The organism is Blautia hominis (assembly GCA_002270465.1).
GTDB lineage: Bacteria > Bacillota > Clostridia > Lachnospirales > Lachnospiraceae > Blautia > Blautia hominis.
Genome location: NQOF01000003.1, coordinates 865072 through 912954 on the forward strand (window position 1 = coordinate 865072; position 47883 = coordinate 912954).

The 47883-nt window shown below is 46.8% G+C and carries 35 protein-coding genes, 1 pseudogene and 1 CRISPR repeat array (1 of these 37 only partly in view); of the genes and pseudogenes, 24 read left to right on the forward strand and 12 right to left on the reverse strand.

The features are described 5' to 3' along the window. The 6 genes from CI595_RS14280 to CI595_RS14305 form a co-directional block, all read left to right on the forward strand. A protein-coding gene (locus CI595_RS14280) for an Ig-like domain-containing protein (RefSeq protein WP_095174260.1) crosses the window boundary here: on the forward strand, nucleotides 1-5885 show its 3' portion. Its footprint begins 1687 nt before the window's first position; 5885 of the gene's 7572 nt are visible here — the last part of the coding sequence; its start codon lies off the left edge, out of view; it ends in the stop codon at nucleotides 5883-5885. Between the two features lie 332 nt (nucleotides 5886-6217). Further along, nucleotides 6218-6517: a CRISPR direct-repeat array (repeat unit 33 nt; unit sequence GTCACTCTCTGCGAGGAGAGTGTGGATTGAAAT). A gap of 249 nt (nucleotides 6518-6766) precedes the next feature. Continuing rightward, entirely contained in the window at nucleotides 6767-7480 is a 714-nt protein-coding gene (locus tag CI595_RS14285) for a phosphatase PAP2 family protein (protein WP_095174263.1), read from the forward strand. Continuing rightward, nucleotides 7477-8514, forward strand: coding sequence for a lysylphosphatidylglycerol synthase transmembrane domain-containing protein (locus CI595_RS14290; RefSeq protein WP_095174265.1), 1038 nt, complete (start codon nucleotides 7477-7479; stop codon nucleotides 8512-8514). The genes CI595_RS14285 and CI595_RS14290 overlap by 4 nt, the downstream gene beginning before the upstream one ends. A gap of 230 nt (nucleotides 8515-8744) precedes the next feature. Continuing rightward, complete coding sequence (locus CI595_RS14295) at nucleotides 8745-9422, forward strand: CDP-alcohol phosphatidyltransferase family protein (protein WP_095174268.1); 678 nt, start codon at nucleotides 8745-8747, stop codon at nucleotides 9420-9422. Nucleotides 9423-9441: 19 nt separating this feature from the next. After that, complete coding sequence (locus tag CI595_RS14300; protein WP_095174270.1) at nucleotides 9442-10314, forward strand: phosphatidylserine decarboxylase; 873 nt, start codon at nucleotides 9442-9444, stop codon at nucleotides 10312-10314. Beyond that, nucleotides 10311-11123, forward strand: coding sequence for a DNA-3-methyladenine glycosylase family protein (locus CI595_RS14305; protein WP_095174272.1), 813 nt, complete (start codon nucleotides 10311-10313; stop codon nucleotides 11121-11123). Before CI595_RS14300 ends, CI595_RS14305 begins: the two co-directional genes overlap by 4 nt. An 11-nt stretch (nucleotides 11124-11134) precedes the next feature. On the opposite strand, the gene CI595_RS14310 is transcribed toward CI595_RS14305, so the two are convergent. Beyond that, on the reverse strand, nucleotides 11135-11803 hold the full coding sequence (locus CI595_RS14310) for an MgtC/SapB family protein (protein ID WP_095174274.1): 669 nt from the start codon (nucleotides 11801-11803) through the stop codon (nucleotides 11135-11137). Nucleotides 11804-12205: 402 nt separating this feature from the next. Between CI595_RS14310 and CI595_RS14315 the strand changes: the two genes are divergently transcribed. The 4 genes from CI595_RS14315 to CI595_RS14330 all read left to right on the forward strand — a co-directional run bounded on the left by CI595_RS14315 (nucleotide 12206) and on the right by CI595_RS14330 (nucleotide 15459). Further along, nucleotides 12206-12997 carry a nitroreductase family protein gene (locus CI595_RS14315; protein ID WP_095174277.1) on the forward strand — a complete coding sequence of 264 codons (792 nt, stop codon included), beginning with the start codon at nucleotides 12206-12208 and terminating at the stop codon, nucleotides 12995-12997. A gap of 23 nt (nucleotides 12998-13020) precedes the next feature. Beyond that, nucleotides 13021-13953 (forward strand): helix-turn-helix transcriptional regulator, encoded by a 933-nt coding sequence (locus CI595_RS14320; RefSeq protein ID WP_095174279.1) that lies wholly within the window; start codon nucleotides 13021-13023, stop codon nucleotides 13951-13953. Nucleotides 13954-14135: 182 nt separating this feature from the next. Further along, complete coding sequence (locus CI595_RS14325; RefSeq protein ID WP_095174281.1) at nucleotides 14136-14591, forward strand: GyrI-like domain-containing protein; 456 nt, start codon at nucleotides 14136-14138, stop codon at nucleotides 14589-14591. A 259-nt stretch (nucleotides 14592-14850) separates the two neighbouring features. Beyond that, on the forward strand, nucleotides 14851-15459 hold the full coding sequence (locus CI595_RS14330; protein WP_095174351.1) for a peptidylprolyl isomerase: 609 nt from the start codon (nucleotides 14851-14853) through the stop codon (nucleotides 15457-15459). A gap of 107 nt (nucleotides 15460-15566) precedes the next feature. Here the strand turns inward: CI595_RS14330 and CI595_RS14335 are convergent, their stop codons facing one another. Beyond that, nucleotides 15567-16424, reverse strand: a complete 858-nt coding sequence (locus CI595_RS14335; RefSeq protein ID WP_095174283.1) for a hypothetical protein — start codon at nucleotides 16422-16424, stop codon at nucleotides 15567-15569. Nucleotides 16425-16585: 161 nt separating this feature from the next. Next, nucleotides 16586-18175, reverse strand: coding sequence for a DEAD/DEAH box helicase (locus CI595_RS14340; protein WP_095174352.1), 1590 nt, complete (start codon nucleotides 18173-18175; stop codon nucleotides 16586-16588). A 333-nt stretch (nucleotides 18176-18508) separates the two neighbouring features. Between CI595_RS14340 and CI595_RS14345 the strand changes: the two genes are divergently transcribed. After that, complete coding sequence (locus CI595_RS14345; protein WP_095174285.1) at nucleotides 18509-20884, forward strand: glycoside hydrolase family 31 protein; 2376 nt, start codon at nucleotides 18509-18511, stop codon at nucleotides 20882-20884. A 92-nt stretch (nucleotides 20885-20976) separates the two neighbouring features. Here CI595_RS14345 and CI595_RS14350 read toward each other — a convergent pair whose 3' ends face one another. Further along, complete coding sequence (locus tag CI595_RS14350; RefSeq protein ID WP_095174288.1) at nucleotides 20977-21933, reverse strand: alpha/beta hydrolase; 957 nt, start codon at nucleotides 21931-21933, stop codon at nucleotides 20977-20979. 105 nt (nucleotides 21934-22038) lie between these two features. Then, a complete protein-coding gene (locus CI595_RS14355; RefSeq protein WP_095174291.1) occupies nucleotides 22039-23163 on the reverse strand; it encodes an aldo/keto reductase in 1125 nt (374 codons plus the stop codon). Nucleotides 23164-23369: 206 nt separating this feature from the next. Here CI595_RS14355 and CI595_RS14360 point away from each other — a divergent pair, with 206 nt between their 5' ends. Together CI595_RS14360 and CI595_RS14365 are read left to right on the forward strand one after the other, a co-directional pair. Then, complete coding sequence (locus CI595_RS14360) at nucleotides 23370-24554, forward strand: iron-containing alcohol dehydrogenase (RefSeq protein ID WP_095174293.1); 1185 nt, start codon at nucleotides 23370-23372, stop codon at nucleotides 24552-24554. A gap of 92 nt (nucleotides 24555-24646) precedes the next feature. After that, complete coding sequence (locus CI595_RS14365; RefSeq protein ID WP_095174295.1) at nucleotides 24647-25396, forward strand: NifB/NifX family molybdenum-iron cluster-binding protein; 750 nt, start codon at nucleotides 24647-24649, stop codon at nucleotides 25394-25396. 84 nt (nucleotides 25397-25480) lie between these two features. Here CI595_RS14365 and CI595_RS14370 read toward each other — a convergent pair whose 3' ends face one another. From CI595_RS14370 to CI595_RS14380, 3 genes are read right to left on the reverse strand one after another with little or no spacing between them, the layout of a single operon-like run. Next, nucleotides 25481-25990 (reverse strand): superoxide dismutase family protein, encoded by a 510-nt coding sequence (locus tag CI595_RS14370; RefSeq protein WP_095174298.1) that lies wholly within the window; start codon nucleotides 25988-25990, stop codon nucleotides 25481-25483. Next, nucleotides 25987-26493, reverse strand: a complete 507-nt coding sequence (locus CI595_RS14375; protein WP_243135168.1) for a manganese catalase family protein — start codon at nucleotides 26491-26493, stop codon at nucleotides 25987-25989. The genes CI595_RS14370 and CI595_RS14375 overlap by 4 nt, the downstream gene beginning before the upstream one ends. Next, complete coding sequence (locus tag CI595_RS14380) at nucleotides 26490-27494, reverse strand: uroporphyrinogen decarboxylase family protein (RefSeq protein WP_095174301.1); 1005 nt, start codon at nucleotides 27492-27494, stop codon at nucleotides 26490-26492. The genes CI595_RS14375 and CI595_RS14380 overlap by 4 nt, the downstream gene beginning before the upstream one ends. 155 nt (nucleotides 27495-27649) lie before the next feature. Here CI595_RS14380 and CI595_RS14385 point away from each other — a divergent pair, with 155 nt between their 5' ends. The 5 genes from CI595_RS14385 to CI595_RS14405 all read left to right on the forward strand — a co-directional run bounded on the left by CI595_RS14385 (nucleotide 27650) and on the right by CI595_RS14405 (nucleotide 33386). Further along, entirely contained in the window at nucleotides 27650-29173 is a 1524-nt protein-coding gene (locus tag CI595_RS14385; RefSeq protein WP_095174303.1) for a PucR family transcriptional regulator, read from the forward strand. Between the two features lie 166 nt (nucleotides 29174-29339). After that, nucleotides 29340-29891 carry a DUF2284 domain-containing protein gene (locus CI595_RS14390; protein WP_095174305.1) on the forward strand — a complete coding sequence of 184 codons (552 nt, stop codon included), beginning with the start codon at nucleotides 29340-29342 and terminating at the stop codon, nucleotides 29889-29891. Nucleotides 29892-30164: 273 nt separating this feature from the next. After that, entirely contained in the window at nucleotides 30165-31217 is a 1053-nt protein-coding gene (locus CI595_RS14395; protein WP_095174307.1) for an ROK family protein, read from the forward strand. Then, nucleotides 31214-32497, forward strand: a complete 1284-nt coding sequence (locus CI595_RS14400) for an MFS transporter (protein ID WP_243135169.1) — start codon at nucleotides 31214-31216, stop codon at nucleotides 32495-32497. Before CI595_RS14395 ends, CI595_RS14400 begins: the two co-directional genes overlap by 4 nt. Continuing rightward, nucleotides 32484-33386, forward strand: a complete 903-nt coding sequence (locus CI595_RS14405; RefSeq protein WP_095174309.1) for a PHP domain-containing protein — start codon at nucleotides 32484-32486, stop codon at nucleotides 33384-33386. Before CI595_RS14400 ends, CI595_RS14405 begins: the two co-directional genes overlap by 14 nt. Nucleotides 33387-33417: 31 nt before the next feature. On the opposite strand, the gene CI595_RS14410 is transcribed toward CI595_RS14405, so the two are convergent. Further along, nucleotides 33418-35427, reverse strand: coding sequence for a right-handed parallel beta-helix repeat-containing protein (locus tag CI595_RS14410; RefSeq protein ID WP_095174310.1), 2010 nt, complete (start codon nucleotides 35425-35427; stop codon nucleotides 33418-33420). A gap of 146 nt (nucleotides 35428-35573) precedes the next feature. Between CI595_RS14410 and CI595_RS14415 the strand changes: the two genes are divergently transcribed. After that, the gene (locus tag CI595_RS14415; RefSeq protein ID WP_095174311.1) at nucleotides 35574-36506 is read left to right on the forward strand and encodes an AraC family transcriptional regulator; all 933 of its coding nucleotides are present in this window, start codon (nucleotides 35574-35576) and stop codon (nucleotides 36504-36506) included. 15 nt (nucleotides 36507-36521) lie between these two features. Here CI595_RS14415 and CI595_RS14420 read toward each other — a convergent pair whose 3' ends face one another. Next, nucleotides 36522-37907 (reverse strand): MATE family efflux transporter, encoded by a 1386-nt coding sequence (locus tag CI595_RS14420; protein WP_095174312.1) that lies wholly within the window; start codon nucleotides 37905-37907, stop codon nucleotides 36522-36524. A 332-nt stretch (nucleotides 37908-38239) separates the two neighbouring features. Here CI595_RS14420 and CI595_RS14425 point away from each other — a divergent pair, with 332 nt between their 5' ends. The 3 genes from CI595_RS14425 to CI595_RS14435 all read left to right on the forward strand — a co-directional run bounded on the left by CI595_RS14425 (nucleotide 38240) and on the right by CI595_RS14435 (nucleotide 44940). After that, the gene (locus tag CI595_RS14425) at nucleotides 38240-42529 is read left to right on the forward strand and encodes a discoidin domain-containing protein (RefSeq protein WP_095174313.1); all 4290 of its coding nucleotides are present in this window, start codon (nucleotides 38240-38242) and stop codon (nucleotides 42527-42529) included. 235 nt (nucleotides 42530-42764) lie between these two features. After that, a complete protein-coding gene (locus CI595_RS14430) occupies nucleotides 42765-42986 on the forward strand; it encodes a cation transporter (protein ID WP_095174314.1) in 222 nt (73 codons plus the stop codon). 58 nt (nucleotides 42987-43044) lie between these two features. Further along, nucleotides 43045-44940, forward strand: coding sequence for a heavy metal translocating P-type ATPase (locus CI595_RS14435; protein ID WP_095174315.1), 1896 nt, complete (start codon nucleotides 43045-43047; stop codon nucleotides 44938-44940). Nucleotides 44941-45579: 639 nt separating this feature from the next. Here the strand turns inward: CI595_RS14435 and CI595_RS27160 are convergent. Next, the gene (locus tag CI595_RS27160) at nucleotides 45580-45702 is read right to left on the reverse strand and encodes a DUF6783 domain-containing protein (RefSeq protein ID WP_408608198.1); all 123 of its coding nucleotides are present in this window, start codon (nucleotides 45700-45702) and stop codon (nucleotides 45580-45582) included. 68 nt (nucleotides 45703-45770) lie between these two features. Here CI595_RS27160 and CI595_RS14450 point away from each other — a divergent pair, with 68 nt between their 5' ends. Together CI595_RS14450 and CI595_RS14455 are read left to right on the forward strand one after the other, a co-directional pair. After that, nucleotides 45771-45956, forward strand: coding sequence for a hypothetical protein (locus CI595_RS14450; protein WP_095174317.1), 186 nt, complete (start codon nucleotides 45771-45773; stop codon nucleotides 45954-45956). Nucleotides 45957-46024: 68 nt separating this feature from the next. After that, a complete protein-coding gene (locus tag CI595_RS14455) occupies nucleotides 46025-47641 on the forward strand; it encodes a recombinase family protein (protein WP_095174353.1) in 1617 nt (538 codons plus the stop codon). A 24-nt stretch (nucleotides 47642-47665) separates the two neighbouring features. On the opposite strand, the pseudogene CI595_RS27170 reads toward CI595_RS14455, so the two are convergent. Then, nucleotides 47666-47764, reverse strand: a pseudogene (locus CI595_RS27170) (manganese catalase family protein); the annotation flags it as partial. Between the last annotated feature and the right edge of the window lie 119 nt (nucleotides 47765-47883).

Genomic DNA, 47883 nt, shown 5'->3' on the forward strand with positions numbered 1-47883 from the left:
TAAACGGACTGAACGCAAATGCATGGATTCTTTGGAATGCTATAGATATGCATGTGGACAAGGAGATCCAAACCAGCAGTGATGCTGATTATGCAAGTTTGGACGAGTTGTATAAGAGAGTTAATATGAACAGCGGTTACTGGGGCATTGCCATAGGTGACCATGACAATGAAGATATCCTGCTTACCAAAAAGTATTATGCATACGGACAGCTTTCCAGATATATCCGTCCTGGCTATACGATCATTGGTTCCAGTGACGATACACTGGCAGCATATGACCCGGAAGGCGGAAAAGTCGTAGTCGCAGCAGTGAATACTTCAGGCGAGGACAAGACATGGAAATTTGATCTGTCCAGCTTCAGTACCATGGGTGACCATGTGACTGCCATTCGTACCAGCGGTTCTCTGGCAGAGGGGGAAAACTGGGCAGACGTTTCCTCAGACGGTGATATTACCGCAGATACGGCTAAAAAGAGTATCACAGCCACACTGAAAGCAAACTCCATTACTACATATATTGTTGATGGTGTCACTTATGATAGTACAGCAGAAGAAATCACTAAGATCGAGGATGTAAATGTATATACCATAGAAGGTGTTCCGGCTGTACTGCCAAAAACAGTGGAGACTGTTACCAATAAAAACAATACCACAGAAAAGAAAGTAACATGGAATCTTGAGGATGTGGATTTGACCCAGAGTGGAGAAGTTACAGGTACAGTGGAAGGCACAACATTGCCAGCTAAAGCAAAGGTACAGGTTGTGGCACCCAATATGATTTATTTTATTGACTGCAACAGCCCGGAATCACCTAAATATGCGGCCATGGATCAGTATGCGGACCTTCTTAATGAAAAGGCAGATCAGGCATATACAGAAGATTCATGGGGATATCTGGATGAGTATGGGAAGTACAATGGTGATGTAAACGATGAATATGATACCGGCTGGTATGCAAAATCCGGTCAGTCCATCAAGTACACAGTCCCCCTTGATGAAGGAACCTATAAAGTTACCTTTGGCTTTAAAGAATGGTGGCGGGATAGTAATAAATCTCGTAAGATGACAATATCCGCAACACAAAACAACGGGACAAATGAACTTGGATCGTCCAATACATGGAACGGTGGAAACTGGTGGAATTCCGATACGTTTGACTTGGTGTGTGAGGATACCGGAAATGTAACGTTCAGTATTGAAAAACAATCCGGACAGCCGGACCCGGCGCTTTCTTTTATCCAGATTCAGAAAATCTTGAATTTAGATGAATTAAAAGCAGCGCTGAAGGCAGCCTCCGAAGTGAACAGAGGACAGTACCCTGCATCAAAACTGGCTGTTCTGGATGAGGCAGTAGAAGCAGGAAAAGACCTTGCGCTGAAATCTTCCGCAACACAGGAGCAGATTGATGACAGTGCAAAAGCCATCACAAAAACTATGGAAGCGCTGGGCACAGGATATACAGAGGAAGAGATCGCGGCAAACGATTATGTACTGTATTTGGTAAACTGTGGTACTCCAGATGCATCTGTTGTACCGGACAGCTATATCCGTGGCTTATATCAGTCCAATGTTGACCAGCAGTATGCAGCAGATGCCGATACAGGTTTAAGCTGGGGTTACGAGCCAAATGATGAGAATTCAAGGATCGTCAACGGCGGCAGCAGCACAGCGGATATTACTGGCAGCTATATTTATATGGCAGATACAGGCATCACATTTGTCAAAGATGTCAGTGGATTCAAATATAAATTTGAACTCCCGGACAGAGCAAATAGCGATTATGCTGTGACATTAGGATTTAAAAATCCATGGGATACAAGAAATGTAGATATCAAGCTGGAAGGGGAGACCGTTGAGAGCGATCTGACCCTGACAAAATCACAGTTGATTGAAAAAACTTACAAAACAGAGGTTACAGACGGAGAACTGAACGTGATGGTCCACAGTCCCAAACGTACAAACCAGTACGGTGACCCTGTACTCAATTATATCATCGTCAAAGCCGTTGCGGCATATACAACGGACAGAATCACAGAAACGATCGCATCCTATCAGTCAGCTATGGACGGTCACAACTATTCCGAATCAACCAAAGGAGCTTTTGATAAAGCAGTACAGGAAGCCCAGATGTTAGTTGATAATAGTTCAACGGATCAGAAGGCGATCAAAGATGCTTTGAACAAACTGGAAGAATCATTCAATGCTCTGAAGGAAGTTTATACCTATTCTTCTATTACAGGTACAAGCGGAGCACAGCTTTTTGACAACAACGGCAATAAGATCCAGGCACACGGCGGACAGATTCAGCAGTTCACGATCAACGGGGAAACCAAGTATTATTGGTACGGGGAAGATAAAACAAATGGTTACCGCCCGGTTGTAGGGGTACATTTGTATACCTCTTCAGATTTGTACAACTGGACAGACGAAGGTGTTGTGCTGAGAAGTATTCCTGTATCTGAGGAAGACTATGATAAAGACCAGACGGAAGGGTATAAAGCAGACCTTTCTATCTTTGAGACAGATGAATATTTCAAAAATCTGTATGGCGAATATGAAGGCCAGGACCCGGATGATACGGACAACTACAGCAGTAAACTGGAAGAGGTTTACTGGAATCTGGCTGAGGACAGAACCGTTATTGAGCGGCCAAAAGTTTTATACAATGATGCAACCGGAAAATATGTAATGTGGTTCCATGCAGATGGACGTACCCCTACCAGTGATGCTGATTACGGCAAAGCAAGGGCCGGCATTGCCATCAGTGACAGTCCTGCAGGACCTTTTAAACTGCTGGGTACCTATAAGCTGCATGACAGTAAAGATGCTGATCACAGTTGGGATCATGCGGGCGGTGCAGTACGTGATATGAACCTGTTTAAAGATGACGACGGACAGGGATATGTTATTTATTCATCAGATGGAAACCTGACAACTTATATTGCAAAATTAAATGAGTCTTATACAGGCTTGATCGCAGATCCTAAAGAGGCCGTGGAGGGTACAGGCAAAGATGTAGAAGAACTGACAGCATCTGATTATACGAGAAACTTTATCAATGCGTCAAGAGAAGCACCAGCAATGTTTAAATACAAAGGAAAATATTATATTGTCAACTCAGGATGTACGGGATGGGCACCAAATAAGGCCCAGTATGCCGTAGCAGACCATCCTCTGGGACCATGGACCGTGATGGGTGACCCATGTGTAGGCGATACAAAGGGAACGACTTTTGACACCCAGAGCACTTGCGTATTCCCTGTCGATGCAGAGAACGGCAAATTTATTTACATGGGTGACCGCTGGTACAATCCGGACACAGGCGGAGATTTAAGTGATTCCAGATATGTATGGCTGCCGGTTGAATTCCTTCCGGGCGATCAGATCCAGTTAAAAGACTATGCGGACTGGACCTTGGATGAACTGGAAAATAAGGCTAGTTTTGAGATCGTCAGTGACCTTCCCACGGTTGTGAGCTCTGTGTCTGAGATTGCAGAAGCCCTGCCAAGTACAGTCACAGTTGATTTTGGAAGCACTACTGCTGAGAAAGATGTGACATGGGATCTGGGCAATCTTGCTGAGGATAAACTGGGTACTGCCACAGTGACCGGAATCCTGACTGACGGAAACAGGGAATTTACACATAATATCAGCATCGTGAATCCTAAATTGATCTACTTCTTTGACAGCGGTGCAGATACATCCGTATACTTTGATACAGTAAACGCAAATCTGTTTGGCAGATTAAAGAACAGTGTACCGGACAGCGCTTACACGGATGAAAACGGTGCCGGCTATACCGGTGTTGTGCAGTCCCAGGATGAAGATAACTATGATCTGGGACATCACTCCGGCGATGACTATCTCTCAAATGGCTGGTGGGCAGGTTCCGGAAAAAATATTGAATATGCATTTGATCTTAAACCGGGTACCTACACGTTATCTGCCGGATTCCAGGAATGGTGGAATACAAGCAGACCATCAAGGATGACGATCACCTCAGGAGACGAGAAAATAGCAGAAAAGGACTTTACTGTTTATAATTCAAGTACAGACCTTCAGGTTAACCAGACATTTACCGTGACAGAAGAAAATGCAGGTAAGATCACAGTTACCATCAGCAAAACCGGAAATCCTGACCCTGTGCTCAGCTGGATCGCAGTGACACATGACGATGCTGCGGTAAATACAGATAAGCTGGACACATTGATCGAGGCAGCCAGTGTTTTGAAGGAAGAGAACTATTCAGCGGAAACCTGGGAAGCTCTTTCAATCGCTCTGGAAGAAGCAAAGAATGCGCAGGGAATGGAAGAAGCAGACCAGAAAGCCATAGACAAGGCTGTTAAAGCTTTGATGACTGCGATTGAAGCCCTGGAAAGCACAGTTGACAAGAAAGTGCTTCAGGAACTGGTTGACGAAGTAAATGAATTCCAGAATTCCATATATACGGCTGCGTCCTGGAGTGAATACGAGGCAGAAACAGCACAGGCTAAAGAAGATGCACAGGGAGTGCTGGATAATAAGGCGGCATTAAAAGAGGATGTGGATAAGGCACTGAAAGCGCTGCGATCCGCATTTACATCCGGAAAAGAGAAATTAGTTACTATCCAGTCTGTGCTGGAATCCGGTATTGCAGAAAATGAGATTCCGGAGAGCAGCAAGGATAGTTATACAGAAGAGAGCTGGGCAGAATATGAGGCAGCTTTGTCAGCAGCCAAAGCATTGATCGGTTCTAACGATGAGGACGCTGTGAATGCAGCTGTTGCTGATCTTGCAGCAGCAAGGACAGGACTGACAGAAAAACCAGACCATGTTGTTAACAAGGCAGAACTTATTGAGGTAATTGAGAATGCACCTTCAGAAGAAGAAGCTGGGCTGTATACTTTAGATTCCTGGACGCCTTACGCAGCGGCATTGGCAGAAGCTATAAGTGCTCGTGACAAGGATGAGGCGTCACAGCTGGATGTCGACAGTGCATTGGCGGCATTGAAACTTGCGCAGGGAAAACTGGTGACGTTAGAATCGAAACTGGCAGAAATGATTGAAAAGTATGAAGCAGATATCTCTTCTCAGGAAACTTATACAGAAGAAAGCTGGACAGCCTATGCAAACGCACTTGCAGCAGCAAAGGGCCTGCAGGGCAAAGAAGGTCTTACAGAGGAAGAAATAGACACAGCAGAGCTGGCTTTATCGGATGCATATGAAGGTCTTACACAAAAAGAAGTGAACACAGTCGATAAGGACGCGCTGAAAGTGGTTCTTGGGCAGGCAGAGCAGCTGAAAAAAGAGGATTACACAGAACAGGCATGGGCTGCATTTACAGATGCACTCAACAAAGCCAAGGCTGTTTACGACAACAAAGATGCATCTCAGGAGGAGGTAAATAAAGAGGTTACCGCCCTTGCAGAGGCAATGGCAGAGCTGAAAAAACATCCGGCCGAAACAGATGAAAAGACTGATAAATCTGCTTTGAAAGCACTTTTAGATAAGGCTTCCCAGTTGAAGAAAGATGATTACACAGGAACAACATGGGAGAAATTCCAGAAAGCCTTTGACGATGCATCAAACATCTATGAGAGCACCAAAGCTACACAGGAGCGGATTAATGCAGCAGCAGCAGCTTTGGAAACAGCAATGGGCCAGCTGGAAAAAGTCCCTGCCGGACCAAATGAAAAACCGAAAGCACCGTCAGACAACAAAAACAACGGCACTGGAAGCACTGTCAAAAAACCATCCACCAGTGGAGGAAGCCAAAAAGGAACCTCTTCTGCAAAAACCGGAGACGAAACGCCAATTGGCATGTTTGCAGGAGTTGGAGCACTTGCACTGATTGCTATATTAGCGTGTGTGCTCAGCATTTTAAAGAAGAGAAAAAGGGCATAATCGGGAACAAAAATAGAAACTACGCTATTATGTTGAAACATCCTGGCAGTTGGTCACATTCACAACTGCCGGGAGAAAGGGAGAATGCCTTTATCTTCCATGAAAAAGTTTTGTATAACAGGAAGAATCCTCTGTATATAGATACAGGGGATTTTTCAATGTAGATATCAGGTGCGAATGCCTAGCGAACATAAAATACAGGGGGGATTCGCACCTATTTTTTGATGGAAAAAGGGGGTACTTTGTGGTAAAATAAAATGGTAGATATATAAAACTTATTATATTTATGCGAAATTCATAAAAACTGTATATGGTTTTTGTGGAATTTTGCTGTCACTCTCTGCGAGGAGAGTGTGGATTGAAATGCGGATGAATACTTAGTGGATCTGAATGCCACGAGTCACTCTCTGCGAGGAGAGTGTGGATTGAAATACAAGAAAGCTGCTGTTAAGCCCAGACTGGTATTGTCACTCTCTGCGAGGAGAGTGTGGATTGAAATGCCACTCCTCGGCATATCCCGCATACCTTACTAGTCACTCTCTGCGAGGAGAGTGTGGATTGAAATTGGCTCTGTCTCTTCATACCTTGCAGAAAAGGTTGTCACTCTATGCGAGGAGAGTGTGGATTGAAATTGCGATATATGCTTTGATTGTGTTTATCCAATTTTGTCACTCTCTGCGAGGATAATGTACCTCCAAACTGGTCACTCTTCACAAGAACAGAATAACATTCTACCGGAGCATCTGCCGAAGACAAAGACGGCAGGTGCTCTGTTATCTTTATTTGCATAAAACAGTAAAATATTGTTATTAAGATAATTTTATTAGACTATTTGCTGAAATCTGTTATAATACCTTTTAGATGTATTAAGGAGGAAAGCTATGCACAACAAACAAAAAAAGAATGCATGGATACCCTCATACGCAGTATTTCCGCTGCTTTCCTGTGTGACGGTGAATTGTATCGTATATTTTGGGATTTCCAGGATTGCCGATGAATGGAAGCATTATGACCTGACGCTGCCGGTTGACAGGGCAGTGCCTCTGATTCCCGGATTCGTATCGGTATATCTGGGGTGCTATCTTTTTTGGATCATCAATTACATATTGATCGCGAAACAGGGTGAAGAACACTGTGTCCGTTTTGCCGCGGCAGATATTATGTCAAGACTGGTCTGCTGTGTGTTTTTTTTATTGCTGCCCACAACCAATGTGAGGCCTGTGCTGTACGGGGACGGTATTTGGGTGAGCTTACTGCAGGCTGTATATAAGATGGATGCACCGACGAATCTTTTTCCTTCCATCCACTGTCTGGTAAGCTGGTTTAGTTTTATCGGTATTCGCGGAAGGAAGTCGGTTCCCAAAGCGTACAGGGTCTTTTCCTGCCTGTTTGCCATTCTTGTATGCGTATCTACCCAGGTGACCAAACAGCACTATATTGTGGATGTGTTCGGAGGGATCGCCATAGCGGAAATTACCTATTACATTGCATTCCATACGAATATTTACAGACCCTTTAAAAGGGTGTTTGACAGATTATATGAAATGTTTTTTAGCAGGAGAAAAAGTGCCTGTGGGAAAGAGAGTGAAGTTTGACAAGTAAGAAGAAAAAAATCGGAAATGGTCTGTTTCTGGCAGCCGTTTTCATTTTAACTATATACAGTGTCTTCCACGGAGAAGACCTGCATGCTGTGCTGAAAGCCATTGTAAAGGTGAATCCCTGGTATCTTCTCCCCGCTGTATGGGGGGTGATCATTTTTATATGGGGTGAATCCATCATTATTCATTACATGCTGGGCACATTGAATATCAGGACAAAGAAGAGGACTTGTTTCCAATATTCCTGTATCGGGTTCTTTTTCAGCTGCATTACACCATCCGCCAGCGGCGGCCAGCCCATGCAGATTTATTATATGAGGAAAAATAAAATCCCCATTCCGGTGGCAACCATTGTTCTGATGATCGTTACCATCACCTATAAATCGGTATTAGTATTTATTGGCTTATTCGTTGCATTTTTCCAGAGAGGTTTTGTACATAAATACCTGGAAGGTATTCTTCCCGTATTTTATTTGGGCGTGATCCTGAATGTATTCTGCTGTATTGCCATGTCAGTTCTGGTTTTATGCCCTTCGCTTGCCAAATTTATTATGATGAAGGGTCTGGTGATTCTGGAACGTGTGCGGATTTTCAGGAAAAAGGAGGAGAGGACCAGGAAATTGGAGGAGTCCATGAATCATTATACCGTGACTTCCGATTACCTGAAAGGACATGGAAAAGTTATAGTCCATGTGCTGCTGCTCACATTTCTGCAGAGATTTGCTTTGTTTTTTGTGACATGGTTTGTTTACAAGGCTTTTGGCCTTCACGGAGCGAGTATTTACGATGTGGTCATGCTTCAGGCGGTTGTGTCTGTTTCTGTGGATATGCTGCCATTGCCGGGAGGCATGGGAATCAGTGAAAATCTGTTTTTGATCATATTTAAAACTATTTTTGTGGGCGGCCTGCTGCTGCCCGGCATGGTTTTGAGCAGGGGGATCGCTTTTTACGTGCAGTTACTTTTCAGCGCATGTATGACTGCGGCTGCGCATTTTACCATTGGCCGAAAGGCCCTGGACACCGGCGTATAAATTCCGGTGGACAGAATGTCTTCTGTGCGCCAATACCTGAACAGTTCGTACAGATGCTCCATCACGCCGGAATTATACTTTACACTTCCGGAACGGCTCGTTTTGCCATTTGCTGTGCTGTTATAAGCCTTATAAGGCCCTGCAGAATGGAAAAAACATCCGGTATCGGCAGTATAGTGACTGATTGGTTGGAGCACCGGAAAGGATAAAGAAAAGAGGGACAGAAAAAGATGATAGGATTTTATAATTATTCAGTGATCTTGACTTATATAAGCTTGATTTCTTCCGTTTTCGGAATGACGCAGGCGATACACGGCAGATTTAAAATAGCAGTATTCTGCCTGGCTTTGTCAGGACTTTGTGACATGTTTGACGGAAAAATAGCAAGATCCATGAAAAACAGGACAGAGGATGAGAAGTCTTTTGGCATTCAGATTGATTCCCTGTGTGACGTGGTCTGTTTTGGCGTGTTTCCGGCTATGATCTGTTATCTTTTGGGTGTGAGGGGGCCTGTGGGACTTGTTATCATTGCCCTGTACTGTGTGAACTCGGTCATACGTCTTGCCTACTTTAATGTTATGGAAATGAAAGGGGCATTGGTCAGCGAGGAGGGGGAGAAATATTACAAAGGCCTTCCCATAACTTCTATGGCTGTGGTGCTGCCCTTGGTGTTTATGATCCAGTTTTTTGTGTCAGATTTTGTGTTCGTTATATGTCTGCATCTGGCACTGTTGGTGGTGGGAACCCTCTTTGTGGTAAATTTCCGGTTTAAAAAGCCTAAGAACTCTACACTGGCAGTTCTGGTGGCAGTGGTGGCTGCAGCCCTGTGTATTATGCTGCTCAGGACCAGATACCGCATTGAATTCAGACATGGGTGGCCGTGGCTTCCGTGGCTGCGGAAGCTGTAATACATAGGAGGATGACAGGATGAAATACATAGACAGAGAGGGCAGTATTACAACAGAGGATTCGGGGCAGGACAAACTTTTAAAGTGGATGTATACCCACAGAACAGGGCGTCTGGCTTTAAAGGTGCTGGTCCGGCCTGTGGTTTCCAAGGCCGGGGGCTGGCTGCTGGACAGCAGGTGCTCTAAGATTTTCATAAGACCATTTGTGAAACAGCAGGGTATCAATCTTGAACAATATGAGAATAAAGAATATGCTTCCTACAATGATTTTTTTACAAGACAGATTAAAAAAGAATATCGGCCAATAGAGGGAGATGCAGATACCCTGATCAGCCCCTGTGACGGAAAGCTGAGCGTCTATCCCATTGACGGGAAAAGACGCTTTTCTATTAAGGGGACAGAGTACACTGTGGATTCCCTGCTGCGTTCAGGACGTATTGCCAGAAGGTATCAGGGGGGATATGCCTGCATCTTCCGTCTGACTGTGGATGACTATCACCGCTATTGCTATGTGGATGACGGCTTAAAATCCATCAATATCAGAATACCCGGTATCTTTCACACGGTGAACCCGGCAGCTAATGCAGTGTGCCCTGTCTATAAAGAAAATATAAGGGAATTTTCCCTGCTTAAGAGCAGGCACTTTCAGGTGGTGCTTATGATGGAGGTTGGTGCTCTCATGGTGGGGCGGATCACCAATTATCACGAGGAATGCCAGGTGAAAAAAGGGGAGGAGAAGGGACGCTTTGAATTCGGCGGCTCCACCGTGATCCTGTTGTTTCAGAAGGACGCAGTGGCGTTTGACAGGAGGCTGCTTATGAATACACAAAACGGTTATGAGACAATTGTGAAAATGGGAGAGAGGCTGGGGGAGGCAGCAGACAACAGATGATAAAGAGAAAAATAGCAGACTTGGATTTAAGACAGATCGCAGAGTCCGGGCAGTGTTTCCGTATGGTCCAAAAAAGTGAAGGGGTGTATGCTGTTTCGGCATTTGAAAATTACTTGGAGATAGAACAGAAGGGGGACCTGTTTTTCTTTTCCTGTACAGAGAAAGAATTTGAGGAAACTTGGGAGGATTATCTGGATCTGCACACAGACTACGGAGCGATCAAAAAATCTGTGGATGAAGAGGATGCCTATCTACAGGAGGCCGTACGGGAAGGATGGGGGATACGGATCCTGCGGCAGGATCTATGGGAAATGATTGTGACTTTTCTGGTATCCCAAAACAACAATATATCACGAATCAGAAAAAGTATTGAGTTGTTGTGTCATACCATAGGGGAAGAACAGTACACCGGGGATGGCGTGAAATATTATGCTTTTCCCAAGCCGGAAGCGGTGGTGCGTGCCGGTATGGAAGTGCTCTCCACCCTGGGGCTTGGATACAGGGACAAATACATTTTCCGTACAGCACAGGCCGTTTTAAACGGCAGCCTTGACCTGGAAATGCTGCGGGCAGCAGATTATGAGACTGCCCACAGAGAATTGGTAAAGCAGTATGGGATCGGCAAAAAAGTGGCAGACTGTATCTGTCTCTTCGGGCTTTATCATATAGAGGCCTTTCCAGTGGATACCCACGTGAAAAAAATTCTGGAAACGCACTATCCGGAAGGGTTCCCCCATGACAGATATAAAGGGTACGCCGGAATACTGCAGCAGTACATGTTTTATTATGATTTAAAAGCTGCCGCGTAAAAGGAAATCTTCTATAGATCAATGGAAGTGATTTTGGAGTTTTTCCGGAGCAGCTCCAGGGTATGGAAGATATCATAGCTGTCCGGAAATTTGACGAAGAGCTTCACTTCCACCTGGTTTTCTTTCAGGCGTTTTACTTTCATACTGGTGATCTTTACTTCATCCATCTGAAAGGTATCAGTCAGGATACTGCGCAGGTCATCCTCCTGTTCCATGACAAGAGTTACCTGTTCAATGCTGGAGGATTTCAGCCACCGGAAATTCCGGTGAAAGAAAAACTGCAGAAGCAGTATCATGACTGTGGCGGTGATGCCGGGAACATACATGCCTGCACCGAGAGCCATACCTACACCCACGGTTGCCCACAACCCCGCCGAGGTGGTGAGGCCGCTGATGTTCATTTTGTGGGTGAAGATGACCCCTGCACCCAGAAAGCCGATGGCAGTGACCACACCGGCGGCGATTCGGGAAGGGTCCAGGTTTACATGGGAGGACAGAACATCAAAGAAACCGTATTTTGATACGATCATCATGAGTGCTGAGGCAAGGGACACAATGGAGTGTGTGCGGATACCAGCCATTTTCATCTGATTTTCCCGTTCATATCCGATGAGGGCGCCGCAGAGAATGGCACCCATCATGCGGAGTGGGTATTTCAAGTAAAGTAGAACGAATTCCATAAAAATCCCTCCGTTTCTGTTTTCACCCATTATAACAGAATATTATTTCAATAGCTAGTGCTACATCCGGCCGGAAACCATGCTGTCATCTTCCTGTTACTGTTCACAGGCCACTGTACCGGGAGGTGTTTCCCAAAGGGATGCTTTGCGATGCGTAGTAAAATCCCGAGTTAGCTGGCGCCAAAATGCAATAAATTGCATTTTGTACCCTATAGGGCAGAACTGTGCATCGCGAAGCGCGTTACTGTGCAAAGAGCTGCGTTTTTAGTATACTGTGAACAGTAATTCTTCTTTACCTTCCAGGCTGACAAAATATGCAGCATTAGCAGTGGGGGCTCTGTCCGGATAGAACGCAAAGGTAGGTATGTATAAAAAAGCAAAAAAGAAAAGGAGGATTGCGCTATGGTAATTATTGATCAGGAGATTTGTGTGGGATGTGGGGCATGTGTGAAGGACTGCCCAGGCAGTGCCATCCGTTTGGAAGAGGGAAAGGCAGAGGCTTACCGTTCCTGTATCCAGTGCGGGCACTGTGTTGCAGTCTGTCCGGTAGATGCAGTATCTATACCGGAATTTGACATGGAGGATGTGGAGGCGTACCGGGAAGGGGAGTTTTCTGTCTGTCCGGAGCACTTTTTAAGGGCTGTAAAATTTCGCAGGAGTGTCCGTAACTTTAAGAAGGAAGTTCCGGACAGGGACGTGATAGGAAAAATTTTGGAAGCAGGACGCTACACTGCCACAGCCAAAAATATGCAGGACTGTACCTTCGTGGTGGTAAGGGAGCAGCTTTCGGAATTTAAGAATCTTGTCTGGCAGGAAATGCCGGGGATCATCCAGTCTCTGAGGGAGACGGGACCTGACTATGCCAGGGCATTTTCCTATTTCTATAAATTATGGGAAAGGGACAAGGAGAAGGATACATTCTTTTTCAACACCCCTGTATTCTTAGTCATTGCCTCCGAAAATCCCCTGGACGGAGGGCTTGCGGCAGCCAATATAGAGAACATGGCAGCAGCAAAAGGCCTGGGAGCCCTCTACAGTGGTTATATGATGCGCGTCATCAGGGAAAGCCCTGTTTTACAGGAATGGCTGGGGATAGGAGAAAAGACGGTCTCCTGCTGTATGCTGCTGGGATACCCGGACGTGAAGTACAGACGTACTGCCCCCAGGAAAAAGGCAGATATTTTGTGGAAATAAAAAGTTGGAACTGAGGTAAAGAGATGAAAATAGACAGGCTGATCGGCATACTCTCCATTCTGCTGCAGCAGGATAAAGTGACTGCGCCTTATCTGGCAGAAAAATTTGAGGTTTCCAGACGGACCATAAACCGTGATGTGGAGGATATCTGCAAAGCGGGAATTCCTCTTGTCACCACACAGGGACAAAACGGCGGGATTTCCATTATGGAGGGATACCGTCTGGATAAAACACTTCTGACCTCCGGGGACATGCAGTCTATTCTGGCGGGGCTTAGGAGCCTGGACAGTGTGGCGGGGACTAACCGGTACCAGCTTCTCATGGAAAAGCTGTCTGTGGGAAGCCAGGAGGTGTTGACCAGCAATGACCATATCAGGATTGATCTGTCCTCCTGGTATAAATCTTCCCTGGCACCCAAGATAGAACTGATCCAAAATGCCATTGAGGCCTGCCGTCTGATAACCTTCCGCTATTATTCTCCAAAAGGGGAGGGAGAGCGGGAGATAGAGCCCTATCTGCTGATATTCCAGTGGTCCTCCTGGTATGTGTGGGGATACTGCGGGCAGAGAGGGGACTATCGTTTGTTCAAATTAAACCGTATGGACAAACTTTGTGATACGGGTGTGAAGTTTGAAAAAAGGCAGATCCCGGACTGTGACTGCTCCCCAAGACGCATGTATACCGCGTCCATCCATGTGAAAGTCCGCTGTGCTCCCCAGGCAAAGTGGCGCTTGATCGAGGAATACGGGGTTGCGTGTCTGAGAGAGCAGAAGGACGGATATCTGCTGTTTGAATGGGACTTTGCAGACAGGAACAGTTTATTTGGGTGGCTTCTGAGTTTCGGGGAACAGATAGAGCTTCTGGAACCCCAAGAGATACGGGAGGAATTGGCCGGGATGCTGGACAGAATGCAGAGACGTTATAAAAAAGAGATTCATATGCCGGAGGAATCATGACAGGCAGTTGTCATGATTCCTTTGTTATAGTAGCCTTAACCCGTGACGGATTCACAGCCATTTCCCCGGAATGTTTTTTATGGCGGCGGCTGCCGGGTACGCGGCAAGATCCTGAAACGGCTCCGGGATGGAAATGGTTTTGAACGGATACGGGAAAAATGAAGAGATGAGGGCTGTTATAAATGGAATATGAAATTGTGGAATTAGAAGAGAAAACTGTAATTGGTATCAGCATCCGTACAAATAATCAGGCGCCTGATGTGGGAGCAGTGATCGGAGGGCTTTGGGAGAAGTTTTTTACCCGGGGTATTTATGAGGGGGTACCGGACAAGAGAAGCGGGATGCCTCTTGGGATTTATTCCGACTATGCGGGCGGCATTTCGGATGACTATGCCTTCACTGTGGGATGTGAGACAAGAGAAGGAGACCATGTTCCTGAGGGAATGGAAAAGAGGCAGATCCCGGCCGGGAGATACGCCAGGTTTGTGGTAAAAGGCCATATGCAGAGGGCAGTGGCAGCATTTTGGCAGGAACTGTGGAGTATGGACCTGGACAGGGCTTTTGGCGCTGACTTTGAAGAATACAGGAATCAGGATGTGGAGAACGCGGAAGTGCATATCTATGTGGGACTGAGATAATATGTTACTATTCAGCCTTCCGGCATCATAGCAACAAAAGCATGCACATAGACTGCATAAACCGCAATCTGGCGCGTGGCTGCCTCGGGATTGCCTTGCAATTGAAAGCAACACCTCGTGGGACAGAGGAAGGCTGAACTGTTACGATAATATAACACCCAGCCTTTTCCTTAGACAGAAAATATGATATACTGACAACGCGGCCGGAGTGTATAACTTTCCGGGCAGAACAGAGAAAAACAGGAAAGGCATGAGAGATATGAAGAAATGGAATTATTTACTGGCGGCAGTGACGTTAGCATTGTCTGTTTTACTGACAGGCTGCGGAGGACAACAGCAGGAGGAGGAGCAGGTCAGTCAGGCTTCCCCGGAGGACCTGCATCATGTGAAAATTAAAGTGAAGGACTACGGAACTATCTCTGTGGAACTGGACAGCCAGGCGGCGCCGTTAACAGTGGAGAATTTTATCAATCTGGCAAAGGATGGATTTTATGATGGATTAACCTTTCACCGGGTGATAAAAGGCTTCATGATCCAGGGTGGTGACCCAAACGGCGACGGTACCGGCGGTTCGGAAAAGACTGTTAAAGGTGAATTTGCCAAAAACGGAGTGGAGAATCCTTTAAAACATACAAGAGGGACCATTTCCATGGCCCGTTCCAGCGATAAGGATAGTGCCAGTTCACAATTTTTTATCGTGCAGGAAACATCTGCACATCTGGATAAAGAGTACGCCGCGTTCGGCCATGTGACAGAAGGGATGGAGATCGTGGACAAAATCTGCGATGATGTTAAAACAGAGGACAGCAATGGAAGTGTAGCCCCTGAAAACCAGCCGGTCATTGAAAGTATTGAAGTGGTAGATTAGTAACTTAGGCTATAAGTCTGCCGGACAGGCAGAAAGCTGCTGTACGGAGTGTCAGGAAGCAGATTCCATGACTATCCGTACGGCAGCTCTTTTTTGCAGCGGATATATTATTGCAGAATATTAGAGCGGAACAGATAGGTGTCACCGCTTTTTTCAAGCGTCAGTGCAGTGTGCATGGCTCCATCTGAGGATTGACAGTCAAGGTAATACATGCCATCCTCTGTCCAGCCGCCGGTACAGATAAAGGTCACGCGGTTGGTATCCCCGTGCTCCACATAGTAGCTGTCGAACTGCTCCAGATAAGTCCAGTTAAACTTACGGATTTCTCCCAAGCTGATACCCAGCTTGCGCTGCAGGAACTCCTCAATCTGCTGTGAAGTCAGATGGATCACGTCTGTCATAAACGGCTGTCCGCTTGCGGCCTGAAGTGCCGCGCTCTCCTCAAAGGTCAGCGGTTCAAAATCCATACCTGCACCAGTGTACAATACCTGATCCAAATCCACTTCCTGGGGAATGCTGTAAGAGGAGCAGAGAAATCCATAATTTTCCATGTCGCTTACGAAGGAGGAAAAATAGTCCAGTTCCTCTGTGCTCAGGTCACGGCGTTCCTCTGTGCCTGTCAGAGGATCAGGAATCTCAGAAGTATTGTTTTCCTGCGTATTGTCCGGAACTTCTGTCTCAGGCGTCTCCACAGGAGCTGCTTCCTCCTGGCTGGAATCCGCAGGTGCAGATATTGGATCGTTATTCAGAGAAATACCTTTTCCGTCCAGTATCTTTGTTGTGCTTTTTTTGCTGCCGGAATTATTTTCTGCATCACGGTTCCCGGTATCTTTTTGGGTTTCCGCGGATGTTTCTGTCTCAGCAGAAGCCTCTTTGTCTTTTTCGCTGCCGCAGCCGCTCACAGAAAAAAGCATTGAAGAAGCCAGAAGTGCTGCCAGTATCAGAGTTATGATCTTTTTCTTCATTGGTGTTCCCCCTTATCAGCCGCAGCATGTATATGCTGTATTTCGGCATAAAAAAATATCTGTATCCCCTTATTTGATTCAGGATATACAGATATTTTATCATAAGAACAGGTGGTTGTATAGTCTCTTTGGGAGCCTGCAAACCACAGTATTAGCGTTCATTACCTCTGATTGGCAGGTTCAATGGCTATGGTGTTGCCTTTGATCTTAGCGGTCTTCATGGCATTCAGCACATCTTTAGCGTATTCTCTCGGAACTTCTACAAAGGTGTATTTATCAAACATGTCAATGCTTCCGATAAGTTTTCCCGGCATTCCGCTTTCTCCGGCAATGGCACCCAGGATGTCACCGGGGCGGACACGCTGTTTTTTACCGATATTGATAAAGAGGCGTACCATTCCGGGTTCCTCCGCACCGGTGTCACCGAAATCAACCACTTCCTCATCCGGCTCCTCCTGAACCATACCCATATACATTTTCAGCAGGGCAGCAGCCAGGTCTAAGGTGGTATAGTCAGAATTGTTGACCTTTTCATCAATAGCGTCGATCATAAGAGAAAGGTTTTCCCTTTCAATGACAGAATCCACGTTTTCCAGAATGTTTTCCATCTTGGTGTTGGCCACATCATTTAAAGAAGGCACTTTCTGGGCATAGATTTTAGTCTTGCAGTAGCGCTGGATCTCTTTTAATTTGTAGAGTTCCCTTCCGCTGGCAAATGTGAAGGCACGGCCCTCTCTTCCCGCACGTCCCGTACGTCCGATACGGTGCACATAATACTCGTCATCCTGGGGAAGGTCGTAGTTAAATACAGCCTCAATGTCATCCACATCAATGCCGCGGGCAGCCACATCTGTGGCAACCAGGATGTCGGTCCTTCCTTTTCGGAAGCTCTGCATTACCCGGTCACGCTGTGCCTGCTTCATATCTCCGTGCAGGCCTGCGGCAAAATAACCTCTGCCGATCAGGGCATTGACCAGAAGATCCACCTGTTTTTTGGTGTTGCAGAACACTACGGAGAGTCTCGGGGAGTAGAGGTCCAGAAGACGGGAGAGCACTTCCTCTTTATTCTTAGGTTTTACGTCATAGTAGAACTGTTCAATATTGGGAACGGTCAGCTCTTTTTTTGTCACCTTGATGACTTCCGCATCTTTCTGGAACTTTTTGGTGATCTCCAGGATAGGCTTCGGCATGGTGGCAGAGAAGAGAACGGTCTGACGTTCCTCCGGAACACCGCTTAAAATAGTTTCAATATCTTCACGGAATCCCATGTTGAGCATTTCATCCGCCTCATCCAAGACAACTGTGTGAACGTCATCCATTTTCAGGGTCTTTCTGCGCATATGATCCATGACACGGCCCGGTGTGCCGATGATCAACTGTGTTCCGCTTTTCAGGGAACGAATCTGTTTTACAATATCCTGGCCGCCATAGATGGGGAGCACCTTGATGCCGTGCAGGTATTTTGCCAGGTTACGGATTTCGTCCGCTACCTGTATGGCCAGTTCTCTTGTGGGGCAGAGTACAATGGCCTGAAGTTTTTTGTTCTTAATATCTATCTTCTGCAAAAGAGGGATACCAAAAGCTGCGGTTTTTCCTGTTCCGGTCTGTGCCTGGCCGATAATGTCACGACCGCTTATCATAGCAGGAATTGCTTTGGCCTGAATGGGGGAGGCCTCCTCAAATCCCATGTAACTCACTGCTTTTTCAATTTCAGGAAATAATCCCAATTCTTCAAATTTCATTGTTTCCATATAAAATAAAAATCCTTTCTGTCGGGGGACTGCCCCGAATCCTTCAAAAATAGGACCGCTTGCGGTCATCAAAAATAGGCGCCGCATAAGCGATGTAAATGCTTATCGCGGCACCCTCTTATACACAATCAGCAGCTTACATCATACCAGAATCAGAAACTAATGTCAATTAGAAGATATCGACAGGATAAAATAGTAAAAATAATAATATTGCATAAAAATGAGAGGTTTTCTTAAAAAACCTTTGCGGGTATTATACAAAACAATTACAATAAAAGAAAGCGAAGGCAAGGCTTCGGAGAAAAATTAATTACAAACAGGAGAGGTACAGACATGAACGGAATGAATGAGAAGCTGGATGCAAGGCCAATGGCGGCAAAGGAAAGTATGATTCAGGGAAAAAATTACAGAATAACGGTTTTGACAGAATCCCTTTTGCGTCTGGAATACAGCAGAGAGGGTGTTTTTGAGGATAGGGCTACCCAGACAGTCCTGAACCGGGATTTTCCGGTACCTGCTTTCAAAGTATCAGAGACAGCGGAGGAGCTGAAGCTTTTTACCAGTGCCCTGGAGATGACATACAACAAGAGGGAGTTTGCAGCAAACGGTCTGTTCATTAAAGTGACCGGCGGAAGATCCAATGAGACAAACTGGCATTACGGGGACCCGGTGAAGGACTTGGGCGGAACGGCTCGTACCCTTGATGAGGCGGACGGCGCCATTCCCTTAGAGAGCGGCGTAGTGTCAAGAAATGGATTTTCCATTGTGGATGACAGCAGCAGCATGGCCATTACAGAGGAAGGATGGGTGGAAGTGCGTCCGAAAGACAGCATAGATTTTTATTTCTTTGGCTACGGGCACAGGTATCAGGAGGCAATAAAAGATTTATATTATCTTTGCGGAAAGACGCCACTTCTTCCCCGCTGGGTATTTGGAAACTGGTGGAGCCGTTATCACAGATACACGGAGAAGGAATACAAGGAGCTGATGGAGCGCTTTGAGCAGGAGCGGATTCCGTTTTCTGTGGCAGTGGTGGATATGGACTGGCATCTGGTGGATATTGACCCAAAATACGGGAGCGGATGGACGGGTTATACATGGAACCGTGATTTTTTTCCGGACCCAGGAGAGTTTATGGACTGGCTGCACGGCAGAAATATGAAGATCACGCTGAATGTGCATCCCGCAGACGGGGTCCGCGCCTATGAGGAGGCCTACGAGCGGGTGGCAAAACGTATGGGAATAAATCCGGACAGCGGGGAACCGGTGCAGTTTGATGTGACGGACAGGCATTTCCTGGAGGTGTATTTTGAAGAACTGCATCATCCTCTGGAGGATGATGGCGTGGATTTTTGGTGGCTGGATTGGCAGCAGGGAACTGTCACAAAGATTCCGGGATTAGACCCGCTGTGGATGCTGAACCATTTTCATTATCTGGACAGTGCCAGGAGAGGAAAGCGGCGTCTTACCTTTTCCAGATATGCCGGAATCGGAAGTCACAGATACCCCATTGGATTTTCAGGGGATACGGTGATCACTTGGGACAGCCTTAGATTTCAGCCCTATTTTACGGCCACTGCCAGCAATGCGGGATACGGATGGTGGAGCCATGATATCGGAGGCCATATGCACGGTGTCCGGGATGATGAGATGACAGCCAGATGGGTGCAGTTAGGTGTCTTTTCACCTTTAAACCGTCTGCACAGCACAGATAATCCTTTCAACGGAAAGGAACCATGGAAATATAATAAGATAACCCAGAGTGTTATGGAAGAGTTCCTGCGTCTGCGCCATAAAATGGTGCCGTATCTGTACACCATGAACCGCTATGCCAGCAGGGACGGGCAGCCTCTGGTGCGCCCTATGTACTGGCTGGAGCCGGAGCGGGAGGAAACCTATGATGTGCCTAATGAATATTATTTCGGGACAGAGCTGATCGCAGCGCCCATTACAGACCCTGCTGATCCCTGTACCTGTATGGGATGTGCAAAGGCATGGCTTCCAAAAGGCACCTGGTTTGATTTCTTTACAGGACGCCGGTATGAAGGCGGACGTCTTCTTTCCGTCTGGAGAAGTGTGGAGGAGATGCCTGTGTTTGCCCGTGCAGGAGCCATTGTACCTATGCAGGAGCTGCCGGAGCAGATGAATGACCTGAGCAATCCTGAAAAAATGGAGATTTACGTTTTTCCGGGAGCTGACAACTGTTTTACTCTCTGGGAGGATGAGGGAGATTCCCTGGAGGATGCAGATGAAAACTGGGTCTGCACGAAATTGACACTGAAGAACAAGGAAGGCTTTTTCGTCTCTGCTGCCCAGGGGAATATTTCCGTACTGCCGGAAAAAAGAACATGGACTCTGCATTTCAGAGGGGTGGAGAATACCACTGTCAAAGTGCAGGCCGAGGGACTAAACGTGGCAGCAGAGCAGTCTTATGATGCCGCTGCATGTACCCTCACTGTCCGGACAGCGGAAATTCCGGTGACCAGTGCACTTGAGGTGCAGTTTGAAGAAGGGCTTTTAACGGCTGAAAATCATATGAACCAATTTGTATATGAGATCCTGGAGCGTGCACAGATCGCTTATGACTTGAAGGAAGCTGTGCTGAAAACCGTGGAGGAGCTTGGTGAGAAGGCGGTTCCCGCACTCTTTGCCATGGAACTGGATGAGGCGCTGCTTTGCGCAGTTACAGAAGTGCTGACAGCGTGCTGAGAATCGTACACGCTTGTTTATTTACAAAATGAAATGCTGCCGTACAGTGTTTTTTGACGCTGTGCGGCAGCATTTCTGCTTATTTCCTTACCTTATATGATGTATTTGTCCAGAAAACGGTCTACCGTGCGGAAATACAGTTTGGGGTCAGTGGCACAGGAAAGTGCGTGGCCCGCGCCGTCTATAACCAGTTTTTCTTTTTCACATTTGGCTGCATGATACAGCTTGTTCAGCATGTAGAACGGAACAAACGCATCCTTTGACCCGTGTATAAAGAGAATGGGGCGGTTGCATTTTGCCACCTGCCGTATGGCGCTGGCTTCCTTGAAGGAGAAACCGTAACGGATCCTGGAAGCCAGGGAGGACAGGTACAAAAAAGGGAAGGCCGGCAGATGGAAATAATTACGGATCTGCACGCTGAATTCTTCCCAGACACTGGTATATCCACAGTCTTCAATAATGGCTTTCACATTAGACGGCAGATTTTCGCCGGAAGTCATCATGACTGTGGCAGCACCCATGGAAATACCCATCAGGACAATCTGGGATTTCGGGTCTTTCTGGCGGAGAAAATCAACCCATTCCAGCACATCTTTTCTTTCCTGCCATCCCATGCCAATGTATTTGCCCTCGCTGTCCCCGTGGCCTCTGGCGTCCGGCAGAAGGACAGAATATCCCCTGTGCCAGAAATGTCTGGCGTATACGCCCAGTTCGCAGCAGTTGTTGCGGTAACCGTGACAGAGGATCACATAGCGTGTGCTTCCCGCCTGTATGGATGGAAGAAAAAGCCCGTTCAGCTTCATACCGTCCCGGTTAATGAGTGTCACCGGGGAGGCCTCTTTTTTGATCCATTCCTTGCCGGGACGGAGAAAATCACCTAAGGGATCAGGCTTGTCTGTGTTTTTTCGCTCGTTCCGGTACATGGGAAATGTGCGGGAGAGAGCAAAGCGGCGCAGAAAACTGGTGAGTACATAAGATGCCCCCACGCAGACACCTGCTCCTGCGATGGCAGCATGTTTTAAAGTTTTGGAAGATAATTTTTCCTTCATGTGTCAATGCTCCTTTATACCTTTCCGGTGTGTAACGGTTCTGTATCTTTGCGGTCACTCCGGCGTTTACAGTATATGGAAATCAGGAGAACAATATACGGAAGATCAGAGTTTCTCCATGGTTTCTTTTACGCGTTCCAAATCATCCCTGATGGACATTGCCTGGGGACAGACCTCCTCGCATTTGCCGCATTTCTGGCACTGGTCAGCACGGGCATCCTCTGCCAGGTCATTAAAGTAGGCACGTTTTGCCTGCTCCTTATTTTCATACATGGACAGGTCATTCCAGATGCGGAAATTCTGTGGAATATTGACACCAAAAGGACATGGCATACAGTAAGCGCATCCGGTGCAGCCGTTTTTCGTCCGCTGTTTGATGGCAGAAGCCACATCAGCTACAATTTCCTTCTCTTTCAGATTGAGAGGTGTAAAGTTCTCAAAGGTGTTCAGATTGTCTTCCACCTGCTCCATTGTAGTCATACCGCTTAATACGACTTTGACATTGGGTTTGCTGGCCACCCAGCGGAGCGCCCAGGAGGAAATACTGGCGTTTGGTTTGTAATCTTTGAAGGGCTCTGTCACTGCGTCCGGCAAAGTGGCAAGAGAACCGCCTTTGACCGGCTCCATGATCACCAGCGGAATGCCCAGTTCCTCTGTCAGTTCATAGCCTTTGTCTCCGGCCTGGATATCTGTGTCAACATAGTTGTACTGAATCTGGCAGAAATCCCATTTGCGGTAAGTGGCTATGGTTTTAAAAGTTTCAAAATCATCGTGGAAGGAGAAACCGAAGAATTTAATCTTTCCTTCTTTTTTCATTTCTTCCATATAGGGAATGATGCCCAGGTCCAGAACGTTCTGCCATTTTTCCTTATCCAGGCAGTGAAGCAGATAGAAATCCACGTAATCCACTTCCAGACGGTCAAGCTGTTCCTGGAAAATACGTTTTGCGTCATCCAGGGTTTTCACATTCCATACAGGCAGCTTGGTTGCCAGATAGAAACTTTTGCGGTCATATTTTTTCAGGACTCTGCCCACAAATGGTTCACTGTCCCCGTTGTGGTACGGATAGGCGGTATCTATGTATGTGACTCCGGCCTTCAGTGCACGGTCCAGCATGCTCTCGGCTTCAGCCTCGTCGATATTTCCGTCTGCTGTCTGCGGAAAGCGCATACATCCAAAGCCCAGAAGGGATGGGGATACGCCCAGATTTTCAAATTTACGGTATTCCATTGTGTAAAAACCTCCTCTATTTCAGTCAGAATAATTTAATTAGTAACTGATATCTATTTTATCATTCTATGCGGGGGGATGACAAGAGATTTCCTGAATTATTAGGCCATGACCATATCTTTTTCGTGGAAATGGATCAGAAAATAAAGTATACTGGAGAAAAGACAGACAGCTGTCTGTAAATGCTAAAAAGGAGAGTAAATGATATGCAGGAATTTATTTATTATGCGCCTACAGAAGTGGTGTTTGGAAAAGATGCGGAGAAGAAGACTGCAGCGGAAGTAAGGAAGTGGGGCGGCAGCAGAGTGCTTCTTGTCTATGGGAGCGGCAGTGTGAAAAAAAGTGGTCTGTTGGGCAACATTGAGCAGGAACTTGCGGATGCGGGGATCGCCTTCAAAGAGTGGGGCGGGGTTAAGCCAAACCCCAGACTGTCTTTTGCGGAGGCTGGCGTGGAGGCTGCGGTTACTTTTGGAGCGGATTTTATTTTGGCTGTGGGTGGGGGAAGTTCCATTGATACGGCAAAAGGTATTGCGCACGGAGCAGCAAATCCGGGAACTGCACTTTGGGATATCTGGACGCAGAAGGTGCCGCTTATAAAAAGTCTTCCGGTGGGGGTTGTCCTGACCATTGCGGCAGCAGGCAGCGAGATGAGTGACTCCGCGGTGCTGACGAATGAAGCGATTGGAAGGAAGCAGGGACTTAGCACGGATTTTAACAGGGTGAAATTTGCTATTATGAACCCGGAGATTACATACACGCTGCCGAAATATCAGGTGACATGCGGTATTGTGGATATTATGATGCATACGCTGGACCGGTATTTTACCCACACAAAGGGAAACCGGATGACAGATGAGATTGCGGAAGCACTTCTGAGGACTGTGATTGAAAATGGAAGAAAGGCCTGGGAGGACCAGACGGATTATGAGGCTATGAGTGAGCTGATGTGGTGCAGCAGCCTGTCCCATAATGGGATCACAGGACTTGGGGCAGAAAAGGATTTCGCACCTCATAAAATAGGACATGAGCTCAGTGCAAAATATGATGTGGCTCATGGGGCCAGTCTGTCTGCTGTCTGGGAGGCATGGGCAGAGTATGTGTATATGGAAGAACCTGCACGGTTTGCTCAGTATGCCAGAAAGGTGTGGGGCGTGCAGGAGGATGATGATGTGGAGGCGGCTAAAGAGGGGATCAGGAGGACTGTGGGATATTTTAAAAGTTTGAATATGCCTGTGTGTCTGGGAGAACTGGATGCGGGAGTGCTGGCGGAGGATGCGTTGGTGGATATGGCTGAAAGGGCGACGGGGAAGGATACGTTTTGTGTGGCGAAGTTTAAGGAATTGCATCAGGGGGATGTGTATGAGATATTGAGGAGGGCGAATCATATGTAAATATAGTTGACATATGTTAATAATGTGATATAATGGGCATATGTTAATAAAAAACGCATTGAGAAGGCGGAGTGTTGTTGGGAGGTGGGGAGATGTCCAGGCCGAGTAAGGAAAAGAGGATCTGCAGGCTGCCGGGGTGCGGGTTGTTTGTGCCCGGTGAGGGTGGCGGACCTGCGCATCGGATTCGGATGACGGTTGATGAGTATGAGACGATCCGGCTGATCGATCATTTGGGGTATACCCAGGAAGAATGTGCGGCGCAGATGGAAGTAGGAAGAGCTACGGTGCAGGCAGTCTATGCAGAGGCCAGGAAGAAACTGGCACGTTTTTTGGTGGAGGCGTCTTCTCTGGAGATCAGCGGCGGAAGCTATAGGATCTGCGGGCAGGATGACCGGCGGCAGAACAGATGCGTTTCATCAATCAGGAGAGGAGATTCAAACATGAAGATTGCAGTGACATATGACAATGGAGAGGTATTTCAGCATTTTGGACACACAGAACAGTTCAAGGTATATGAGGTGGAGGATGGAAAGATCGTGGCATCTGAGGTGATTGATACCAATGGCAGCGGCCACGGAGCGCTGGCAGGATTTCTGAACCAGTGTGGTGCACAGGTACTCATCTGCGGAGGCATCGGCGGTGGTGCAAGGAATGCACTGGCGGAGGCGGGGATCCAGCTTTATCCGGGAGCATGCGGGGATGCGGATGCACAGGTGGAAGCATTTTTGGCCGGAAGCCTGAATTATGACCCGGATACAGTCTGCGCACATCACGGTCACGGACATGAGGGCGGTAGTTGTGGGGAACATACCCATGAGTGCGGCCATCACTGTGGGAATTAATACGGTTATAACTGCAAAAGAAACGGCATCGGCAGGTGAAGGTTCATCTGCTGATGCCGTTTTTATGGGATCAAAAGCTGTTTTTTAATCTTCCAGATTGCTTTTTATTTCCCCGCACGCAATTTTGCTGCCGGAATCCCCTGAAGGCTGTGTTTTAAAGTCATCAGGTTTATCATGGATGATTACCGTCCGGCCTATGATTTCTTCCGGAACGAACCGGTTTGTATAGAACATAGAAAGTGCATAGCCGTCATTTTCAAAGAGCGGAGGTAAATCCCCGGCATGTTCCGGGTGCGGACAATCCTTGGGATTTAAATGGCTGCCGGTAAGAGGAAAATCCCCCTCTGCGTTTTCTTCGCAGGAGGAGCCTTCATGAATGTGAAAGGCAAAGACTTTTTCCTGGCAGGCAGCTTCCGAAGTGGGAAGTCCGGCAATGTCGGCAAGGACAACCGTACCGCCCCACAGCGGGAAAAAGTATACGAAACCTTTGATACTGGGGTATTTCTTTCCGCCGTATACAAAGGAATAGGCTTCCGGTGCAGTGGTGACCACCTTTTGCATGGCTTCTAATAATTCCCGGCGCATATATGTCATTTGCTGCATCCCGGATCGCAGCTGCATTTGGCGGGCATGTCAAAGCTGGGGTTAAAGGCATAGAAGTTCTTAAAGTCCAGTTCTTCCTGCACGGAACGGAGGGTTTCTCCGAAACGCTGGAAATGCACAACTTCTCTTTCTCGCAGGAAGCGGATGGGGTCTATAACATCCGGGTCTTTGATGACACGGAGTATGTTGTCGTAAGTGGAGCGTGCTTTCTGTTCAGCAGCCATATCTTCAAATAAATCGGTGATGGGATCTCCTTTTGACTGGAACTCACAGGCGTTAAAGGGGATACCTCCGGCAGCCTGCGGCCAGATGCCTACGGTATGGTCGATATAATATGGGCCAAGACCGGACTTCTCTATTTCTTCCATGGAAAGGTTGCGGGTGAGCTGGTGTACAATGGTGGATACCATTTCCATGTGAGCCAGTTCCTCTGTACCTGTATCGTTATCGGTATTACACCTCGATAACCGCGCTCCATACTCCATCCCGATCATTTATACGCAGGAAAACACTTTTTGTTATATTTCTCAATCTCTTCGCACACAGCGTCATACACACCGGGATAAGAACAGTCCGGCCCGCCCATACTTGTACAGGGAATAAAATATTTTTGGGGGATCTGACCGCAGATCTTTTCTATCTCAGCGGCGATCTTTTCATGACTCCAGTCAATTACATCGACAATACTGCTGTCCAGGCCTCCCATGAAAGAAATCTGCCCTCCGTATTTTTTGACAAGTTCAGGTACATTGTTTGTGTGAATGGTACCCTGGTGGATATCAATTCCCATCTTTATCAGAGAGGGTACCAGATTGGCAATGTAAGTGTCAGAGTGGTGAACGATAAGGCATCCCTTTTCTTTAAAATATCCATATACTTTCTGATAAGGAGGAACGATGAATTCCTCAAACATCTTAGGGGAGAGAAAAGAGGAAGTCTGGGTGCCAAAGTCGTCATGATGGAATACGAGATCCGGCTGAATGTATTTCATCAGTTCTTTGGCATAAGATAACTCCCAATCGGCCATAAAGTCCAACAATTCGTGCATGGCCTCCGGTTCTTCATAGAAAGCAACCATTGTCTCCTCAATTCCCATTAAATAATATATCTTTTCCAAAATTCCCGGTGCCATAAAAGCTGCAACAAACTGTTCTCTGCGGTCGACGGCATCTGCCTGAGCTTTTATCTCTGCCCAGAATTCGGGAGGATAAATCAATCGGGGAGCTTTCACGATATCTTTCCATTTTGTTATGTCTTTCAGCGCAGCACGTCCTTCACTGTGAACCGGAAGGGGACCGGCACAGCCTTCCGGGAAAGTTACGGTGACGCCCCATTGGTTAACGGTAGTCTCTCCGGGCTTCATGGTGTAAGCAAAACCGCCTATGCTGGTAAGTATGGGATCGATCATAAAGGCGAAAGCTTCATGGCAGTTTACATAGCGGTCCGGGTGTCCGCCTCTAATAGTTTCCAGCAGATTCTGTCTTTTTGTTAACATAAGCAAATCCTCCTTTGATTTGGTGAACTGTATTGCTATCTGTTTTTAGTATAAAATGAAATGGGTTTTCCGTAAATTCTATAAATAAATTGACATTATGGTATAAAATTCCTATACTTTATACAAAACATGTATTCGGGTCAAAGGAGGATTTTATGCGGATCAGTATGCAGATCTTATATGAAGAACTGGCGGGATTTTATCCGGAAAGGAGAAAAATAAGGGGATGGAACACGTTTAAATATTGGGGGTTTCTCACACTTCATGAGAAGCAGGGGGAGATAGCAGAGGACTATGTTATTTTAGGCCGGGCGGCAGAATTTGACAGGTACAAAATTCCTGATACGTGCGGAGTGATATGCCTGGGAAGGTATGAAGGGGAAATAAACAAAAGCCAGGAGTGGATCTTTCTTTCGGAAACTGCGGAATTGGAAGAAGTGCAGCAGATACTTCAAAATACATTCCGCAGATATCTCCTCTGGGAGGAGAGTCTGTGTCTGGCTCTTAGGCGAAATGAGGATGTGGAGAGTTATTGCCGTGTAAGTATTCCCATTTTTAATAATCCCATTTTTGTGCATGACGGCAACTTTGAAATCATAGCCAGTGTCAATGAAATGGAAGGACAGGTATCCTGGAATTATGAAAAGGACAGTGGAAAAAAGACAGTGACAATGGAGACGATGAATGATATTAAAGTGTCACCGGATTATCAGGAAAGCTTAAAAACCAGGGGCCCTCAAATATTCCCCAGCCAGCAGTTTGGATATAGGGGGTTATATGTGAATTTTTGGTCGGAGCATATGTTTCTGGGGAGGATCTGTATCAATGAGTTAGGAAGAGAATTTAGAGAAAGTGATTACCCTCTCATAGAGTATCTGGCGGAATATGTAATGGCTGCTTTGGAAAGAGGATGCCTTATGCAGGCGGGGGACTCCAGAGACCTGGAGCAGTCTTTTTATGAACTTCTGCAGCATGGAAATACCGATGAGAGTCTTCTTATGATGCGTTTAAAATACCAGAATTGGGATTCCTCAGACAGTTATCAATGCATTCGGCTCCAGATAAACAACCGGGATCTCTCAACGCATGCGGTGGCTTATACCTGCCGGCGTCTGGAGAATATGTTTGCCGGACTCTACGCATTTCCTTTTGAGGAAGGGATCGCCATAATTGTGGATCTTACGCGGATAAACTGCGCAAAAGATGAATTTATGCAGAGGTTCGCGGTTTTTCTCAGAGAAGGAATCTTTAAGGCCGGCTTCAGCGGAGATGGGGCGGACTTTATGAATCTCAGATATTACTATCAGCAATGTACGGCAGCACTGCTGATGGGGGAAAAAGAGGATCCCTCGTTCTGGATCTACAAATTCCAGGACTATTCCGTCTCCTACTTATTTTATCAGGGCTGCCGCACGCTGGCACCTGAAATGTACTGTGAACCGGGAATTTTATTGCTCAAAAAATATGATGGAGATCATGGCACTGACTTTTTTGATACGCTGCGTGTATTTCTTGAAAATGACAGAAATATAGCCCACACTGCCCAAAAACTATATGTCCATAGAAGTACACTGCTGTATCGTCTGGAGAAGATCAGCAAAATAACGGGTCTGAACCTGGATGACTATGGAGTTCGGTTCAAGGTAATGCTTTCTATTGAAATATTAAAAGCAAAATGAGATGTAAGAGCTGTCATTGCGGCAGCGTTGTTTCGGCAGCGGCATGTATTTTAAAGAAACATTAACATGGCGGTACCTGGGCGGAAGTGCTATACTGTAAGAAAAGTAAAGCAGGCGAAATTTAGGTGGAACGCGTAAAAACAGACAGAAAAAGGAGGCGTGTGATATGTACAAAACAGCAACTTACACAGCAGTGGTACCGGTGGAAGACTACATAGAAGGTTATGTGGATGTGGACACGTTTTTAGAGTGCTGCAGAGCATGTCCGAATTACGATACGGTATGGTCCTGCCCGTCTTACGATTTTGACGTTTTATCATACTGGAGAAAATATAAGACTCTGGAACTGACCGCCGTTAAAATAATCTTTGACGAGGATTTTGCGGGAAAGGCATTTACAAAGGAGGAGCAGGATGAGATCCTTGGGCAGTCCCTCCGTGTGGAGAAGGGAAAGTTGTCGGAAATACTCTGGGAAAAAGAAAAAGAATATCCGGGCAGTATCAGCCTGTCGGCAGGTTCCTGCGATCTGTGTCAGGGAAACTGTACCAGACCGGATAAAAAAGCGTGTCGTTTTCCGGAAAAGATGCGTTATTCCATAGAATCCATCGGAGGCAATGTGGGGCTTACACTCAGTAAGCTCATGGGAATCGAGCTGGAATGGATGGAAGAGGGGAAGCTGCCTCATTATTTTGTGCTGGTGTGCGGGCTTTTAAGGTAAACGGTTACTATTCACAGCCCTGCAAAAACGCAGTCTGTAAACAGTAACACGCTTCGCGATGCACAGATATGGAGCATTCTGCCCCATATCGCGCAGACTGCCTCGGGATTTTCATGCGCAAGCGCATAAAAACACCTCGCGGGATAGCAGCCGTGAATAGTAACAGTAAACTGCAAATGGGTAAAAAAGGAACTTGACAGGGAATGTCATTTGTTATACACTTTTATCATAAACTTATAAAAGTATACGATAAAAGCAAAAAGGAGAATGCATATGGACACTCTGACTGCCAGACCAAAAGTATTAAAACAGGCAAATCTTTCCCTCATACGGAAAGTCCTGAAAGCAAAAGGAACTGCCACCAGGGCAGAGATTGCCTATGAGACAAAGATCAGTTCCACCACAGTCCGTTCCCTATTGTCTGAAATGATGCAGAACGGAGAAATTGAGAGTGTTGGATACGATGAGTCCAACGGAGGAAGAAAGGCGGAGCGCTATGGATTCAGGCCCGATCGGTATTACGGTGCAGCTTTCTGTATCACAGGAGACCAGATTTACGGTTTGCTGATCAATGTCTGCAGCGAGATCGTGGAAAAAACAAGGCTGCAGGCAGTCAACGGTGATTTTGAGAGCGCCGTCACCGATTGGCTGGATGAGCTGGTCAAAAAAAGAGAACTCAAGTCCATAGGCATTGGCGTGCCTGGAGCAGTGGAAGGGGGAGGGTATTGGAGGACCAATGAGACTGACGGGAAATTATATAAAGTAAATATAGGTGACAACCTTGAAAAACGGTATAAAATCCCGGTAGTGCTGGAAAATGACTTAAATGCCACTGCCATCGGATTCGGTCGGTGTTACGCAAAGGAGTTTCCATGTGAGAACCCGAATAACGTGAATATGGCATTTCTCTATTTTGAAAAGGGCTGTGTAAGCGCAGGCTTTATCGCAGGGGGCAGGGTTGTCCACGGAAATAATAATTTTGCGGGGGAGCTGGGACTGCTGCCCATGGAACACGGAAAGACGCTGGATGCCTGTATGGCAGAGCCTATGGAGGACGTCACATATGTAAATCTGGTGGTCCAAGTCATCAGTTTTATCTGCGGAATTCTGAATCCGCAGTATGTGGTCCTTGGCGGTCCCAGTCTGCGGAAGAACTGTATCGGGCCTGTTGGTGACGGCCTTTCCGCCTTTCTGCCGAAGCATCTTCTGCCTGAGATCCTCTATTCTAAGGATGTGTGGCAGGATTATTTTGACGGTATGGCAAGTCTTACCGCCGGGAAAATGTTCGACGAGGTACAGTTTGTAAAGGCGCAGCCATGTTTATGAGTAAGAGAGAGAAAATCCTTGATACCGGACCCCGGGTCTGTTTCTTTGTGCAGACTGGGTTCGGAACGGCATTTACTTATCTGACCAGCGGTGTATTCCTGAGTGGGTTTGCACTTCTTATGGGGGCAGGGGATGTGCTGGTCAGTTATCTGAGTGTGGTGGTAAATATCTGTGGTGTGCTGATCCTTGGGCTTGCACCATATTTGGAACGGTTTCAGAGCCGTAAGCGGCTGACGGTCATATTTACGGTGTTGTCCAGAACAGCTACGCTTTTTATTGTCATCATACCGGCTGTGGTTCCAAGGAAGATACAGATTCCGGCATTTATCCTGGCTGTGGTTACAGCTTTTACACTGCAGGCCCAGGCAGCGGTGGCTCTGAACCAGTGGATGATGGGTTTTATTGATGAAAAGAAAAGTGGTCAGTACATATCACTGAGACAGACACTCACCCTGAGTGTTACCGTTATTTTGTCCGTGACAGGTGGTATCTGGATGGATCATATGAAGGGAAAGTACCTGGGATTTGTTGTTTTATTTGGCGCGGCAGCCCTGATGAGTGTCTTTGAGATCATACTTCTTTTGCGGACACCGGATGGTGCCCCGTACCGGCCTGCCGGGATGGGGTGCAGACTTCGGGACGCGCTGAAGATTCCCCTTAGAGACCGGACTTTTATGGGGTTTGTGATCTATATTCTGGCATTCTATCTGCTTCTTAATATTTCAGACAGTTTTACCATGGTGTATATGATAAAATATCTGGCGCTGCCTTATAAAACAGTGACAGCAATGTATATGATCATTTCTCTGCCCCAGATTGTGCTGCTGGGCTTTTGGGGAAGGATCAGTGATAAGCGGGGGCATGCGTTTGTTTTGAAAACCTCGGTGTGGCTGTTTGCCGGGGAGACACTGTTCATGTCTTTTGCAGCGCCAAAAAACTGGTTCTTGTTTATACCGGCGGCGTTTCTCGTGTCCTCCGCCGCGAATGCCGGTTTTGTGGTTGCGGTTTTTAACAGGAGATATGAGCTGATGCCAAAAGGAAACAGAATTCTGTATGACAACTTTTATACAGCAATGATCGGGCTTGGATTTATTTTGGGGCCAATGATCGGTGGGGCCGTAAAAGGCATTCTGGAGTCAGGTGCTGCCGTGAGATCTGCTGCCGCTATGAACGGGATACGTGGTCTATATCTGATATCCACAGCGGGTATTTTGCTTCTGCAGGTGATTTACTACCATCTGCAGGGAAAAAGGGAGGTGTGTGTCCATGTCAAAGGTTGATTTCCATATCCATACCAAATTCAGTGATGACGGAGAATTTTCTCCGGGAGAGATTGTCAGACAGTGTGAGGCCGGCGGGATGGAGTGGATTGCTGTTACAGACCATAATTCTGTCCGCGGCGTGTCAAAAGCTATGGAGGAAGCTGTTTCTGTCCGGGTCATATCCGGTGTGGAGCTGGATTGTGTGTACAGGGGGCATGATTTTCACCTTTTGGGATATGGCATTGATGTGTCCCGGGAGGAATTTTGGGAGATAGAACAGGATATCCTCAACCAGGAGAGAAGGGCAGCAGAGGAAAAGATCAGGCTGTTTTCGCAGGCATCCGGCATTTATGTTGATGCAGATAAGATTCTTGCAGACTCAGAAAATGGTGTTGTGACAGGAGAGCAGATCGCTGCGTATGTCCTGGGACGGAAGGAAGCAGAGAGAGATGAGAGACTGGTACCTTATCTTCCCGGCGGACAGAAAAGTGATATGCCCAATGTGCGGTTCTACTGGGATTTTTTCTCCAAAGGAAAGCCTGCCTATGTGGAGATCTCTTATCTTTCCCTTCCTGATGCCGCAGCTCTGATACACAGCGCCGGCGGCATGGCGGTCCTTGCGCATCCGGGCCAAAACCTGAAAGGGGATGATGAACTGCTGGCTGGAATAATGGAGGAGAAGATTGACGGGATTGAGGCATTTTCTTCTTATCACAGCAGGGCAGAAGCGGCGCATTATCTGGAAGCTGCCATACAGGGCGGTCTTCTTGTTACCTGCGGCAGTGATTTTCATGGCAGACATAAGCCAAATATCAGGCTGGGCGGCCACAACGCCCTGTGGAGTGACGAAAAACTCCTGTCGGAAATGAAAAAAAGCCCCTTACTGAGGCAGCCTGTTCTTTTATAGAACAGGCTGTCCGGTCAGGAGCGGGAAGTGCTTATAATACATCCTCTGCTTCACATCCGCAGGCAAAAGGTCCTGCAAGAGGCATCATATCGCGTTTTTTACCGAAATAATCCTGGTCAAACACAATAGGAGTTCCGTCAGGCGCTTCAAATTTCTGTTCCGGCTCAAAAGCCTCACCCAGCATTTCCGTGCTCACAAACGGGGTCTCAAATTTTGGAAGGAATTCATACAGATTCGTCTCCAGGCGGTATTCGCCGCCTTCTTCTTTCAATTCCAGTGTGATCTTGTGTTCCTCATCCACTTTATAATTTTCCTCTGCATCGCACGGTTTAGCGCCGTTAAAGTATACGTTGCCTCCGGTGTAGATAGGAAGATGGTCATAATAGATGTCTTTGTTGTCGTGGTCCACAGCAGTCTCTGCGTTGAAACGTCCAAAGTATGTCTCTGCCGTGGGATATCCGTCGTACGGTTTCGTACCGCAGATAAACTGGTATTTATCCATGGTTCCCATGCCTTCAGCCTCTGCATAGGCAACCAGGTCCCGGCGGATTTCCTTCTGTACAAATATGTTGTTGTAGAAGCGTGCATCACCGTGGAGGATGGTCATGAAACCGGCAACCTCTGTGCGGTGCGGAACGTGGTATGGTGTATATCTTGGGGTAGGCAGATGTTGACCGCCGTTATCCACTCCGGCGCCTACCCAGGTAAAGGAGCCTGCGATCAGGTTGTGTACAAGAGCAGTGCCCTGTGTGCTGATGCGGCATGCGCAGTCGGACAGGAGCAGGTTGTTGTCAACCAGTGTGGGACCATGGGAAACCTCTATAAAAATATCCTCAGCCAGAGCCAGTCCATTGGCGATCTTGGTACCTTTTGGCGGAACATTGTCGTGGAACAGGTTCTGTGTGACACGGGTTCCCTGTGCCTGCCAGTCAAGCCACAGACCACGGGTGCAGTGGTGGAAATGGTTGCGGCGGATGATCACATCAATGGCAGCATGCATTTTGATACCGCCGATTTCCGCACCGGCCAGGTCCTGTTTGTTATTGATATGGTGAATATGGTTGTCCTCTATGACAGAGAACACACCGCCTAAATGTCCTACAATTCCGGTCTGCCCACAGTCATGGATGTTACAGCGGCGGACTGTGTGAGAGCCGATGTTCTCTTTGGTCCATCCCTCTGTCTGTGCCTGGCAGATTGCATCACGTTCTGTCTGGGTGCCGTCTTTATAGAATTTGGTGGTCCACTTGTTTTCATTGTTGGGCTGCAGATATTTTCCGAGGGAAATACCGGAGCATTTGGAATCAGAGACTTCACAGTCCTCGATGATCCAGCCTTTTGACCAGTGAGGGCCGATCATGCCTTCCTGGTAAGCAGTGGGCGGTGCCCAGGTAGTAGCTGCCTGTTTTACGGTAAATCCGGACAGGGTGATGTAATTTACACCTGTCTTATCCGGATAGAAACAGTTTCGGCGCACATTGATCTCAACAGTTTCCTCATTAGGGTCAGTGCCCTGGAAATTGGCGTAGATTACCGTGAAGGCACCGTCCTGTTCGGTATACCATTTGTAGAGGGTAAAATCCGGGTCCCAGGAGCCTTTGTATACGGTCGGGTTTGCCACGTCTTCCAGTGAAAATGTCTCGTACATGGATTTGCCGTTTATGTATACTTCTCCGGTATGGACCGGTTCCTGAGCGCGGTACCAGTCACCTGCGATCACTGTGGTGTAGGGATTGTAGCTGCCGAAGATTCCATTAGGGATGCGGGCCATCCATACATTGCCTTGGTGCTGCGTCCAGTTTTTTACAGGTTCTGCACCGGTTATGACAGCGGCCAGCGGCTCTTCAGAGCGGTATACAATGCGGTTCTGGTCATCTGTACCGCCGTTTGCCGGATTTACATATTCCCGGTAGATACCGGGGGCTACCAGGACTTCATCACCTGCACAAGCGATCTTAGCTGCCTCGCTGATGGTCTGGAACGGTTTTTCTTTTGTACCGCATCCGTTTCTCGGAGCATTTGCGGCTACATAATAAATCATAGGTGTATCCTCCTTTGATCGTGTTAAGCGTATTTTCTATTGACCTTTTCGGTCTCGCAATAATATAATTATACTGTGGATTTAGGTATATAAAAATAATCATACTGCCTGAAAATATAAAAATCCTGCCATTTACGGAGGGGCCTATGGTACAATTCAGAAAATTTGATATAGACGGAAGAAAAAAAGAGAAAATCGTATTTCAAAACCAGATGCTTCACTATGGACTGTATGTGCCAAGGCCGGAGGCGTATTTCTTTGGGGATATTCCCTGGCATTGGCACGATGAATTTGAGTTCGGGCATATTTTAGGGGGAAGTATGCAGTATAAAACCAATCATCACGAATTTATACTGCATGAAGGAGACGGGATCTTTATCAATTCCGGTGTCCTGCATTATCTCCATCCCCTAAAGCCTGTGGAGGATGTGAGACTGCAGTCCCAGTTCTTTGACCGGTCTTTTTTGGCGGGTGCTTCCGGAAGTATACTGGACATTAAATATATTGCTCCGGTGTTGGAACAGAGACAGCTTGATGCAGTGCCGCTTTACTGTTCCGATGCGGGGAGCGCCAAATTTCTGGAAAAAATGAGAGAAGGCGCAGAGCTGAGCATCAAAGGGGAGCGTTTTTTTGAGCTGCGCCTCAGAAGCCTTTTTTCGGAACTCTGGGAGATTGTGTATTCCTGGGCCATGGATGAGAATAAGAAGGGAACAGGGTACAATACCCTGGAGGACGAACGGATCAAACAGATGCTGTCCTATATCCAGGAACATTACAGTGAGAAGATAACAGTAAAGGACATTGCTTCCAGTATACATATCAGTCAGCGGGAGTGCTACCGCTTGTTCCAGACAAGTCTTGGGGAGACACCCGGGGAATTTATGGTTTCCCTGCGCCTTCAGAAGGCGCAGGAGCTTCTGCGCTATACGGATAAAAGTGTCCTGGAGGTGGCTGTGGAGACCGGCTTTGGGACCAGCAGCTACTTTGGGAAAATTTTTAAGCAGTACCACCATATAACGCCGAAACAGTACAAAAAGCTCAATGTTGACAAGAGTGACCGCCCGGTACAGGATACTTGACAAACCGAATGTTTCTCATGCCGGCAGTTCCCCGTCCGCAGGCATCCGCTTTATCTCTTTCCGAACCAGAAGAACAGCCAGAATACCGGCAGCCCCATCTGCGATAGGACCTGCGTACATGACTCCGTCAATTCCCATAAAGAGCGGGAAGATCAGGATCAGCGGAATCAGAAACAGGATCTGCCTGGTCATGGAGAGCACGATGCCTCTGGCAGCTTTGCCGATGGAGGTGAAAAAGTTTGCTGTCACCGGCTGCAGGCCGTTTAAAAAAGTACAGAACATAAAAATGCGGAAATACTTCTGGGCAAATTGATAATAGAGTTTATCTCCGGAACCGAAAAGTCCCACGATCTGCCGGGGGAAAAGCTGGAAACATATAAAGGCGGCAACAGCCAGTATGGTTGCAGTTCCGGCAGCACACAGATAGGTCTTTTTTACACGGGTATAGTTTTTGGCTCCGTAATTGAACCCCACAATAGGCTGGGATCCTTGGGCAATCCCAATGACAATGGACAGAAACACCATGTTTACTTTGGCCACGATCCCTACCACAGCCAGAGGTATGTCGCTTCCGTAAACGGAATGTGAACCATAGTGGCGCAGGACATTGTTCATGGTTATCTGTACCACAGTGAGGGCCAGCTGGTTAAAGCAGGAGGCCATTCCAAGGGAGGCGATAGCCTGCACACAGGACATCCTGGGAATGAGATTCTTCAGCTTCAAATGTACGGTCTTATACCGCGGAAGATAGAAGAGGACCATACAGGCAGAAAAAACCTGACCGATCACGGTTGCCCATGCAGCACCGGCGATCCCCCAGCCAAAGGTAAAGATAAACAGAGGGTCCAGCACTGTGTTGATCAGTGCGCCGGAGACCATGGAGATCATGGAATATGTGGGACTGCCGTCTGCCCGGATTAAATGGTTGCCTCCGGTTGTCAGCATAAAAAAGGGGATACCCCAGGTAGTGATACCCACATAAGTCATGGCATAAGGCAGAACTTTTGGGGTAGCACCGAAGGCCAGGATCAGCGGTTTTAAAAACAGGCGGATAATGATTATCAGGACAATGCCGCACAGTATCAGACTGCCAAACCCGGTGCCTGCAATATGCTTTGCCTTTTCTTCATGCTTGCGTCCAAGTTCCAGATTAAAGTTGGATGCTCCTCCGATCCCTATAAGAAGAGCGATTGCCGTGGTTATGGTGGTGATAGGGAAAGCCACATTGGTTGCGGCGTTTCCGTACATACCGACACCCTGCCCGATGAAGATCTGGTCCACAATGTTATACAGTGCATTTACCAGCATACTGATAATGGCCGGCACTGCGAATTTGGGCAGTAATTTACCAATGGGACTGAATCCCAAAGGGTTTTCTTTTATCTGTTGTGTGTTCTCCATAAAATAACTCCATCCTTTCTAGTTTTATTTTAAGCGATTTTGAGGAGAAATCCAATATAAAATTTAAAAAAAGGGTTAGATTGCATAAAGAAGCTTGACAAAAAATTACTTGGGATAGTATAATTTTGCTTGAAATGGGTTTCAAATATAATTCGGAAATAAAATGCAGAAATACCAGGAAAAATCTTATATATTCCAGCACTATTTTTTTGTATATATTGAAACCGATTTCATATGGGAGGGTGTCCCCATATTGTACATAGCAAGTGATCATCCGGTCATCCGAAGCCTTGGAACAGGATGTGCTTGAATAAATTTTTAAGGAGAGAGTTATGGAACAGACAAAGGCGAAGAGAAAGCGGCGCTCAAAATTCCTGAGTGCCCTGCTGGCGGTCTGCGTAGTATTCTCAGGCGGCGGAATGACAGTTCCGGTGCAGGCGGATGCAGAACAGACGGAGCAGAACACCATTGTAAACGGAGCATTGTGGTATGATGACCGTGGAGAGAACATTCAGGGACACGGCGGCAATATCCTGGAGTATGAGGGCAGATATTACTGGGTAGGGGAGTACAAGGAGAACGCCAATTTCAGCGGCATTGCCCTTTATTCGTCCTCAGACCTGGCAGACTGGAAGTTTGAGAACATGATTCTGACACCGGATACGCCGGATGATGACGGCACCATAGGCTTCTGTACCATAGAGCGTCCAAAGCTGATTTATAATGGATCGGAATTTGTACTGTGGGCACATTGGGAAAACGGCAAAGATTATGGAGAATCAAAATTGATCGTAGCCAAATGTGATACGGTCAACGGTGATTACGAATTTGTAGATCGATTCAATCCCAAGTCCAGAACTTATAATGCGGAAACCGGTGAATATGAGATAACTACCAATCGTTCCCTGGATATGACTATTTACAATGATACGGAAACTGATGCGGATGGAACGATACATAACCAGGCATATCTGATTTCCGCCAATGGTCATAATATGGCACTTTATAAGCTGACCCAGGATTGTATGGATGTAATTCCTGAGGAGAGTTACCAGTTTTGGATGGGAGCAGGAAGGGAGGCTCCTGCCCTTGTAAAATCCGGGGATTATTACGTGCTGGTGACTTCAGGCCAGTCCGGCTGGTATCCCAATCAGTCCATGTACGGGTATACAAAGGATATCACAGATCCCAACGGATGGACACCGGCAGATGAACTGAAAACCATTGGAAACAATTCAACCTTTTACAGCCAGCCAACCAATATCGCTGCGATTGGGGATGGACAGTACATTTATATGGGCGACCGCTGGAATCCCAGTGCGTTGGGAAAATCCACATTCGTATGGCTTCCGCTCAATATAGAAGCCGGGGAGGATGGGGTTGCCGCATCCATGGATTATGTGGATGAGTGGTCATTTAATGCAGAAAGCGGTAAAGTTGAGCTTCCGGACAGCGAACTGGTATCACAGGTAAAAACAGCGGAGGCCAGCGTGGCAGGTAGTGATGCTCATCCGGTAGAGCAGGCTGTGGACGGCATTTGTGACACTACCTCGGAATGGGGGAACAGCAACTATTTTGCGCCTGCATCCGTGCCCTTTTCCTACACGATTGACCTGGAAGAGGTATATGATCTAAACAGATTTGACCTTTCCACACGTCTATGCAACGGCTCCGAGACTTATTACCAGTACCGTGTGGAGGGAAGCAATGACAAAGTAAACTGGGAACAGATTCTGGATGAGTCCTCCAATACAACTGCTGCCTTTAGAAGCAATCCTGTAAGCGGGTCCTACCGTTATGTGAGACTGACCGTGGACAATGTGGTCAATGCACATAACGGCAATGGGGCGGCCTGGGCAGCGGGACTGGTAGAGGTGGAAGTCTATGCCTCTCAAAAAACGGCTTCCCATGAAGTCCTGGATATTTTATATGAACAGTACAAATCCGTTGAGCAGGGCTATTACACCAGAGCTTCCTATAAAGAATTCCAGAAAGCACTGAAGACAGCAAAAGAAATTCTGGAAAAAGGGGAAGCGGCAGAGTCGGAATATAAAGATGCTGTAAAAGCGCTCAAGACTGCATACGAGGGGTTGAAAAAGGGTACCGGGACTCCGGTGAAAGTGACGGGAGCGGTCAGTGATACGGCAACTACAGCGGGCACACTTCCGGCATTGGCGCCTGTAGTGATGGTGGAGACACAGGAAGGTCTGTCCGCAGAGGCAGAGATTGACTGGAATATTTCAAAAGAACAGTTCACCTCCCCTTACAGTACAGTTTCTGTAGAGGGAGTAGTGAGAAATACGGATTTGAAAGTGAGCTGCAGTGTGGAAGTGATTCCGGATAACCTGATCTATTTTATTGACTGCGGTACACAGGGAACAGGCTCCGGGGCATTCAATGCAGTAGCTGCGTCAGGAATTGTGCTGAAGAATCAGGTATCTGACCAGGCCTATTCTGAGGAGAGCGGCTGGGGTATCTTAAGTGGATATGATGGAGCAAAGACAGGGGAACATGCTGATAAATTCACTACCGGATACTATGGAGTCAATGCAGCAGGAAAAGAGAAAGGCTATGCCTACAAATTTACATTGGATGCAGGGGAATATGATATTACAGTGCAGTCCCATGAGTGGTGGTCAGGCCCGCGTACCAGTAATTTTGAAGCTGTTTATACAACAGCAGCCGGTGAGTCACAGTCCGTTATGATCGCGGAAGGACTGTCTGTGGGAAATGGCTACAGCCCCAATGCAATAGGCAGCGGCAGGCTCACCCTGGAGGAAAAGACAGAGGTACAGCTTAATGTCTACGCTTCCACAAATCAAGGGGCAGTCATTACATTTCTGGGTATTGCAAAGACCGGTGAAAAACCCGACAAGGGAGAACTTATCCGTCTGTATGAAGCAAACAAGGATAAAGAATCCGAAAAATATACAGAGGAGAGCTGGCGGGCCTTTCAGGAAGCCCTTGACCGGGCAGATGCAGTCATCAGAAATGAGGAAGCAGATGCGGAAATGGTGAAGAACGCAAAAAATTCATTGGTAGAGGCTGTACTGAACTTAAGAGTTGATAAATCCGTACATACAGATGTGCTGGAAACATTGATTGGTCTGAATAAGAGCAAGAATCCGGAAGATTATACGAAAGATAGCTGGGCTGCCTTTGAGCAGACACTTTCAGCAGCCGTAAATCTCCTGGAACAGGGAGAATATACACAGGTATCTGTGGATGAAGCTGCCAATGCAATTTTGGAGGCAGCAGGAAAGCTGACTGCTTCCGCAAAGGCGGATAAAACCGATCTGCAGGCTCTCGCTTCCGTATTTGAGGAAAAGGATTTAAGCATTTATACAAGAGAAACCAGGGATATCTGCCAGGCAGCTTTAGACAATATGCAGACAGTCCTGGAAAATGACTCGGCTGTTCAGGCAGATGTGGATAGAGCAGCAGAGGCAGTGACAGATGCAGTGGCCGGGCTGGAACTTCAGGAAATAGGTGAAGGTGGAACGATTATAGGGCTTTCCAATCTTCTGGAGCTTTGTGTACAGTACAGAGAGGAAAATTATACACAGGACAACTGGAGTATTTATTCTGAGAAAAAGCAGGCAGCAGAGGCACTTCTTCAGAAGCTTTCAGTTACAGAAATTGTAGTAGAAAAGGAGGAATCCGAGGATACGGCAGCGGATATAAGCCAGGCAGAGATAGATGCAGCCGCCGCGGAACTTTACAGCGCCATGAAAGGCCTGGTGAAGATCCAGAAGGAAAATCTGGCGGACAAGACAGGACTGCAGAATCTTTATGAGATGACGGGCATTCTGTCAGAGAGTGATTATACAGCAGAAAGCTGGGAAAAGCTTGTAAAGGCGCAGGAGGCAGCCAAAGTGGTCCTGGATTCTGAGCTGGCTGACCAGCAGAAGACAGATGAGGCAGCAAACGCACTCCTTCAGGCGGCAAAAGAACTGGTAAGGGAAGAGGATGCTGCAAAACAGGCAGATAAGACATCCCTTCAGAATGTGTACGATGTGTGTGCAGGATATCTGGAGGAGAATTACACAAAAGAGAGCTGGGAGGCATTTAAGGCGGCAAAAGAACAGGCCGGTGTGGTACTTCAGAAAGAAGACGCCAGTCAGGCGGAAATCGACCAGGCAAAAGATACACTCCTCACAGCGATCAAAGGCCTTGTACAAGCGGAGCAGCCTCAGATTGCGGATAAGAGCAGTCTGCAGCAATTGTTCAATGCAGCGTCAAAGCTTAATAAGGAAGACTTTACAGAGGAATCCTGGAAGGCACTGCAGGCAGCGATGGAATCGGCAAAAAGTCTGCTGGCCTCCGAAGAGGCATCCCAGGAAGAAGTCAATACCGCTGCGGATGCTCTTGATAAAGCAGTGAAAGGTTTGAAGACGGCAGACAAGAAAGAGTCATCTGATAAGGAAAAAAATACGAATAACGGCACAGACACAGGGAATAAGAAGAATCCAAAGGCCAATACGGGAAATGCAGCTAAGATAAAAACAGGCGGCGTAAAAACAGGAGATTCCACCCCCATTGCTCTGTTTATAGGAACTGGAGGGATTGCGTTTGCCGGGATTACTTATCTTTTGGCATCCAGAAGAAAAAGAAACAAGTAGGGCGGCAAACCGGTGTGGATCTTTGCCGGTGAGAGTGAAGACAATGAGCACTATTAAATAAGTTTTAACCTGAAACAGAGCGGCAGCAGCTTGTAATGAGCGCTGACCGCTCTGTTTTTTAATTGTCTTTTAAAGAAAAGTATTGACAGAACCGAAAATACTTTGTATATTATATATGAACATATGAATAAGCGTTCATATGAAGGAAAAAATATTTAATAGGGAGAATAAAGTTATGAAAAAAACATTTAAGCTGTTAGATTTAGACTGTGCACACTGTGCCGCAAAAATTGAGGACTCCGTGAGAAAGATAGAAGGGGTAGCCGGTGCTGAAGTGAATTTTTTGAATCAAAAAATGGTTTTAGAGGCAGATCAGGAGCACTTTCAGGAGATTGCAGAGAAAGCGGTTACATTGATCCGAAAAATCGAACCGGATATCACAGTAAAGAAAATCTAAGTCAGTGGCGGCAGGCCTGCGGGACTGCCGCTGTCTATTCAAAGAAAGGATGAGAAAAATGACCAAAAAACAGAAAAAACAATTATACAGGATTCTGACGGCTGTTCTTATTTTCCTTCCGGTTTTATGGATTCCCATGAATGAAACAGGGAAATTTATAGGATTTCTGGTCTGTTATGCAGTGATCGGGTGGGACATTATCTGGAAAGCCATTTCCAATATTCTCCACGGTCAGGTGTTTGATGAAAATTTCCTGATGACAGTAGCCACTGTGGGTGCTATGTGCCTGGGAGACTACAAAGAGGGCGTTGCAGTCATGTTGTTTTATCAGGTGGGAGAGTTATTTCAGTCTTACGCTGTCAGCAGATCACGCCGTTCGATTGCGGGGCTGATGGATATCCGGCCTGACTATGCCAATGTGGTGCGGGAAGGAAAAGAAACCAGAGTTGACCCGGACGAAGTTCTTGTAGGAGATGTGATACTGGTGAAGCCGGGAGAACGGGTACCTCTTGACGGAACGGTTCTGGAGGGAAATTCCACTTTAGATACCTCCGCGCTCACCGGGGAATCCATGCCCAGGGAAATCGGAGCCGGCGCAGAAGTTATCAGTGGATGTATTAACCAGACAGGAACACTGAGAATCCGTGTAGGCAGGCCTTACGGAGAATCAACGGTATCTAAAATACTGGATTTGGTAGAGAATGCCAGCAGTAAGAAGTCAAGATCCGAGGCATTTATCACAAGATTTGCAAAATATTATACGCCTTCTGTCGTAGCCGCGGCCGCGCTGCTGGCTGTTTTACCTCCTCTGCTTATGGGGCAGGCATTTACACCATGGATACACAGAGCCCTCGCATTCCTTGTGATTTCCTGCCCGTGTGCCCTTGTGATCTCTGTACCCCTGAGTTTCTTCGGAGGAATCGGCGGTGCTTCAAAATGTGGTGTGCTGATCAAGGGAAGCAATTATCTGGAAGCTCTTGCAAAAGCAGAGACCGTGGTATTTGATAAAACAGGAACACTGACAAAAGGGTCCTTTGCTGTGACAAGATGTTATCCCCAGGGGATTTCCGGTGATAGATTGCTGGAACTGGCCGCCTGTGCGGAAAAAGACTCCAGCCATCCTATTTCCAGGTCTATTGTGAAAGCATACGGAAAAGATACAGAGCGGTTTGGGGTTACCGATGTGCAGGAGATCGCGGGCCATGGCATCTCTGTCTCTCTGGATGGGAAAAAGGTACTGGCCGGAAATACAAAGCTGATGAGATTAAAAAACATACCGTTTCAGCCTATTGCCGAAGCAGGTACAGTTGTGTATGTTGCCGAAGATGGGAAATACCGGGGGGCTGTCCTGATTGAGGATGAGATCAAGGAGGATGCAGCGTTTGCAGTCAGGGAACTGAAAAAAGCCGGTGTCCGGAAAACCGTTATGCTCACCGGAGACGCGAAAGCTGTGGGAGAAAAAGTGGCAGAAAAACTGGGGCTGGACCTGGCTTATACAGAACTGCTTCCTGCGGATAAAGTGGAGCATATGGAGAGACTGCTGGCAGAGACAAGCGAAAAGGGCAGGCTGGCCTTTGTTGGGGACGGAATCAACGATGCCCCTGTACTTGCCAGGGCTGACATCGGAATTGCCATGGGAGGTCTGGGGTCTGATGCGGCCATCGAAGCGGCAGACATTGTCATTATGACAGATGAGCCGTCAAAAATCGCGTCAGCTATGGGCATTTCAAGAAAAACACTGCGGATCGTCCGCCAGAATATAATATTTGCCCTGGGAGTCAAAGGCATTATGCTGCTTCTGGGAGCTTGTGGAATTGCGTCCATGTGGGCAGCTGTTTTTGCGGATGTAGGCGTATCTGTCATTGCCATCTTAAACGCAGTACGTGCACTGAGGGTGCCGAAGGAAGACAGAGTGCTGAAGAAGGAGAGCATCCGGGAGACTGCTGCTGCATAAATAAAGAGAAGTAAAATCAGTTTGTAACCGTTTGGCTCACATACGTCAATTTAAGAAATCTGCGAAGGTATACGAGGCGGCAGAAGTTTTTTGCGGGAAAGGTTTTAAATGTCATGGCATAAAAGCCAATCTTGCCGTACGCGAGGAGGTGTACCGCTGCTTTCAAGAATGTGTGGAAAAGCTTGGAAAGGATCTGGAAATCCTTGTGACTGCCCACGGGATTCAGAGACGTCATAGTGCATATGAAAGGTGCCTGTGTTTTTTGGCATCACATGCCAGTGATTATTTGGGCGGAGCCATAATTCCTGTGGATGGAGGATATCTTGTAAAGTAAAAAAAATAAGAAATGTATGACAGTAAGTACCTAAAAGCGGCAGAGAACAGCGGCCGCTTTCAGGTACTTTTTGCCTGTTATCCTGCCCGTATATCTGTACAGTGTCCAGGACATCAGTTTTAAGGTGATTCTTCAACAGATTTGCGTATTTGCTGCGCTGACTGTAAAAATCATTCTGCAGCCAAGCAAGAAAGAAGGTATTTATAGTTGACAGGAAACGTTCCGAGAAGTAACGGATCTTAAAGTGTGTTTGAAAATTGCTTTCGGCAAGATGTGCGTTACAGTTTATGCTTATTGAGCTTTGCTCAATATGATGTGGGAGATTTGACCTCGATGAGGGAGGCGCAGCGGGCTACGTTGACCGAATTGAGGGCAAATATACCGCGAAGTGGGGCGTGCGGATTGTCCGAATGAATTTTCAAACACACTCTGGGACAGAATGGCAAAAGTTTTGTTTCTGCATATTCTATTATAATGACAAAGCAGGGGATGCCATGTGGGAAATTATAATGAGAAGGATATCTGTATGCAGCAGAATGATATGGAGAATATTGTGCTGACGCCAAAACAACAGATGCATTTTTGCAGGCAGTTAAAACGGGGAATCTGTAAAGAGCTTCATGGAAGCGGCCTGCTGACAGATGAGCAGCTCAATCAGCTGCTGAATGAACTGGAACCATGAAATCATATGGCTGCCGGAATCATTTTCCGGGTCATATATTTTATATGATAAATTTGGAGGCTTTCCGGATGAAAAAGAAAGTAAGGGCAGCTGCGTACGGAAGAGTATCCACAGAGAAGGATGATCAGGTTAATTCCCTCATAAGCCAGCGGGAGTATTTTTCTGATTACATCCGTCAGCACGAAGAGTGGGAATTGACCGGTATTTATTATGATGAAGGTATCAGCGGAACCCAGACTGCAAACCGAAGAGGGTTTAACCGGATGATTCAGGATGCCATAGCAGGAAAAATAGATTTAATCCTTACAAAAGAAGTATCAAGATTTGCCAGAAACACGGTGGATACTCTTTCTTATATAAGAAAACTGAAGGAAAAGGGAGTCCGCGTTATTTTTACCATTGATAATATTGATACCATGGATGGAGATGGAGAACTACGTCTGTCTATCATGGCAACCCTTGCCCAGGATGAGAGCAGAAAGACATCGGAACGTGTGAAATGGGGACAGAAACGCAGGATGGAACAGGGGGTGGTATTTGGCAGGGACCTGCTTGGGTATACGGTGAAGGCGGGCAATTTATTTGTCAATGAGGAGGAGGCAGGAATCGTCAAAGCCATATTCCACAAATATACAAATGAACAAAAAGGCACGCATGTTATTGCCAGAGAGCTTACGGAGGAGGGGATACCGCCTAAACAGGGAGAGAGATGGTCTAATACTATGATTTTAAAAGTTCTGAAAAACGAGAAGTACGCAGGGGATCTGTGCCAGAAAAAAACAATCACCCCGGATTTCTTGTCCCACAGAAAAAAAAGAAATGAGGGGGAGGAGGAAATGGTATATTTAAAAAACCATCACACACCGGTCATTGACAGGGAACTGTGGGACAGAACACAGAGAGAGCTGAAAGTAAGATCCTCATCGCAGCAAAAAGTTGCTGGGCAATGCAGTCATTACTGGTGCAGTGGAAAAGTAAAATGCGGGGAATGCGGAGGAAGTTTCGTGATCCGTACAAAAAAACGCAGCGATGGAAGTATCTACAAAAGCTGGAGATGTTATAATCATGCAAATCATGGTAATTCCTGCTGCCAAAACACAGCAGTCAGTGACTTGGCGCTGCGCGCTTGTGTGTCTTATGCGGTAAAGCAGGTAAAGATTGAAAAGGATACTATAGCGGCAGAACTTTTACAGAGTATTAAAAGGCTGAAACGGACAGAGCTATACACGTACGATGACTCTTTTATTGAGAAAAGGATAGGAGAAATTCAGTCCAAAAAGAAAAAATGTGTGGATTTGGCGTTGGAGGGAATCTTAAATGCCAAAGAATTGGCTGAACAGAAAGATTGGTACGACGGGCAGATCAAAAGACTGGAAAGAAGGCTGCTAAAAATAGAAAAGGAGAAGGAAATTGAGGAGAAAGAAAGTAAGTGTCCGGAAAAATACATAAAAACGATCAATGATATCTTGCGTTTTCAGGAGAAGGAAGATGTCCTTTACCGAGAAATACTTGATAAAGCTGTCGTGTATCCTGGACAGATTGTTTGTGTATGGCTGAAAGATTTGCCGTTTGGGATAAAAATGCAGATACAAACCAGTGGCAAACGGGAAAATTATACTACAGAAATCCTGGATGTGTGTCTTGTTAAGAAAAATATGAATAATGACATGTTGGTGGAAATGTAAAAGGGGGCAAAGCGGTAACGATATACCTATATCATTCAGGGTACCCATGGCGATGCGGTTAGGCATTGCGAAACGTTGTGACAGATAACGCATAGAAGCGGCGATTTCTCCATCAGGTCCACCGGAGTGCAGTAACCTATAATTGTGCCTGAAGCCCGCATAAACAGCGGGATTTCAGGCTTTTTGACAAATAAAGTATTACGGAAATATGAAGATTTGGATAGTATGCAATTGTCTAGGAA

What these genes read in the sequence shown, in the direction of transcription:
- CI595_RS14285 (WP_095174263.1), top strand. Translation starts at nt 6,767, where the DNA reads ATGCACAACAAACAAAAAAAGAATGCATGGATACCCTCATACGCAGTA.
- CI595_RS14295 (WP_095174268.1), top strand. Translation starts at nt 8,745, where the DNA reads ATGATAGGATTTTATAATTATTCAGTGATCTTGACTTATATAAGCTTG.
- CI595_RS14300 (WP_095174270.1), top strand. Translation starts at nt 9,442, where the DNA reads ATGAAATACATAGACAGAGAGGGCAGTATTACAACAGAGGATTCGGGG.
- CI595_RS14305 (WP_095174272.1), top strand. Translation starts at nt 10,311, where the DNA reads ATGATAAAGAGAAAAATAGCAGACTTGGATTTAAGACAGATCGCAGAG.
- CI595_RS14310 (WP_095174274.1), bottom strand. Translation starts at nt 11,803, where the DNA reads ATGGAATTCGTTCTACTTTACTTGAAATACCCACTCCGCATGATGGGT.
- CI595_RS14315 (WP_095174277.1), top strand. Translation starts at nt 12,206, where the DNA reads ATGGTAATTATTGATCAGGAGATTTGTGTGGGATGTGGGGCATGTGTG.
- CI595_RS14320 (WP_095174279.1), top strand. Translation starts at nt 13,021, where the DNA reads ATGAAAATAGACAGGCTGATCGGCATACTCTCCATTCTGCTGCAGCAG.
- CI595_RS14325 (WP_095174281.1), top strand. Translation starts at nt 14,136, where the DNA reads ATGGAATATGAAATTGTGGAATTAGAAGAGAAAACTGTAATTGGTATC.
- CI595_RS14330 (WP_095174351.1), top strand. Translation starts at nt 14,851, where the DNA reads ATGAAGAAATGGAATTATTTACTGGCGGCAGTGACGTTAGCATTGTCT.
- CI595_RS14335 (WP_095174283.1), bottom strand. Translation starts at nt 16,424, where the DNA reads ATGAAGAAAAAGATCATAACTCTGATACTGGCAGCACTTCTGGCTTCT.
- CI595_RS14340 (WP_095174352.1), bottom strand. Translation starts at nt 18,175, where the DNA reads ATGGAAACAATGAAATTTGAAGAATTGGGATTATTTCCTGAAATTGAA.
- CI595_RS14345 (WP_095174285.1), top strand. Translation starts at nt 18,509, where the DNA reads ATGAACGGAATGAATGAGAAGCTGGATGCAAGGCCAATGGCGGCAAAG.
- CI595_RS14350 (WP_095174288.1), bottom strand. Translation starts at nt 21,933, where the DNA reads ATGAAGGAAAAATTATCTTCCAAAACTTTAAAACATGCTGCCATCGCA.
- CI595_RS14355 (WP_095174291.1), bottom strand. Translation starts at nt 23,163, where the DNA reads ATGGAATACCGTAAATTTGAAAATCTGGGCGTATCCCCATCCCTTCTG.
- CI595_RS14360 (WP_095174293.1), top strand. Translation starts at nt 23,370, where the DNA reads ATGCAGGAATTTATTTATTATGCGCCTACAGAAGTGGTGTTTGGAAAA.
- CI595_RS14365 (WP_095174295.1), top strand. Translation starts at nt 24,647, where the DNA reads ATGTCCAGGCCGAGTAAGGAAAAGAGGATCTGCAGGCTGCCGGGGTGC.
- CI595_RS14370 (WP_095174298.1), bottom strand. Translation starts at nt 25,990, where the DNA reads ATGACATATATGCGCCGGGAATTATTAGAAGCCATGCAAAAGGTGGTC.
- CI595_RS14375 (WP_243135168.1), bottom strand. Translation starts at nt 26,493, where the DNA reads ATGATCGGGATGGAGTATGGAGCGCGGTTATCGAGGTGTAATACCGAT.
- CI595_RS14380 (WP_095174301.1), bottom strand. Translation starts at nt 27,494, where the DNA reads ATGTTAACAAAAAGACAGAATCTGCTGGAAACTATTAGAGGCGGACAC.
- CI595_RS14385 (WP_095174303.1), top strand. Translation starts at nt 27,650, where the DNA reads ATGCGGATCAGTATGCAGATCTTATATGAAGAACTGGCGGGATTTTAT.
- CI595_RS14390 (WP_095174305.1), top strand. Translation starts at nt 29,340, where the DNA reads ATGTACAAAACAGCAACTTACACAGCAGTGGTACCGGTGGAAGACTAC.
- CI595_RS14395 (WP_095174307.1), top strand. Translation starts at nt 30,165, where the DNA reads ATGGACACTCTGACTGCCAGACCAAAAGTATTAAAACAGGCAAATCTT.
- CI595_RS14400 (WP_243135169.1), top strand. Translation starts at nt 31,214, where the DNA reads ATGAGTAAGAGAGAGAAAATCCTTGATACCGGACCCCGGGTCTGTTTC.
- CI595_RS14405 (WP_095174309.1), top strand. Translation starts at nt 32,484, where the DNA reads ATGTCAAAGGTTGATTTCCATATCCATACCAAATTCAGTGATGACGGA.
- CI595_RS14410 (WP_095174310.1), bottom strand. Translation starts at nt 35,427, where the DNA reads ATGATTTATTATGTAGCCGCAAATGCTCCGAGAAACGGATGCGGTACA.
- CI595_RS14415 (WP_095174311.1), top strand. Translation starts at nt 35,574, where the DNA reads ATGGTACAATTCAGAAAATTTGATATAGACGGAAGAAAAAAAGAGAAA.
- CI595_RS14420 (WP_095174312.1), bottom strand. Translation starts at nt 37,907, where the DNA reads ATGGAGAACACACAACAGATAAAAGAAAACCCTTTGGGATTCAGTCCC.
- CI595_RS14425 (WP_095174313.1), top strand. Translation starts at nt 38,240, where the DNA reads ATGGAACAGACAAAGGCGAAGAGAAAGCGGCGCTCAAAATTCCTGAGT.
- CI595_RS14430 (WP_095174314.1), top strand. Translation starts at nt 42,765, where the DNA reads ATGAAAAAAACATTTAAGCTGTTAGATTTAGACTGTGCACACTGTGCC.
- CI595_RS14435 (WP_095174315.1), top strand. Translation starts at nt 43,045, where the DNA reads ATGACCAAAAAACAGAAAAAACAATTATACAGGATTCTGACGGCTGTT.
- CI595_RS14455 (WP_095174353.1), top strand. Translation starts at nt 46,025, where the DNA reads ATGAAAAAGAAAGTAAGGGCAGCTGCGTACGGAAGAGTATCCACAGAG.